A 57,671-nucleotide genomic window follows, 5' to 3' on the forward strand; every position below is an offset into this window, starting at 1 on the left:
AAACGGACTTGGGCTGAGAAGAATCTAGCTCAAATCTAAACTGACAGCGACACCTGAAAAAACGGGTAACTGTCAGATCAAGTCTGAGCTAGTACACATTATTTTCTTCATTGTATGCTCGTTCTACACGCCCTACGTAAGCTTTATCTACTTTTACATCAAATGAAATTATTGTAGATTCATCCTCATCAAAATCGTTTTCAACAACAAAACTATTTTGTTTCAGAAATTGGCGGACAAGTCCCTCTGAGCTACCAGTTGTAGCCAAAAAAATTAAAATTTTAGCTAGCGTTTTGTCGTAATAAAAGCAGTCTAAACTCAGCGCACTCTTGTCCTTTCTTTCAGTATTTAAGTAATGAGTAAAGCGTTCAGAATAACTCTCATTCTGCCCTGAGGAGAAACAAACTATCTTATAATCTTGATATAATGCACTTGTTGGTTTTAGCTTTTCATCAAATATGGACTTTAAAATTGATGATTTCCCAGACCCATTTCCGCCAATAAATGTCGCAATTTTATCAAATTTAAGAACTTGCTCTTCTTTGTGCAGTGCATTACCCGGTAAGGGTAAAGAAATCTCTGCCATATTAGTAATATTCCTTTATGTAGGCGTAAGCTCTGTCGAACAATACTTGGTCTTTGTGAAGTTGGTATTTTAGCAGAGCCTTACGAAGCGACTTCTGCACCTCTCTTTCACCACCAATGGTGTTCTGCCAGCCGGGGAAGTTAACGACGCGAACAATAGCATCGATATCAGTAACAATGCGTTCTACTACCGCTGGTGTTTCATCTGTTTTTAACTCAAGAAACAGATCGGTAAGTGCAGCCTTGGGGGACATGCTCTGTAGTTCCTCTTCCAACTCCTTTTCTGCCTTTACCGTATCTTTAGCAATGGTACAAAGCTCTTTAACAAACTCAATTGAGCTAATTAACCCCTTCTCAGCCTTATCTCGCAGTGCTTCCAGCCGCTCACTTAGTTTTTTAAACTCACCGCCAGAGTGCTTTTGGAAGCGCTTGATCAGATCTTTTTCTAGCTGCTTAATCTTTTTGGGGTCTGGATTGTAAAAGATATTCTCAATGACGTCTGCGTCAAGTATGAACTCTTCAAGGGTATGTACTTCACCAACGTGAATATTGTCATGAATGAGCTTTGTAGTTTGCGCACCAAGTGCTAACCAAAGCATTTTACCGACATTATCTGAGGCAGGTTTTACCGACTCAAACACTTGTGCCAACCACTTATAATCTTGGTTGTATGCATCCAAAATATTGTCAGGCGACAAAGACTCCCAAAGCTTTGACAGGTACTTAAAGTCTTTTGCAAAGGCATCTTTCTTATCATCTGTACCAATTACGTTTTGCGCCGCTTCTAAGCCCTCAAAGCCTTCTAATGTTCGGTCTACACCTTCAAAATGCTTTAGTGCATCGGCCATAGCTTTGGGTAAGCGAGAGCGCAATTCACCAAGATTGGTGATTAACTGCTTAACCGTTAACTCATCAAATTCAAGCGCTTTGGCGGCATCATCAAATACACCAAAGTAGTCAACGATGCAGCCAAACGTTTTTTGCGGGTATAAACGGTTAGTACGGCAAATGGCCTGAAGTAGCGTGTGGTCTTTTAAAGACCTGTCCAAGTACATGGTTTGGCAAATAGGTGCATCAAATCCAGTTAACAGTTTTGCTGTAACTATGATGAACTTAAGCCCAGACGTTGCGTCGTTGTATTCCTCTACAATTTTTTCTTGCTGAGACTTATCTACTGCCCATTTTTGCTTAAATTCGTAGTCATCGTTAGCTGTAGTAGAGATAACCACTTTGCTCGCTTCTTCGGGGAAGTACTTATCTAACTCTTCTTTGTACTGCACACAGGCATGGCGGTCTGGTGTAACAATCAGCGCCTTAAAGCCATGGGGAGCAACCTTAGCCTTAAAGTGATCTGCTATGTCTTTTACTATTTTTTCAACGCGCTCTGGCGACTTTAAAAACGCAGACATCTTTGCAGATTTTTTATTAAGCTCATCTGCCTCTTCGTCTGTTAACGCGGCACTCTGTTTAAATTCTTCAAAGGCTTTATCAAGGGCTTCTTTGTCTACATGTACATCTACCAGCCTTGGCTCAAAGTGCAACGGTAAAGTAGCCTCATCACGGATGGAATCATGAAAGGTGTAGCGCGACATATAGCCGCCTTTGTCCTCTTCAGCACCAAAGGCCCAGAAGGTGTTCTTATCCGCTTTGTTTACCGGGGTTCCGGTTAAGCCAAACAAGAATGCGTTGGGCAGTGCAGCACGCATCTGGCGGCCTAAGTCTCCCTCTTGGGTGCGGTGTGCCTCGTCTACCAACAGAATAATGTTCTCTCTTTCATTCATGTTGGGTTTGGCATCGCGAAACTTGTGGATCATCGAAATGATTATCTTGCGCGTATCGCGCTCCAGCATCTGTTGAAGCTCTTTAATGCTTTCGGTGGTCTCTACGTTGGCAATATCGGCTGCGTTAAACGTGCCACTGATTTGTGTATCTAAATCAGTTCTATCTACCAGTACAATAACTGTTGGGCTTTTTAGCTCAGGAGCGCGGCGCAGCTTTTGTGCGGCGAGTACCATCAGAAGAGACTTGCCAGAGCCTTGGAAGTGCCAAATAAGGCCCTTTTTAATTTTTCCGTCGATAACGCGCTGAACAATTTTGTTCGCCCCTTCATACTGCTGAAAACGCGGAATAACCTTTATACGCTGCTTCTTTTTATTAGTGGTAAACAATGAAAAGTTACGCATTATGTCCAGCAGCCGCGCTGGGCTGAGCAGGTCTGTTAGTTCACGACCTATTTCTGATAAGCCCAACGCTTTAGAAATTTTGTTACCGTTATCTTCTACCCGCCAAGGTGCCCAAAACTCTAGCGGGCAGCGAATGCCGCCATAGGATAACTCTTTACCTTCAGTAGCAAACGACAGCACATTGGGCACAAATAGTTGCGGTACGGCATTTTCGTAAATGTTATGTATTTCATGAGCGCCATCTAACCAACTCACCGATGGGCGTATAGGCGTTTTGGCCTCACCCACCACTACCGGGATACCGTTAATCATTAGTACAACGTCGGGTATCTTTGTTTCCCTATGGTGAACATTGAATTGGTTGGTAATGACATATTCGTTTTGGGTTAGATCATCAAAGTCGATGAGCCTGATGGGTACATGACGATTGTTGTCACCAAAAGGCATGGTCTTTTCACCTGTTAACCAAGCAAAAAACTCTTCATTAGCTTTAACTAAGCCAATTTGGTTTACCGAAATTAAAATAGCTCGTAGCTTATGTATTACTTCATCCGCTAAGCTGGGGTTAGCTTTTATCTCCGGGTTAAGCCGAACAAGTGCGTCTATTACTTCAGCTTCAACCAGCACCTCGTTCACGCCACGCTTTAGCTGACTAGCAGATTGAAAGTTCCATTTTACGCCAAACGCCTTTGCAGGCTCTTGCACCTGCTTGGTGTTTAAATTAACACCGCTTAGTTGATGGATGATGTAGTGTTCCACACTATTTAATTCAGAGAACCCCATTAACTATCCTTGTTCTTTTAAATCAACTTTAGACAGAATACTGAGTAACAGACTCTTTTCCGCTTTTAAAGATTTTTTGATATCCAAAATAGCACAATCGATCTGTTTCATATCACTCACAATAGACTGTTGCGTTTCCATATCTGGAACGGCTATTTCAATGTTTCCAATCCGTGAAGTATTTAGGTTGGGCTGGTCTGCTCCCGCAGCAATGCTTTCTCTAAAATATTTAGTTTTTGAGTCTAAAAAATAATACAAGTACTCTCTAGATAATCCTTTAAGATTAAGAAATGCTGCAACGCCATCATTCGCACCTGCTTCGAATGGCAATATCGCAGGAACCCCTAACGAATAGCCGCTATTTGAAAGTAATACTGTATTTGCTGGTAGGATTCTAGTTTTAGTAGCGCCAATCTCTGTTAAGTACGAAGGGACATCTTCAATTTTTATTTCTGGAGTACTTTTATTTGTTAAAGCTGCAACGGTAATCCAAGGAAGATAGTCTCCGTCAAAATACAATGGACTTCCAGCAGGTCTAGGAGAAGACCCTCTCACAACCTTAGCAAGATCCTTAATTTTCTTTCTAACCCAGCTACTTTGACCAAACTCTCTATTAACTTCACAATTTGTCTTTTCCGAAAAAAAGGAACTTCTTAAGTTAAAAAGAGATCTCAAAACTGTTCTTTTGTTTGTAGAAAGCTCCTCAAGGGACCAAATCAATAAAGACAATTTCTTTTGAAGGCTTTTAGGGGGCAACAAGAACGTAAAGTTCTCTAGATCTTTCCACTTTATCCTTCTAGTGATAGAACCGGACGCATTGGCAACAACAAACTTCCATAATGATTTGCTATTTAGAACAGCTGCCAGATAACCATCATAAATGAATTCAGGGTTTTCTTTAATAGTTAAAATATCGCCAGAGCATACACCTGAAAAATCAGCTCGGGGTGCACGCTCCCTGAAATCACTAGCATACAAACTCCTTCTTACCAAAAGGTAGTCGCCGACGTCAAAAAATTTCATTGCAGAAGTAACTGAAGCTGAAGACTCCCAACTTTTAATATTCAGGTCCCATTTTTCAATGTTGCTATTTCCAACAAAACGATCAAATCCACTTTTTCCCGGTTCGTTTATTCTTTTACTATATTCAAAAGCCACATCGCCCAATTTGACTTCTTTCCATTCGCTTTTATCTATTTCTAAATTCATTGAGTTAAATTCCATTAAAAAGGGAATGAATCCTGCTTTTTAAAGTTTCATTTGATGAGTTCCAATCCTTGTAAGACTCTTCGAATGACTCATCTGAATCGGAAGGATATTTATTAACGTAAAGGCTAATATTAAGGGACGATCTATTTATAATTATCTCTTCTGTTGATATCAACTTTGAAAGACCCTCAATACTTGAAAAGTCTCTGTAAGCACTATATATTTTTTCGATGTGTTCTGGTGTTAAGTAACTTATCGTTTTTTCCCGTTTAATTAGGTCACTCGCATTAACGAATAGAACTTTGCCTTTTTTGCAATCTTCTTTTTTAGTTTTTGAAATGACGAGGCATGACTCCATTCCAGAATTGTAGAAAAGATTTCTTCCTAGACCTATTACTGCCTCAAGCCTGTCTGACTCGATAAAATTTCTGCGAATATGTTCTTCGCTGCTCCTATCAAGAAGCCCTTGCGGCCAAAGACTAACAGAACGTCCATTTTCTAAGTTTAAGCTCTTTTGAATATGTTGCTCAAAGGCATAATCTGCACAACCCTGTGGAGGTATCCCCCAGAGATTTCTGCCATATGGGTCATTTTCGAATGCTGATTTATCCCACGCTTTTATCGAGTAAGGTGGGTTTGCAAGGATCACGTTAAATCTCTTTAGCTCGTCGTTTTCCAGTAAGCCCGGATTCGACAAAGTATTTCCGCGAACTATTTGGAACTCTTCAATACCGTGCATAAACATGTTCATACGGGCGATGGCCGAGGTAAGAAGGTTGATCTCCTGCCCATATAACTTAAGGGTGCGGTATTCCTTACCTTCTTCTTTTAGGTGCAGCGCACAGTTAAGCAGTAAGCCACCTGAACCGCAGGTTGGGTCATAGACTGACTCACCCGGTTGTGGGTCCATAATCATGGTCATTAGCTTCACAACGGTGCGGTTTGTATAAAACTCCGCAGCCGTGTGGCCACTATCGTCGGCAAATTTCTTGATCAGGTATTCGTAAGCGTTACCCAGCTTATCGTCAGGTACATTGGTTAAATTCAGTTTATGCTGCGAATAATGCTCGACAAGCTCAATGAGCATGGCGTCAGATAGTCGGTCTTTATTCGTCCAACTGGCATCGCCAAAAATACCATCTAGAGTGTCTGGGTTTGCTTGCTCAATCGCACGCATGGCATTTTGCAGTGCTTGACCAACATTAGTAGTGACCTCACGCACGTCCTGCCAATGCGCACCATCGGGAATTTGAAAATGATGGTTCTCTGCAAAGGCTGCGTACTCCATATCGCCGCCACTTTCCGCAAGGGCTTTTTCAAACTCTTCGTCGTAAACGTCTGAGATACGTTTAAAGAACAGCAATGGGAATATGTACTGCTTGTAGTCACCCGCATCTATAGTGCCGCGTAATGTGGTGGCAGCACCCCAAAGGTATTTTTCTAGTTCTTGTTGCGTCATCATGCTTCGACTACCTCTTTGGATCGTGTTTTGGGCATGAGTTGCTCAGTAATGATTTTAAAATCTGTCAGTAGCCTGCTTTTCAACATGGATTTTCTTACTTCAAAAAATTGCTCAAAGTCTTTCAAAAGAAGAGATTGATTATCAGGGATAAGATTTCGAGTGCGATAGTAGGCGTCGCTAGCCGCCATAGATTCAACCCAGTCGTTCAACGGCGTCGCCTGTTTGGTTTCATTTTCTAGCCCTTCTAACAATTGCAAGTTTGGCACTTGGTCACGCATAGACTGCCACAAGGCAATCTCCTCACTGCTCAAGCCCAAATCATTTAGTGCCGCTGTTTTAAAACCACTTGCTGGGTGCATATGGTCTTGATGAAAACTTATTTGGTCTAGTTTCAGGTCAGGGTACAAAGCCGACAGCAGAAGAAAGCTGACAGGCCCCTTTTTATGCTCCAAAAACTCATCAATATCTTGCTCATCTATTGTGAGTTTCTTGCCACTTGGGAGCTTAACTTGCTTGAATTCATCAAGTGAAAAGGATTTCGACTTTAAGACAAACTCATGCTCATTCTTCTTACGGAGTCCATCGCGAAGTGAGCTTAGCGCTGAGTCAGCTTGCCCGCTGTAAACTTGTTTAAGCAAACTATTAGTTACAAAGCGCTGCAACTCTACTTTCGTTTCTTTGTTTATATCGCCACCTTTGTATATGTAATAGGCGATTGGAGTTGCAGCGTAATTTGAAGATAATCTTGTTTTATTGAAGCCAAACTGACGCAAAAGGCTGGATGTGCGGCTAAGCGCATTAACAATCTTGGACCAATTATCTCTGATTTTTGCAATGTTATTTCGATCGAACGTTTGTACCTTAAATGTCATTGGTGCGTCTATCAAAAACAAGCACGTCCGCATTAGGAAGTCTGTGTTGAAGTCGAACAATCTATCTTGACCATTGATAGTGTCAATCAACTGTTCAATATGCTCTCGACCATCCTCCCAGTGCGCAACCAAGGTAGAGAATAATAGGTCAGACTTGGATAGGACGGTTCCGCCACTATTGACCCGAACGAATATCTCAAGAATGTCATCTAAGTCTTTTTCGACAATTCTGAAGTAATTTATGAGTTGGGGGTCGTTAAACTTTCTCAAAAGCGTATTTAAGTTTTTACGCGCTATTTTTCGGCTTTCTTCGAGCAAAGAAGCTCGATTGGGGTACTGTTTAATAAGCGCATCAATGATTTCGTCTGGGTCAGCATTTTCACTCTCTACCAAGATATCTCTAACCCGATAGAAGTACTTAGCCGAAATGCTTTCAACAGCTTCATCAGTAAGAAACTTGAACTCGTACTCGTTATATTCACCCAGTAAGTTCATGTAAAACTGACGCTCTGGGTATGCATGATCATCTGCACGCTTTGCATGTTTACGCTTAGTTCGATAAACGCCTTGCAAAGCAATGTACATAGAGCTGATGCGTTGCTGGCCGTCTAAAACACCAACGATATCTTTAGTGAAATCGTGTCTAACCAATTGGTTTTTGGAATCTCGCTGATGGAAGTTTCTCAAAAACTCATAAAAGGTGTACTGGTTTGCTTTTTTCTGCGACAACTCCCAGAACAAGAATGTTCCAATTGGATAATCCAGCATGATGGAGTTAAAAAGTTTGCATATCTTTTCTTCTCTCCACACGAATTTGCGCTGGATAGCTGGCAGGTAATACTTGTTTTCGCTTATGTCATGAATAAGCTTTTTGATTGAAATGTTCGAATAGGCCACTACAAAAATCCTTTTAATACTGCCTTAAATTTTTCTTCAGCCTCTAAGCTCGCTTGCCATGCCTGTTTCAGGTCGGCCATCGCTTCTTCAACGGATGGAAGGTTGTCTTCAATAACCTTCTCTACATAAAGCGGGATATTTAAGTTGAAGTCGTTATCTTTTATCTCGTCCATTGACGCGACTTTGACGTAGTTTTCTACATCTTGGTAATTGTGATACCAGTCGTAAATTTGCTGCACATGATGCGGCTCAAGGAAGTTTTGTGCTCTGCCAACGCGGATTTGGTCTGAGGCATCAATGAACTGCACTTTGCCTTTCTTATCTGCGGACTTGTTTTGCTTAAATACCATGACACACGCCGCCAATTGCGTGCCGTAGAAAATATTAGGGCCTAAACCAATTACAGCTTCTAGCAGGTCTTGTTCTAGTAGCGCCTTGCGAATTTTACCTTCCGCTGCCTTTCTAAATAATGCACCGTGGGGAAGTACTACCGTCATACGGCCAGTGCTATTCATGGACTTAACCATGTGCTGTACCCAAGCCATATCGCCATTGCCTTTTGGTGGCACACCCGCGATGTTACGACCATAAGGATCATTCGCCCATGCGTCTGCCCCCCAATCTTTTAATGAAAATGGTGGGTTAGCGATAACACAATCAAAAGTTTTAAGGCCGTCTGCCTCAAAAAATTTTGGCTCGCGTAAGGTATCGCCTCGCAAAATTTCAAAGTCTTCAATACCGTGTAAGAACATGTTCATTCGGGCAATAGAGCTTGATGTCAGGTTCTTTTCTTGGCCGTAAAGTTTAAGCGTGCGGTAGTCTTCGCTGATTTCTCTAAGGTGATCGACACATTCCAACAACATACCGCCTGTACCACAGGCAGGGTCGTAAATGGTTTCTCCCTCATGTGGGTCTAGAATCAAACCAAGAAGATGTACAACCGAACGCGGCGTATAGAACTCACCTGCCTTTTTATTGGTTAAGTCGGCAAAATGCTTAATCAGGTACTCGTATGCGTTACCCAGCATGTCTGGATCTACATTTTGGTTACCTAAGATGTACTGTGAGAAATGCTCAATTAGGTTGATAAGAAGCTCATCTGAAAGCTTATTTTTGTTGCTCCACTGCGCATCACCAAAAATGCCGTAGAGAAACTCTTGGTTAGCCTGCTCGATGCCACGAAGTGCTGATTCGATTGCCGCACCAACATTGGTGGTAGTTTCGCGCACATCCTTCCAATGGCAACCTTCTGGAATTTCAAAGCGGTGAAATTCTGGTAGCGACGCGTACTCAACATCGCCCCCTGACTCTTCCATAGCCATACGAAACTCTTCATCGTATACGTCTGAAATACGCTTAAAGAAAAGCAACGGAAAGATGTATACCTTGAAATCAGAGGCATCTACGGGGCCTTTTAAAATCCACGCTGCTTTAGATAGGTATTGTTCAAGTTGTGATAACGTTATTGTTTTTAATGTCATTTATGCTTTTTACTACAAATTAATTTTCATTTAACCACTTGTTCAATGTCGGGCGACTCACATTGAAGTGTTCTGCTATTTCTGATTTTGTCATTTCTGGGTCATTCAACATGGCTTTTGCTTTCTTTATGTCAGCAGGAGATAACTTTGCTTTACGACCACCTTTTTTCCCCCGCGCTCGCGCGGCATCAAGTCCAGCTTTTGTTCTTTCTGATATTAGGCGTCTTTCAAACTGGGCAATTGAGCCAATCATATGGAATGCTAACTCGCCGATAGCTGTAGTCGTATCGATGTTCTCGTTGAGTGAGATAAACTGTACTCCGCGTTGCTTAAATGTATCTAGCAGTTCGATGAGATCTTTTAAGCTGCGACCTAGGCGATCTAATCGTTGCACAACAACAATGTCACCTTCTCTTAATGAATCTATCATACGCTCTAATTGAGGGCGATTTCTTGATTTACCGCTAAAGCTCTCTTGATACACTCGATTGCACCCGGCCTCGTTTAATGCGTCCAGTTGAGCATTTTGAGATTGGTCTTCAGTACTTATCCTTGCGTAACCAATTTTCATAAATAAACGTACCTTTTCTTTACATAGAAAACTTTACGGGTTTATTTACGTTTAAACAAGCTTACTGATGAGTAATATAGTGTAGAGTTAACTACAACAAATAAACGGTCGTTTTCTTTACGCCACAATGACCTAGATAAATCGATTTTCAAACTATTAGTTGATATACACCTGATTGATGGTTTGGCTAAAACTAGAGATACTATAGGTAGCAAATCGACTTCCATACACAACTCCAGATAGCAAGGAAGAAAAATATGAACTCCCCCTTAGCCTTATTTACCAGCGAAGATGGAAAAGTTCGCCTGCACCTTAAATTAGAAGCAGGAGAGGGTGGGGAGCCAACACTATGGTTAACTCAAAAACAGCTAGCCGAGCTGTATGAAAAGTCTCCTAAAACCATTAGTGAGCATATTCAAAACATATACAACGAAGGAGAACTGGCTCCTGATGCAACTATCCGGAAATTCCGGACAGTTGCCCGTGAGGGCACACGGGACGTGGAACGACTACTCGACCACTATAATTTGGAAGCAGTGTTAGCAGTAGGATATCGAGTTCGTTCAAATCGCGGAACACAGTTTAGGCAATGGGCGACAACATTGCTTAAAGAGTATTTGATCAAGGGCTTTGTAATGGATGACGAGCGCCTTAAAAACCCAGATAAAGACTTTAGCGGCGATTACTTTGACGAACTACTTGAACGTATTCGCGATATTAGAGCCTCTGAACGTCGCTTTTATCAGAAGATTACAGATATCTACGCTACGGCGAGTGATTACAATGCCAAGGCACCGATTAGTCAGCAATTTTTTGCGACGGTACAGAATAAGTTGCATTGGGCTATTCATGGCCACACAGCAGCAGAGCTAATAGCCGAACGCGCAGACAGTCAACAACCCAACATGGGGCTAACTCATTTTTCTGGGAACAAAGTGACAAAGAAAGATGTATCCGTTGCCAAAAACTATCTAACTCAAGCAGAACTCACTTCACTCAATCGTATTGTCACAATGTATCTAGACTACGCTGAAAATCAGGCTAGCAAACGCAGAGCTGTGACGATGGAGCAATGGGCAGATAAACTAGATGCGTTTTTAGAGTTTAACGAGCATGACATTCTTGAGGGTGCAGGCAAGGTTTCTCATGCAGCAGCTAAAAAGCTGGCTGAAGAGCAATATGAGAGTTTTTCCGACCAGCGCCGAGTTAACCAAGCAAAAGAAGTCAGTGACTTTGATTCATTTGTGGAAAAAACAAAAAGTATTTCAAAATCATAGTCAATGAAGCCGATGAATAGTTGACACCCTTATCCATAAATACTGGATATTATGGTATCCAAAACTCAAGAAATAGAGCTTTAATGGATACTATAATGTCCATTTAAAGCAAGCTTTAGTCACAACCTCCTTAAGTATTCGTTTGATGCGGTAAGAGCAGCCATATCTTCCATCATATGATAGACCCACATTTTATCGCTTAGCTGTCGTCGACCATGTCCCATCAGGTGCTCATCTAAGGTAAATTCTGGGTGAGGATGAATCGTGTGTTTATCAAAATAGTCAGTAATTGCGTAAGCTCTTTCCAACCCGGTTAAACCTCTCGCCGCTTCTCTTGCATTTCTGATATGCCTGTTAAAATCTTTTACTTCAAAGGTCATGTTGTGACTCCGTCTACTTAATTCTTTTTCAGTAGAGCACAGCCCTTTGCTGACCAACAAATAGCCACAATAAATATTTTCACCCTTTTTTAAATTATTTATTGCAGCCAACTGGAAATATTTACGGGCTCCAATAATTGAGCAGTTTCATTCATTCAAGCTAATAAAGTGGAGAAAAGCAGGCGCATATTGCGGCTAGGATGCGAGATTGGCCGTTTGGCCCAAACGTTTGTTTGTTTGTTTGTTTGTTTGTTTGTTTGTTTGTTTGTTTGTTTGTTTGTTTGTTTGTTTGTTTGTTTGTTTGTAGAAAGTATGCCGAAGCATTTGTTCCAAGCAAGCATCTTAATCTGGTGCTTGTACAAGCTCGTTCTATTAGTTTTTTAGTATTGCATGCCTGTTTAGTCTCATTATGATTACAACGGTCGGGGGACACATTAGTCAAGTTCGTGAGATTGACTAGAATACTGAAAATACTATGAGGTAATTTATGCGTAACCCGAAGTTTAACAAAGAAGAAATCATTGCTGCTGGCATTGAACTACAAAAACAAAACAAGACTGTCACTGGAAATGCTATTGCGTTGTCGCTTGGTGGCGGAAGACCAGATCGATTCAAATCGATTTGGGAAGAATATCTAATGTCTCAGCAAGAGAGAGCTAACAACGAAGTAGCGGAGTACCATCTTTCACCAGATCTAGAAGATGAGTTTTATAACCTTTCTGATAGCTTGATAAAAAATATTAAGTCTATTCTGATTGATTGCGAAAAGCGGATGAATCAACAAGCGACAGCGCGAATTGAGCATGAACAAATAACATGTAATGAACGTGTGCTTGCTATGGAAGAAAGCCTTCAAGACGCAAATAGCTTAATTAATCAGCAAGAAGATAAAATCGAGGATCTTCTTTCAAAGCAATTAGCATTCAAAGAAGAGCAAAGCACGATTGGTGAACTCGAAAAGCAACAGGCCATACTAACCAACAAAATTGACAGTTTAAATGAATCACTCAAAGATAAAGATAGATTAATACTTGAACAGAAAGCTCGTATCGAGGATCTTGTTAACTTCGAATCATTACTTGCAAAATAAAGCATAACGACGTGACACAACTAACATTCAATCAAATTACTCCATCCCATGAACTTACTATTTAGTGCTAGCAATGCGCTCAACAAATGGTTGGGCGCTGACCTGCCGAGATTGCCCGCGGAAGCTAATAGACAAGCAGGTGTAAATACCCTTGCCTCTTATCCCAGTCGATTGTCTTGGCAGGTTCATATTATTGATAATCAATACCAGTCAATGGACAAAACCATTATTGCTTGCGAAGCAAACAGTCGCTTTACGTTTTTTGTGGCTGTCAGTTGTAAATTGTCGTTGGCAGAATTGACCGATTCATTGCAAATGGAGTGGCAGTCGGCCTTAGCTGAGACATTGAACTACTATCGATTACTGCCAAATTCGGACATTGCCTTCTTGCTAAGCAAGTTATCTGACATTGTTTTTGACATTAATTGGGTGAAAAATACTGATCTCAGTATTAATGGCCATATCAGTGATGCGGGTTTATGGGTTACCGATACACTCGACGCTCAAAGACTCCGTTCGTTGACACCAGAAGTCGCTACAGATCTGGCAATCCATTTGAATACTCAAACCAAACGCATTAAAAAGAGGAAAGAAAAGTTTATTCCGGTAGAACGACTATTAGACTACTGCACCAACCTAACTAACGACGATAGGCAAGATAACCGATTCAATAGCCGAAACATCATCCATCTTAACGATTTCAGACCTAAGTGACTTTCGCTTTTTATGATGTTTGGGCTTTGCTTCTGCTCATAAATTATTTATCAGTCCTAATACCAACAGTCCTTAACCTCTAGTTGTGAGGCGGATTATTTATTGCCTCTAATAATCGTGAAAAATTTTTGGAAAGTATTTATTGCAGCTAATTGGAGAATTGATGATCCCGTGTTTTGATATTCAACGAAGTCAAAACAGAGGACAATTCAAATGACTAAACGACCGAAAACATACACTGAAAAGCAAGTCACAAAATTAGTGGAAAAGGGTAAAAGAGGCAGATATTACGTCAGCCAAAATCTTTACCTGCTAGTCAAAGACAAAGGCATCGCATCGTGGTTTTTGCGACGCCAATTCAAGAACAAGCGTATCGAAAAGAAGATAGGGAACTATGCCTCTAACAATATCTATTTTCTCGACTATGTGGATGCAATTGAGCTTGCAACCAAGCATCAGAGAACTTTCGACTTAGGGTTAAATCCATTTGAGCAACAACATGCTTTGGTTAACACATTGGATGAGCTAGTTAGTTGCTATTTGAACAGTCAAAGTGGCAGATACATCAAGGAGCAAGAGATTTATGCTCGTGAAATACAGCCATTGTTGGGAAACAAGCTTTTGACTGAAATCACCCGCAATGATTTGGAGACTGTGCTGAAAGCAATGGTTGATGCCGACAGAAAATCAATTGCGTTGCGTGCTATGTATTTTTTTAGAACACTTTTCAACTATGCAAGTACACACAAACTAGTTATCGAAAATGTATCAGCTCACCTTAAACCCCATCTGCATGCTGCAAATGATGGAGAGCTAAGAGACGTGGTGTTGTCTGAATCGGAAATCGAGAAGGTATTCAACATTTTCCAACAATTCCCAGAACAAGCCCCTTTAAGAAATCAAATTGCCATCGCTCTATATCTCATGTTCGGTTGCCGAAAAAGCGAGTTATTAAAAGCCAAGTGAAGTGATTTCGATGTTACTAGACAAGAACTAACCCTAAGACCGACTAAGAGAGGAAGTGAAGAACTCATAATCGTAATACCAGATACCATAATGCCACTATTGAACGCACTAAAGGCAATGTCACAGAACTCTCCATTCTTGTTTCCTTCAGTAAAAGGCTCAAAATCAGGACACCTAAGTGAGAGTACATTGAACAATATGCTTAAAAAATTCTTTGGGAAGCATAAGACCCAGTCTGTTAGTTTTGAAAACCCAATGGGTGCTGCTGGCGTGAAACACTTCTGGATCCATGATTTGAGACGAACGTTCACATCGCATGCAAACGATCTTGGTGCTGATAGTGATGTAACCGATCGTTGTTTAAACCATAAAAAGCGTGGTAAAAAACGAATCTATGATAAGTCCATTAGAAAAAATCAAAGAGCCGCCGTCTACTCGCAAATGGCAGAGTTGATTTATCCACTTACAAATCTTTCACAATATATAGAGGAGCAATGTAAACTCAACAGTGAACTAAAATCGGCTTGATCCGGTTACCAACAAGAGCTTAAGCTCAAACAAATTGGATATGTAGACGGCAATAACGAATAATAGCAATACTCTACATGTCTAATTTGAAGAAACACCTTCACACTGTTAACGCTTACTCAGTTCTCTTTTCAACAGTTCAATTGCTCCTAGTTTATTCTGGTGCTGAGAGGCATTATAGGTACACTGTACTGTGATACCACTTGGAATATGCTTCACCTGAACACCGACATGCACACCTAAGTTCTTAGTTTTCTCTGATTCGACGATAGTAAATTCGATATCGTTGGCGTCAATAGGAACATTTTTCATCTCACGAAGTAACAACATATTCTCAACACTAGCATTGATATGCGATTTACAACGGAAAAGATACGCTTTCTTAATTGCCTTGGTGACCGGGTCAACGGATACGATCTCCGTGCTAACCGCCACACTTGGATTAGCACATGCGCTGCACTCCTGAGATTTGAAATTGGTCACAATACTTTCTGTTACGATGATTAAAAGAAAACCCTATCAGCTTTTCTCAGCGATGCAATTTGGTTGTGCTTTGATACTAAATACCAGAAATAAGTCACTTTCAATTCTGTATTAATTCCCCCTAGTTTAGGGTGACATTACATGTATATTGGGCTAGAGTAGATATCGAACAAATGTGGGGAACAGGTTGCCATCAGTGGCGATGTGGTGACTTCTCCCAAAATCAACATAGCTAACTTGTTACAAAATTTAGATCTTTTGGTCCCAATCCTCTGCTAAATTCAGAATATCGAGTAATTAAAAGCAGACTCAAACTCATTCAATAAATAACACCAAACCCAGCTTTCTAGCTGGGTTTGAGACTTCTGTAGGGCGTTTGGTAGCTCGTCGGTTACGAGCTGCTTAAGTCACTGTTGACGCGCTACCTGCCGCCAACATCTAACGCTTCTAATAACTCATCTCAGATACTGTGTTAAGAAGGCCTCATGCGAGGGGAGTTTAGCTACGTGTTTATCCACTTGCTGCTTTAATCCTGCCATAAACTGCTTAAGTGACTGTTCACTCATCTCATCGGCAACACGATGATACTGGCTAGGTGTCATGCCTTGGCCCATTAATACTTGGGTCCAGGAATCAACACGGAAAATATCTCCGTCATCTAAAAACACGCGGCCAGACTCGGCAAATAAAGCCAATTTATGCTCAAGTGACGTCGGAATCTCCATGCGTTGGCATTGTTGCCAAAAGGGGCTGTCCTCGCGCTGTGTCACCTTGTAATGCATAACAATAAAATCGAGTATGGCCGACATTTCGCTATCAAACTTATTATTGTATTCGTCGATTGCGCTTTGGGTTATGCCATCGAAAGGGAATAGGCGCATTAAGCGTATAAGGCCAGTCATGATTAGATGTATGCTGGTCGACTCTAAAGGCTCAATAAAGCCACTGGATAGCCCTAGCGCCACGCAGTTTTTATTCCAACCACGCCTGCGTTTTCCAGGCGTAAAACGAATCACTCTAGGCTCATTAATTGCTGCGCCTGTCACCTGAGATTTAAGTATACCTATGGCGTCTTCATCGCTCATAAAGCGGCTACAAAATACCAATCCATTACCCATTCGCTCTTGAAGTGGTATCTGCCAGCGCCACCCCGCCTTATGGGCCACGCTTTTGGTGTATGGCACGGGTGGGGCTGTAAGCTCAGTTTGCATAGCTACCGCACTATCGCAAAAAAGATAGTGTCGCCAATCGTCGTAACCGGTGTGAAGCGCCTGTTCAATAAGCAGCCCTTTAAAGCCCGTACAGTCTATAAAGAAGTCACCGTTTATCACTTCTCCGCTTGCTAATTGAAGGGACTGAATGTTGCCTGCTTGTTGGCATACAGCGACCTTTTCTATGTCTCCTTCCTTGTGCGTAACCCCAGCTTCACACGCTAGAGACTTTAAAAATCGACCGTAGGCAACAGCATCAAAATGATAGGCAAAGTTAAGCGGCATGGCTTCTGATGTGGCGAACTTGCTCTGTTTAGCGGCAATCAGTTCCGGGCAATAATCACCAAATTCACCACCAAATCCGTATTCTTTAGCCCTCAGCCAAAAATGATGAAACTCGCCAGCCCAACACTCTCTTCCGGTAATACCAAACGAATGGATATAGCTGTGACCCTGTTCACGCCAGTTTTCAAACTCAATACCCAGTTTGAATGTGGCTTGGGTAGCGCGCATAAATGCTTTTTCGTCGATGCCCAGTAATTTGTGAAATGTTCTTATCGGCGGAATAGTGGCCTCGCCCACACCTACAATCCCAATATCTTTCGACTCGACTAGCGTAACGTTTATTGATTGCCCCAAAAGCCGTGACAGCGCTGTGGCCGCCATCCACCCTGCAGTACCGCCACCCGCAATAACAACGCTCTTAACGGGCGTTTGATTTTTACTGCTATCTAAACCCGATACGGTCATAAGAGGTGTCCTTTTTATCTGAAGTATTTTTTATGTCATTACAACTCGAAACTGAAGCGTGTTCGTTCTTTTCACGTTGAACAAGCGAGGGCACGTGTTGTTTTTCATTGTTGTAGCGCTTTGCAATATCATTGAGCAAAACTCTGTTAGACGGCAATCCCTGCAGATAAGCGTTTTTGGTTTGTTGTAAGGTTTCGCGAATGTGAACTGCTTTACGCTTATGCTCTTCATTTAGCCGTAAAGGCGATGTAGAAGAAGAAAAGCCCATTCCATATAGTACATACTGATAGCTAGCAGAGGGGAAAATCTCTTCGTTCTCGATAAGATCTAAGCGTGAAGGGCTTTGATACTTCCACAGTTCAAGCAATTCAGCGAGGGAATCGGGTATGGACGACTTCTCTCTTTGCGCTAACCAATACGGCTCTTCTCTATCGCTTAAAGCATAATGTAGTTTTAGAAAGTCGATAACGCGCTGCCAGCGATATGCAAAGCGCGAGTTGTAGCGCTTACTGACTATTTCCATGTGTGCTTTGTTTTGCGGAAAAGCCTCACAGAGCATACGTAAGCCAAGTTCGACCATGGCAATGGCTGATGCTTCAAGCGGTTCAACAAACCCCGAAGACATACCTAAGCTCAAACAGTTTTTTACCCAAAACTGTGATCTATAGCCAGGCTCAAAGGAAAGTGTACGAAAAGAAAGCTCTGCATCTTGTGCACTAGGGTAGCGTTCACGAACGTAGTCAATCAGCACCTGCTTTGCTTGATCTTCATTTGTGAATTGAGAAGAGTAAACTAGGCCTACACCTCGGCGGTGCTGCAACGCAATATCCCACGTCCACCCACAGGTTTGTGCAGTGGCCACTGTGGTACTTTTTATTTCTGTGTCGGTACCAGAATAAGGCACTTGAAGCGCAACGGCGCGATCGTTAAGCATTGTGCGCTTAACGGGTATCCAAGGAATAGCAAAGTGTTTATTGATGAGCAGGCCGCTGTGGCCTGAACAGTCAATAAATAGATCGCCAACTATTTTTTTCCCGTCCTTTGTTGATACGCTTTCAATATCTCCGTTTTGATGAGAGTGAACACTGTCAACATGACCAACGACGTGAGCGACATTTAACTTGTCTACGCAATGATTTTTTAACAGCTCAGCAAGCTTTGTGGCGTCGAAATGGTAACCATAATTGAGCACATGGGCGTAGTCCGGCGTAGCAATTTGCTTTGGCGCCTTGCCTGCGGCACACATGGCGGCTTGTAACGAAAACACATCTTCGTACGATGTGTTTGGTGCGATTGATTTCCAACATGTATAAATATCGAGCTCGTTGTAGCCTGTTGGAACGGTAAATGGATGATAATAGCAGTGCCCGCCTTTACGCCAATTAACAAAGCTGGAGCCTTGCTTGAAAGCGCCATGACACACCGTTAAGAATTCCGTTTCACTAATACCAATATCAAGAAGGGTATCGCGCAGTGACGGCCAAGAGCCTTCGCCCACACCTAAAGAAGGGATGTTGGGTGACTCTATCAAGGTAACGGTGTGATTCGCGCTTAGTTTTGCGGCAAGTATCCCTGCAGCAAGCCACCCTGCGGTACCACCACCGACAATGACAACCCGATGCATACTGCTATGACTTTCGTTATCACTCATACGTTAAGAACCACGATATGCCCCACTGCACTTCTACAAACATGTTCAGTCGATTTTCTGGTTGCTATTTAAACAGCACTATGACAAAAAAACCCGCTAAAGCGCAACCCTAAGCACTTTAGCGGGTAAACACACCCCAATCGTTAAAACTTGTAGCGAACTCCCAGTGCATAGCGAGCGCCAAGCTCATCTAATTTCCACAACATAGCACTTGTTCTGCCGTGTCTACGGATATTTTCATCTGTGATGTTTATCCCTTCAAATGACACCGTAAGATCTTCGGTGATGTCGTAAGAAACATTGAAGTCGATTTGTGAATAGTCTTCGGTATAGCCCGGCTCATTAATGTACTGAGAGGTTGTATCAAGGAACTTATCACGCCAGTTGTAGGCAATACGCGCTTGCAAAGCATCTTTCTCATACATCAAGATGAGGTTTGCTGTGTCACTTAGTCCCACAAGGGCAAACTGAGTTATCGATGGATTTGCGTCATTATCAAAACCAATATCACCTTGCACTGTGGTGTAGTTAGCCAGTACCCCGAAGCCGCTATCACCAAAGAAGTGTTGCGCAGCAAGTTCGAAACCGTAAATATTCGCCGCTTTATTGTTAACAGGTTTAGAGTTAATGAAGGTAATCAACGGATCTTCGCTATTGGGCAGCACATCGAATTGCTGCTCAAACTGCTCGTCAGTCAACGAGTCATACTCGATACCGTTTTCCATCGCAGCAACCATGTTAAACAATGACGTGTCATTAATTGGAATACCACGCGCCTCTAATTCAGCGCGAGCCGCCTCTGCACGCGGTCCATTGGTAACGTCTCTCAACCCAAAGATATTTTCTTCAACTTGTTCATTACCGATAAAGTTCTTAACACGCTTATCGTAAAAACCAACCGACACATAGCTTGTCTCATCGAAATAATATTCGAATGAAAGATCAAGGTTGTCTGATTCTAATGGTATCAGCGATGGGTTACCTGAACTCGCGGTGGCGGTAATGCTGTCAGTAAGAATTGTCGGCCCGCTTTGAGGCGATACTGTCGCAGCGGCGCTCAAGTTGTTGTACGTGGGTCGCGCTATTGTCTTACTGTAAGAGAATCGTGCAATCATGTTTTCAACAACTTCGATATCGAAATCTAATGCAGGAAGTACATGGTCGTAACTTGATTCAACTTCAACATCTTCCATGTCGCTTCCAAAGCGGACGTTGAAGTCATTATTACCTTCCCACGCAATGCCGCTAGGTAAACTTATATTTGCAATTGAAGTTACATCGGTATTTTCGTAGCGTACACCTGCCAACAGGTTGTACTCCATGCCGTTTAACTCGCCAGATAAATCCAATTCGAAATAAACCGCTGTTATGTCTTCTTCAATAGTACGGTTAGTTGCAAACGGGTTGTTGGCAAGAAAATCAAAACCGTATTCTTGAGCAGCAAATGCACCAATTTGCGCAACGCTACCGGTAAAGCCCTGAGAGAACATCCCCTCAGTATTGAAATCGCTAAACTCACTCGCCAAATCCAGCGGTGTTAAAGAACCAGCAGGAAGCTCACCCGGGTTCTCAATTCCCCAGTTGCCCATGGTGTGGCGAGTTAGAGATTGGAGCGATGTGCTCTCCATTGAGCGTGACTCAATACCAAAGTTAATGCTTCCGGTATCCATAACGTAAGAGCCATCAAGACGAGCTTGAGTAATTTCGGTGTCTTGCGACGAGAAATTCATGTCCAATATCGATGTACCTACATCATCTTGGTCAAGCACGCCATTTCCGTTAAGATTATCACGAGCTTCATCGTCAAAATCGACGAACATAATAGGGAAGTCGCCTCTGAAATCGACACCTTGCCCTTTAACTACGTTTGCGCCTAAACCAAGATTTGTCCACGTTCCATAGGGCGCATCTGGGCGTCCTTCTGCCGTCGAATTATGAAGGTCGAAGACTAGAGTTAGCTCGTCATTTACGAAGTACTCAAGGTTTAAGCCGATCGACTTGTTTTCGTTAACTTGGTTTAGTTCTTGAAGCGCCAAGCCTAGATCACGAGGTAGCAAATCTCGGCGTTCTTGAGTTATCAATACTGGCGTTTTTACCGTTTCATCATCAAAGGTTAGTTCGGTGAAGTACCTATCATCCATCCATATCGATTGCTCGGCTCGAGCTTCGTATAAGTCTTGCTTTGAATAGGTGTAATCAAGCGTGGCCGTCATTTTTTCTGAAGGAGCAAACTGGAACGTTAGCTGTGCATTCGTTCTTTCACGCTCTCGGTCTGCCATGTAATAACGTAAATCTGAGGGAATGGCGAAAAGCTGTCCCATGGCTGGTGCGTTGTTCAGCACAATTGGGTCACCGCTATCTGGGTTCGCTGGATCAGGTGATTGGGGCACCGTGCCATCAAATGGATTTACGCGCCACTCGTTCACAAACGCACCTTGTGCAGCACTGTCACGCTGTTGGAATGAACCGGTAAACGTAACGCCAAAGGTATTGTCATCATTGAGGTAATTGATAAAGCCTGAGACTTCAGGCGTAACATCATCACCTACACGGTTAGTCGTATCATGCAGTGCTTTTGCGCCTACACTTGCGGTAATGCCATTGTCAGATGCTTGAAAGGGACGTGCTGTTCGTATATTTACCGTAGCCCCAATCCCCCCAGTTGCAATACTCGCTCTACCTGTTTTGTACACTTCAACCGCTCTAACACTTTCAGAAGCAAGGTCAGAAAAATCGAAGGCGCGAGAATTTGCTGCTCCGCCACCACCAGGTAACGCAGAACCAGGCATCGTACGTCCATTCAGCGTTACCATATTAAAGTCAGGTCCAAAACCACGCGCTGTGACTTGGCTTCCTTCACCATTATTCCGACTAATTGAAATACCAGTAATACGCTGTAGTGACTCTGCTAAGTTAGTATCAGGAAATTTACCAATATCTTCTGCTGAGATGGCATCAACAACACCAGCAGAGTCACGCTTGATACCCATCGACTCTTGAACACTACTTCGTATACCTGATACCTGAATAACTTCTATGTCTTTTTCTGTTTCTTGCGCCGTCGCAGATGACATCACACCGCTACTCAAAGCGGTCCCGAGTATCAATGACAAACTTGCTGCGATCTTGCTTTTATTTGGTGTTGTTTGTGTCACGGTCTATCTCTCTTTAATAGTGGCTTTTATGTGTGTTATGAACCTTACGCGCTGCCAGAAAGGGCTTTCCCAAAGAGAAACTAGAACACCCAGACATAAGAAAGCGCTTTCCGCACATTAATTCAACAAAAGTTTAAGATCAACACATTTTTTACAATTAATTCACAGGCAACAACTATATCGGAGAACACTAAACTCCTCATAAAAAATAACAAAACTATTATATTCAACACCTTATAATAAAAACAAAAATCTATTAGATTCCTGTGATAGCCATAGAAATATTATCAGTCACTTAATTCCATTAACGTAAAAATGACATAAATATGAGAAAGCGCTTTCTAATTGTTTTTTATTTGTGCTATAAACCGCTTTGTTATTTCAGATTCATTGTACTGCCAGCATCCGTTTAGAATTTGTGCAGTAAGAAAAAGGTTATCGACATATGAACAGCATTTCGCTTCCCGCAGGCAGTCCCTTACTCAAAAATTCGTTTCTTTATGGAACTGCCACGTCAAGTTTTCAGATAGAAGGGGATGTCGAAAACCGTCTCGAATGTATTTGGGATAGATTTTGTGAACGGCCTTCAGCCATTGCTGATCACTCCAATGGCGATGCCGCCTGTGATCATATTGCTCGCTGGAGAGAAGATTTCGACATTTTGTTAGACTTAAATGTAGACGCTTACCGTTTCTCTATTTCTTGGCCGCGCGTTATCACTCAAGAAGGTGAGCTAAACCCAAAAGGCATTGCCTTTTATAAAACGCTAGTTGATGCGTTAAATGAAAAAGGCATTAAGCCATTTGTTACCCTTTATCACTGGGATCTCCCTCAGCACCTGGAAGATAAGGGTGGGTGGCTTTACCGACAAACTGCTTTTGCATTTGAAGACTATGTTGACAAAATAACACAGGCGTTAGGCGAGTCCGTTTTTTCCTATGCAACGTTCAATGAACCTTTTTGCAGTGCTTATTTAGGGTATGAAATAGGCGTACACGCCCCGGGCAGAACGGGTAGAAAATACGGAAGAACTGCGGCTCATCACATTTTGCTAGCACACGGCCTTGGGATGAAGGTGCTTAGAAAAAATGTCCCAAATAGCGAAGCCGGTATAGTATTGAATTTTACGCCATGCTACCCCGCTACACAAAAGAAAGAAGACCTCTTAGCCACCCGCAAAGCAGATGACTATATCAACCAATGGTATATGCAGCCTGTAATGGAGGGAAGCTACCCCGAAGTGTTATTTGATATAGACGAAGCGGATAGACCACCAGTTGAAGCTGGTGATATGGAGACAATCTGTCAGCCCATCGATTTCTTAGGGGTAAATTTCTACACGCGATTACACTATTCTGCGCCCAAAGAGAAAGGCGCATTGTATTTCGAGCATCCTCATCAAGGTCCATTGACCGATATTGGTTGGGAAATCTATCCAAAAGCGCTTTATGATTTACTTACTTCATTAAACGAACGATATACGCTCCCTCCCATTTTTATAACTGAAAATGGTGCTGCAATGGCAGACGAACTCAAAGATGGTCTTGTTAATGATGTGGATCGGGTTGATTACTACGATGCCCATTTAAACATGGTACACAACGCAGTGATTGATGGAGTAGAAGTGAGTGGTTACTTCGCATGGAGCCTCCTTGATAACTTCGAGTGGGCGGAAGGATATGAAAAGCGATTTGGGCTAGTTTATGTGGATTTTGAAACGCAAAAGCGTACGCTTAAACTTAGCGCCAATGCTTATAAAGCGCTCATAGCAAGTCGAACATAACAACAGTGGAAATAGCAATGAACCATAAGCTGACATTAAAAGAAAAAGTGGGTTATGGCATGGGCGACGCTGCGGCCAATTTAGTTTGGCGGGGCGCACTTGCATATTTGGCGGTATTTTATACCGATACGTTCGGTATTACAGCCGCTGCAGCTGCGATGCTATTTCTTGTCGTTCGTCTTTCTGACGGTGTGACCGATATTATCATGGGAATGATTGCTGACAGAACCCAGACTAAGATGGGAAAGTTTCGCCCTTGGATATTAGGCTCCACTCCTTTTCTTGGCCTTTTCATGGTCCTTTGCTTTACCACACCTGATCTCTCGTATTCAGGCAAACTCATTTACGCTTACCTGACCTACATCGGACTAACCTTAGCGTATACGGTTAATAATGTACCGTACTCAGCGCTAATGGGCGTGATGACCAGTGATGATAGAGAGCGTACAAGTTTGTCTGGCTTTCGTTTTGCTGGGGCATTCTTTGGTGGACTGCTTGTTATGGGTTGTTTGCCTATGCTGGTGGACTTGCTAGGCCAAGGGAACACTGCTGTAGGGTATCAATATACCATGTGGTTGTTTGCCACGTTGCTTGTCATATTAATGTGTGTAACAGTTTTTACCACGAAAGAGCGCGTTACGTTGCAGCAGGTTTCAAAGCCTCAAGACACTAAACTGGACTCTCCAAAAACAGAGACAGGTACCCAAGTAGCGCCCGCTCCTCGTTCACTAACATCTGAACTCATCGACTTGGGAAAGCAACTACCGTTAATTCTAGTTCCTCTTTCAGCAATAACCGCCTTCTTTTATTATCGAGACGTTGTAACTGGGGCAATCTTCATTACTGTTATAGCGCTTACTACTATTGCAATTAAACGGTTAACTCGCCGACCGGATGCCGAAAACACCCGTTCTCAGCAGGATATTATCGACCTGCTTTCCAATAAACCCTGGCTAATTCTGTTAGGAATGGGTTTTCTAACCATGATGTTTAATGGCATCAAATATGGCGTTATTGCCTACTATTTCAAATATTACATGGGCAATGAGCTACTCACAGGCTACTTTTTCATTTCACTGCTGGTAGTGTCGATTTTCGGCGCATTAGCAACGTCCAAATTAGCCGCTATGTTTGGTCGCAAGAAGCTCTTTATTATCGCGCTGTTAGCAAGTAGCGTATTGACCTCTGGCATTTATTTTGTTCCTCAGAAAAGCGTGAGCGCCATATTCATTCTAGGTTGCAGTGCAGAGTTTTTTGCCGCCATATTGCCTACCTTATTTTTCTCTATGCTAGGAGACTCGGCAGACTACAGCGAATATAAGACAGGTCGAAGAGCCACCGGACTCGTCTACTCTGCAGGCTCTTTTGTTCAAAAAACAGGGGGAGGCTTTGCAGGGGCGCTCGTCTTGCTAGTATTGGGAAGCTATGGCTATAACGGTCTTGATATCAATACAATTGATCAAACGCTTCCAGGTATGAAGTCTTTAATGAGTTGGATACCGGCGCTATTTGGCTTTGCTGGCGCAGCGTTAATCTGTCTGTACCCATTAAATGACGAAAAACAAAAAGAAGTTACACAAGCTTTACTCTCTCGACGTAGCGAACAACCGCCGATATCGGCATAATACAGTCAGTTAGAGTGATTGTTTTAGAGAACGAGGTCTTATCACGTGCCCACCATTTATCAAGTTGCCGAGCGTGCAGGTGTTTCTTTATCTACGGTATCCCGCGTATTAAATGGTAAGGCTTCGGTAAACAAAGTACTGAAAGAACGCGTAGAGAAAGCGGTTAAAGAGCTAAATTACCGTCCAAACTCTGTCGCTCGTTCATTGGCAAATAACCGCACTGACAGCGTCGGGGTACTTGTACCTGAACTCAACGCCCCGTTTTTTGGCGATCTGATGCAAGCTGTAGAGTCAACGCTGCGCGCTGCAGATAAACATGTCATTATTTCGGTAGGACGAAATTGCCTAGAAACAGAGAAAGATGCGGTAGAGTTTCTTATTAGCCGTAACTGCGATGCACTCATCATGCATGCAGAAGCATTATCCGATGAGTATTTATTGGAGTTAAACCAGTCGAAACTTCCCGTTGCTTTGGTTAACAGACAGGTAGAAGGGCTACCTGAGGCATGCACTAGCCTCGATAATGAAAAGGGTGGATATCTGGCTACCCGCCACTTACTCGAGCTAGGCCATAAAGACATTGCATATATTTCTGGACCGACTGACAAGTGTGACGCGAGCTTGCGCTTGGAAGGACATAAACGCGCCTTGTCGGAAGCAGGGTTGCCCATAAACCCACAGTTGATATTTAACGGCGACTATTCTGAAGAAGACGGGAAGATTGGTTTGTTAGAGCTCATGGCGCGCGATGTGCCTTTCACGGCTTTAGTGTGCGCCAACGATTGGATGGCATCGGGTGCGATAAGCTGCGCGAGAGATTTAGGCATGAGCCTTCCCCATGACTTGTCTGTGGTCGGTTTCGATGACGTGGTATTTGCCCACCATGTTTTTCCTCGTCTTACCACGGTGAGTAACCCAATTGCGGAAATGGCTGAAATGTCAGCCAAGTACATACTTAATAAAGTATATGGTCAGGCTAATAACGTTCAGCTGTATTTCGAACCTTCCTTGGTTGTTCGGGAGTCTACGGTAAAACATGAAGGATGAAGCCAAGTTGGTAAGTCGTAAACCGACTTTCATCTAAACTCTTAATTAAAACTTTCAATTAAGCGCCTTTCGCTCCCAATAGCGCACTTTGCTACCCACCTTAATGATGATACGACCCACAATAGACGCGAAGGCCTGTCTTACAAGTATTTAAGCCAAGGGGCGTGGTGCTTTGATTTATAGGCGCTAAACCATTTAACAGGGAAATAAAGCACTAAACTAAGGCCAGCAGCTATTAACCATATTTGCCAAATATGGTCTACGCCCACGTATTTTCCTTTATTCGCCTCCCAAATAAAGAATGCAATACCGTACATCACCAGCAATACGTACAAATGCAGGATGTAGAAAAACATCGGGACCGAGCCAAAGGTGTCAAGAAACGCAAACTGCGTATCCTTAACGCGCTCGAAAGCAAACAACAATAGAAACATGCCGGCCAGTGTAAAGAGCAAAAATGCTAAAGACGGGGGGTACTTAGTCAAATTAAGTAATGACATCAACGTAGTGATGGCACTTTGTTGTAGCTCCCAAGGCAAGGTCTCACCATAAATATTTAAACCGCGAAGTAGGAAAAATAGGCTGAGCGACACTGCAAATAAACCAAGCAACCACCGACCGCGTCGCGCTTTATCAAGCTGTTGACTGTAAAGAGGCCCACATGCATAACCGAGCAGTATTACCCCTATCCAAGGAAGCACGGGATAACTCACTTTAATGTTTAGGGCGGCTGACTGAAGTATATATCCTCTATCGTGCAGCATTGTCCAAAGCGTATAGCCTGTTTCATGTGGAACATAGCTAATTGGCGTTAGTGCATTATGTCCAAAGACAATTAAGAGGCCTAAAATGAGCAACAGAGTTCTTGGAAGATAACTCAATACAGCCAGAGCAATCATGCTGATACCTATGGCCCACATCACCTGAAGATAAAGCGTTTGGAAACTCGCCCCCCAGCTAAACGTAATAAATGTGACCTCTAAGAACAAAATAAACAATCCACGCTTAATTAAGAACTCTCTGACATTACGTGTCGGCTTAGCCTTATTCGCTGAGTCCATTGGATTGGGATAGAGCCATGCAGACAGCCCCGTCAAAAACACGAATGTGGGTGCGCAGTAATGGGCGGCTAACCGTGTGAAAAATAGAGAAGGTGACGTAGTATCGATATCCATAGGATCAGATACCTGCAAATGCAGAAAAAAGCGCTCTCGCACGTGATCGATAAGCATAATCAGCATGACCAAGCCACGCATCATATCGATGCTTCGAATACGGTTTCGTTGAATACTAGAAGACATTTTAGCCATTACATCAAGGAGGAAATATTTGCTATCAACACAACTTCGTTCAGAATTTAGCGGTAGTTTTAGCCACTTACAGCATCGATAGTTAAACGATTAACCCAATGCTATAACATTGCAGTAAACAGTGGCAATTATTTGCTTCGAATATACTAATGATGCGTTCAACAGCATAATAAGAAATACTAGAAGAAAAACGGAGTCACTATGAAATATCTATTGTTGGGTCTGGTCATGCTTGCTGTTGCGACGACGGCCGTTGCGAACAACGACCGCGACGCAGTGAATCAGACACTTAATGCTCTACATCACAATGCGTCTATTGCAGACTTTGAGCAGTATTTTGGTTTGTATCACGACAGCGCGATCTTTATTGGCACCGACGCATCTGAGGTATGGACCAAAGAAGCGTTTAAGGCGTATGCCAAACCTCACTTTGACAAGGGCAGAGGATGGACATACCACCCGCGAGACAGGCATATCTATTTTTCCCCTAATCACGATGTAGCTTGGTTCGATGAGCTGCTCGATAATGAAAGCCTGGGAGAAACACGAGGCACGGGTGTCTTAATAAAAGAGGGAGCGAAGTGGAAAGTAACCCAATACCATTTAACGATCCCTATCCCCAACGCGCTTGCAGATAGCGTTGCTAATCAAATTAAAACCATGCGATAAAAAAAGCCCCGACGTAACGGGGCCTTTGTTTCTCTTTAGGTCTTAACTACCTTTAGGTATTAGACTGTGTGAGTGGTTGAATTTCCATCTCTACTCGACGGTTCATCGAGCGGTTTGCTGCACTATTGTTAGGTACTTTAGGTGCGTATTCGCCCATACCTACCGTCGTGATACGCGTCGGGTTAACAGAATAGTTAATTAGTAAATTCTTAACCGCTCCTGCACGACGCTCAGATAAAGACTGGTTGTACTGCTCAGAGCCAGTGTCATCCGTATGACCTTTGATCATAAGAACGGTTTTTTCGTAGTTGTTTACGACTTTGGCAACATCTTGAAGAACCGGATTGAAGTTAGGGCTAATGCTAGAACTGTCAGTAGCAAAGGTAATGTCGCCCGGCATGATCAATCGCAGATTATCGCCTTCGCGCACAACTTGAACGCCAGTATCAGAAAGCTCATTTCGAAGATCTTCTTCCTGTTTGTCCATGTAGTTACCTATCGCACCACCTGCGATTGCACCTACCGCAGCGCCCCACGCATAACGACTTTTATCGTTATCACCTGTCGCTTTACCCAGCAATGCGCCTACTACCGCACCAATAGCGGCACCTTTTTGCGTATTATTCGGATCGGTTGCGCAACCTGCTACCGTTAGTGACGCGGCAATCAAACTTACAGCAAGAGTCTTTTTCATAACTTCCTCTTATTTCAATTAAGAGCTTAATATTGATGAGTTTCATTTATCCATTGCCACTCTCAATAAGCTCAGTGTTAGTTTTGCATTAAACAACTACATTGATAGCAATTAGCGTTCCACTGGCAAATATTCTGTATGTAAGCAATAACAAGTATCTGAGCGCCACGAGTTCGCTTCCTGCTTAACTTTTTTTAAAGATCAGCACTTAAAGGCACTACAGCACTTCATGTTTAGAGGATTGTAGGACATCAAACCTGAACGTTAGCTAAATGAACGTTGGAATAAAGAAGAAAAAATGCGTTGGTACACAGTGTAAATACTACACTGTGTTGCTAAAAAGTAACATTTTAGCCTATTGAAACTGAACGCTCAAAAAATGCGTTCACATCAATCTTATAGTCAGACGCTATGACGGCCTTGTTGATACTGATTGTTTTATCCGATGATAGGTCAACATCTTTCGGCGTTAGATAGTGGTTACTGCGAACCGAATAAAAAACCTTTACGAGTGGCGTAAGCGGGGAGTCTCTCTGTTCAAGCACCATCGCTAATTTATCATTTGATAATAGAACTAGGCTCCCTACGGGATAAACGCCCAGACACTTTATAAACTGTTGAACAAGCGACTGGTCAAGACGCGTTGGCGCATCACTCATCAAAATAGAGAATGCCTTTTGGCTAGACATACCGGCCTTATACACCCGGTCCGCGGTGAGTGCATCGTACATATCGGCAATGGCAAGCATTCGGCCCGCTTGGCTAATATCCTCACCTTTGGTCCCAGCAGGGTAGCCTAAGCCATCCAATCGCTCATGATGCTCACTAATCGCTTGAATCAGTGGCTGCGCAATTTCCGTACTTTTTAAATAGTCGACCCCGTGCTTTACATGACCTTTCATGATCTCCATTTCGCTGTCTGTAAGGCGGCCTGGCTTATGAAGAATTTCATCTGGAATTTTGATTTTGCCCAAGTCGTGTAGAAAGCCAGCATAGGAGAGGTCTTGCACCTCTTCTTCAGACATCCCTAAATACTTGCCAAAATTGGCGAGTAAAATAGCGACGTTCAGAGAATGCTCTAGTAAATAGTCGTCTTTTTCTCGAATTTTAGTTAGACAAAGCAACGCATCGGGGTTTCTATCTACCGACTCGACTAACTTATTTGAAAATGCTTTGGGAATACTCGCATCAAAAGGCGTCTCTTTTTGTACATTGGCAAGTAACAGCTTTTGAATTGCCTTTCCTTGCTCGTGAAGCTTTGCGGCTTTTACCAGCTCATTTTCGAGTGATACTTTTTTTGATTTTACCGGCTGATCAGAAGGCGAGTTTTGGTGCTTTTCCACAGTGGCCGATGAGCTAGGTCGCTCAACGTCAAACGCCTTATCTGTATCAATGGCGAGGGTTTTCACACCTCGCTTTTTAAGTGTTTCAACCACATCACCAGACGTAACGCGTCCTTGGCTCGTAACCGTCAACGCACCTTTTTGCTCTAAAATTTGATGAACAAACATGCCTGGCACTAACTGATCAATAGTAATCTTTTTTATCATCTTATATGCACTGCACTATATTAATCGCCATATATTTGCTAACTGCTCTCATATAAAAAGTGAAAGCTCAGTACTCTAACTCTACTAGTATAGTGTGTAAATCTGGCTTCCAACCAAACTTCGTCATATTCACTCGGTAGTTTTTAACGACCACACCTTCCTCTGCTAATCGCTCTCGCTGCTCATCCGCTTTATCAGAGCCAACAGGAAAAGCGATTTTACCGTCAGCGCGTAGTACGCGATGCCAGTGGCAGTCAGCATTTATCTCTCTTAAACACTTTCCCATCATTCTAGCTCTGCCGGGTAAGCCACACAGGTCGGCGAGCAAGGCGTAACTTATTACTTGTCCCTCAGGCACTAAAGAAAGCGTTTTCTCTACTCGAGATTGTACTGCTTCATTCGGCATGTTGTATATTATCCTATCTATTAAGTTACTTAGTTAATAAGTGCGATAAACGTTCAAAAGAGAATAAAGAAATTCAGTTATGCGCCTTTATTGTGAACACTGTGGATATCCTCAAAAAACCTGTATTTGCTCTCACATTAACACAGTAGATACATCGTTAGAGATTGTGATAATTCAACACGAAAAAGAAGCACTTCACGCCAAGAATACGGCGCGCTTAGTTTCATTGTGTATTCCTTCGACGCGAATCATACTTGCTAATGATGTCGTCGCTATGCAATCCCTATCCGAACACTGCTCACGTCGACATTCAGTGCTTGTTTACCCAAGTGAATGCAGTACACCGATAGAAAATGTCGATGCCGTTGCACGTTCTGAGATCACAACGCTAATTCTAATAGATGGAAGTTGGAAACAAGCATTTGGTCTAGTTAAACAGAACCCATGGTTAACAAAGTTACCAGCGTTTCACTTCATTTCTGCACCCACTTCTAACTATGCTATTCGTCATACAACATTAAGCAATGCACTTTCTACGCTAGAAGCAACAGCTTATGCACTACAGTGCTTAGATCAAATCGACGTTTCTGGGCTTTACAGAGCACAGAGAGCCTTACAAGATAAGTGGCAAGGCCCTATGTCACATAGAAGGCATTTGTAGCGTAGAACTTAGTTTAGCGCACGTTACGCGTTCATGGGAATGAAGCCCTTTTGATCTTTGACTAAACTTATCCAATTTCGAATGGCAGGATAGGCGGAAAGGTCAAACCCGCCCTCGTGGGCAACGTGGGTATAGGCAAACAATGAAATATCCGCAAGAGTTAACGTGTCACCTAGCAAAAACGGCGTAGTTTTAAGTTGATGCTCCATGACAGCTAGTGCGCGATATCCACCCGCTTGTTTAGATTCGTACTCCGCTTTCCTGTCCTCGGGTAGCCCTAAATAAACATTGATGTAACGAGCAACGGCGATATAAGGCTCGTGACTATATTGTTCGAAAAACTGCCACTGTAAAAGTTGCGAAAAACTATAGGGAGAAGAGGGGATTAAAGGAGTGTTAGATGCTAGATAGTGCATGATGGCATTGGATTCTGACAACACCCTGCCGTCGTCTAGTTCAAGCAACGGAATTTTCCCATTAGGGGTCTTTTCTAGGAAAGAAGGAGCGCGTGTTTCTCCTTTCATAATGTCCACATCAATCCATTCGCAGGTTTTACCTAACAAAGAAAGAAGCAGTTGGAGCTTGTAACAGTTTCCTGAACGCGTGTCGCCGTATATTCGCACAATGATATCTCTATGACCTAAGAAGATTTACCATAACAACGCAATGTGAATACGACAATTATTAATAGCTGTTAGAGTGCGAGAAGGGATTAAGCGAGCCTTGTCTAGATACCACATAGACCGCTGCGAAAAGATAAGGCTAAGAACAACAGACCCGAATAGACTAATGATAGCGAGGGAGTTGAATTAACCACTCAACAATGAACAACAGAACCCAAGAAATCGGTATTAACGCAATACACGCAGCCACTCTAGCCTTATCTCTTGGGGCAAAAACCCGCGCCCCCATTTTTAAGACTCGTTCTTTTTCGCTTTCTAGTTGCTCAATTGACGCAGCTGTAGAGAATTCTTCGTGCTTTGCACATCGTTTAATACCGTCTTCTATGTTTTCCTCTAGGTGCAGAACAGCAGCTTTCTGCTCTTTCTCAAGCATACTTCTAAGCTTTATTACCGGCCAAAATAGATAAACGCTCACTATCCCCGTGAAGAACGTCACTACTAGTACATCAATGGAAGGAATGTCTTTTTTCAACCAAAAGATAGGAAAGATGGCCAGTGCCCCCATCGCAAATATGCTGTTAGTTGTTCCTAATTTTAAAATCGTCATGATGGACTTAAGTCGGTCAATATTTCCACCGGCTTGGGGCAAAACTTTAGAAGTTAGGTACTTAATGTTGGAGGAGATCTGAAACAAAAATAAAATGGCCAAGAACCAAAAGGGGACGGCTGTGGCCGTTAAGAATAAAACGTGTATTTCTTGTTTTACCGTGATCAATCCTTCGAATATGCAGTACACAATCGTGATCATAATAGAAATGATGATTGCATTGAAAATATGGTGTCTAAATTCAATGGCGAGTTCTCGCCTATGCGCCGAAAACTGACTAAGCTGATTGGTTTTTACAAGCAAAGAAATAAGGGTGCTAGCCACGTTTTGATGCATTAAACGAAGCGCAAACCAAAAGTATCCTGTAATAAGCGACATACCAATAGCAGAGTTGAAGTCGCGCTGTGCACGTACATTTCCCACTTCAGGCCAATCTAACGCACCCGTAAAATAATGCACTGAAAGTAAAATCAGTGTTGTTAGCAGAGGAAAAAATCCAATAGAGGCACCTTTGTGCATGTTGGAATACGGGTTAAGCTTCATTTCTATAATTCGTTACAGGCAAAGGTGGCACTAGAATTAGCGCCTATTACGTTTTAATTTAAATCGGTTAAAACGCTCTAACGATAAGCTTTGTGTAGTGCGATAGCAATAAAAATAAACGTAAGAGAATGTGAACGACCACTTTTCGTTCGGCAATAAAAAACCCGCCATTTGGCGGGTTTTTTCAAAGCTGTGCTTTTTACTTGCGTAACTTCTGAATAAGACGAAGTTGAGCAATAGCTTCTGCAAGCTCGTGAGCTGCTTCAGCGTAGTTAAAGTCAGCGCCTGGGTTGGCGATGTGCTCTTCTGCACGTCGTTTGGCTTCTTCTGCTGCCTGCTCGTCAAGATCTTCAGCTCGAACCGCGGTATCAGCCAGTACGGTAACATTGCCAGGTTGTACTTCTAGTACACCACCAGCAACATAGATTACTTCTTCTTCACCGTGCTGTTTAACCAAACGCACCATACCAGGTTTAATAGCAGAGATAAGTGGCGCGTGCCTTGGGTGAATACCCAGCTCACCTTCGCTACCTGTCACCTGAATCGCTTCAACGCGACCTGAGAAAATCGCTTTCTCCGCGCTTACTACGTCCAAATGTACTGTCATTGCCATGTGAACCTCCTGATTAGGTACGTTAGCATGATGCTAGGCTAGCAACTGCTAGCCCTGTCATTATGCTTTCTTGGCTTTCTCTAGCGCTTCTTCGATAGAACCAACCATGTAGAAGGCCTGCTCTGGAAGGTGATCGTACTCACCGTCTAGAATGCCTTTGAAGCCACTGATTGTGTCTTTTAGCGATACATATTTACCAGGTGCACCAGTAAATACTTCTGCTACGAAGAACGGCTGAGATAGGAAACGCTGAATCTTACGAGCACGTGATACCACTTGCTTGTCTTCTTCAGATAGTTCGTCCATACCTAGGATCGCGATGATGTCTTTCAGCTCTTTATAGCGCTGAAGAACAGTCTGTACGCCACGTGCTACGTCATAGTGCTCTTGACCAATTACTAGAGGGTCTAGCTGACGAGACGTTGAATCTAGTGGGTCTACCGCAGGGTAGATACCAAGAGACGCGATATCACGAGAAAGTACTACCGTTGCATCCAAGTGAGCAAAGGTTGTCGCTGGAGATGGGTCAGTCAAGTCATCCGCAGGTACGTATACCGCTTGGATTGAAGTGATTGAACCTGTCTTCGTTGACGTAATACGTTCCTGAAGTACACCCATCTCTTCTGCTAGAGTAGGCTGGTAACCTACCGCGGATGGCATACGACCTAGAAGTGCTGATACTTCAGTACCTGCTAGGGTATAACGATAGATGTTATCTACGAAGAATAGAACGTCACGGCCTTCGTCACGGAACTTCTCAGCCATAGTTAGACCGGTTAGTGCAACACGTAGACGGTTACCCGGTGGCTCGTTCATCTGACCGTATACAAGCGATACCTTATCAAGTACGTTTGATTCGTTCATTTCGTGATAGAAGTCGTTACCCTCACGCGTACGCTCACCAACACCAGCGAATACTGAGAAACCGCTGTGCTCGATTGCGATGTTACGGATAAGTTCCATCATGTTTACGGTTTTACCTACACCCGCACCACCGAATAGACCAACTTTACCACCCTTAGCGAATGGACAAACCAAGTCGATTACTTTGATACCAGTTTCTAGTAGTTCTACCGAGCTAGACTGATCTTCGTAGCTAGGTGCTTCACGGTGAATAGACATACGCTCTTCTTCACCAATTGGGCCTGCTTCGTCGATTGGGTTACCCAATACGTCCATGATACGACCAAGTGTCTTCGTACCAACTGGAACCATGATTGGGTTACCGGTATTTTCTACTGCAAGACCACGTTTTAGTCCGTCAGTAGTACCTAGTGCGATGCCACGAACAACACCACCACCTAATTGCTGTTGCACTTCCAGGGTTAGACCTGACAAGTCACCTTCGGTAACTCGTAGTGCGTCATAAACTCTTGGTACCGCATCTTGTGGAAATTCAATATCCACAACGGCGCCAATGATTTGGACGACCTTACCTTGACTCATAATTTGTCCTCGTTATCTCTTTTAAACCTTTGCCTACACCGCTGCGGCACCGCTCACAATCTCACTGATTTCTTGTGTGATTGCAGCCTGACGCGCTTTGTTATATACCAGTTGTAACTCATCAATGAGGTTACCGGCGTTGTCGGTTGCTGCCTTCATGGCAACCATTCGCGCAGCTTGTTCTGACGCCGCGTTTTCTACAACACCCTGATACACCTGAGACTCAATGTAACGAACCATTAGTGCTTCCAAAATTTCTTTTGGATCTGGCTCGTAGATGTAGTCCCAACGATGTTGATATTCTTCGTCTTCTGACTTTGGCAAAGGCAATAACTGATTGATCACAGGTTTCTGTGTCATGGTGTTAACGAAGTCATTGAATACCAAGAATACTCGGTCAATTTTTCCTTCGTCGTACGCTTTAAGCATAACGCGTACAACACCCACTACATCGCTCACAGACGGTTTGTCACCTAAACCAGATTCAGCAGCAAGCAACTTGCCACCAAAGCGGTTGAAGAAACTGCACGCCTTAGAACCTAATGCAGCGAAATCCACTTCTACACCCTGTTCACGCCATTTTTTGACGTCTTGAGTGACGAGCTTAAATTCATTGGTGTTCAAGCCACCACATAAGCCTCGGTCAGTGGAAATCACAATGTAACCGACGCGCTTGACTTCACGCTCTTCCAAATAAGGATGGCGATATTCAAGGTTACCGTTTGCAATGTGACCAATCACTTTAAGCATATTTTGTGCATATGGACGGCCAGAAGCCATGCGTTCCTGCGCCTTTTTCATTTTAGACGCAGCAACCATTTCCATCGCACTGGTAATCTTCTGAGTATTTTTGATACTCCCAATCTTACCTTTTATTTCTTTACCGCTGGCCATGACTATCTCTCCGATTACTCAACGAATTGCGCTGGTGGTTAAACACCAGCACCATTGATTACCAAGTTTGTGTCGCTTTAAAGTTTGTTAAAGCGTCGTTCAACTTAGAGGCAATCTCGTCGTTGTAGTTACCTGATTCGTTGATAGTCTTCATAAGGTCAGCGTGTTCGCTGTTCATGTAAGAGTGAAGAGCGGCTTCAAAATCTAGGATTTTGTTAAGCTCGATACCCTTAAGGAAACCTTTTTCTACCGCGAACAGAGATACACCCATATCAGCAATTGAAAGTGGTGCGTACTGCTTCTGCTTCATTAGCTCAGTTACGCGCTCACCGTGCTCAAGTTGCTCACGAGTTGCGTCATCAAGGTCAGAAGCAAACTGCGAGAACGCCGCAAGTTCACGATACTGAGCTAGGGCTAGACGGATACCGCCACCCAACTTCTTGATGATTTTAGTCTGTGCAGCACCACCAACACGAGATACCGAGATACCAGCGTTAACCGCTGGACGGATACCTGCGTTAAACAAGTCAGTTTCTAGGAAGATCTGACCGTCGGTAATTGAGATTACGTTAGTTGGTACGAATGCAGATACGTCACCAGCTTGCGTTTCGATAATTGGAAGCGCAGTTAGTGAACCTGTCTTACCTTTCACTTCGCCGTTTGTGTAACGCTCAACGTATTGTTCGTTTACACGTGCAGCACGTTCTAGTAGACGTGAGTGAAGGTAGAATACGTCACCTGGGTAAGCTTCACGGCCTGGTGGACGCTTAAGTAGTAATGAGATTTGACGGTAAGCAACAGCTTGCTTAGACAAATCATCATATACGATTAGCGCGTCTTCACCGCGGTCACGGAAGAATTCACCCATAGTACAACCAGAGTAAGGCGCTAGGTATTGAAGCGCAGCAGACTCAGATGCAGATGCTGCAACCACGATAGTGTGGTCAAGTGCACCGTGCTCTTCTAGTTTACGTACTACGTTAGCGATAGTAGATGCTTTCTGACCAACCGCTACGTACACACATTTAATGCCTGTACCTTTTTGGTTGATGATAGCGTCAACAGCCATTGCTGTTTTACCACACTGACGGTCACCGATGATAAGCTCACGCTGACCACGACCTACTGGGATCATGGCATCAACTGACTTATAACCAGTTTGTACTGGCTGGTCTACCGATTGACGCTCGATTACGCCAGGTGCAATTTTTTCAACTGGTTCGAAACCAGCTGCATCGATTGCGCCTTTACCATCGATAGGCTCACCTAGTGTGTTTACAACACGACCTAGTAGTGCGTTACCTACTGGTACTTCAAGAATACGACCAGTAGATTGTACTTTATCGCCTTCTTTAAGGTCCGCATAAGGACCCATAACAACTGCACCTACAGAGTCTCGCTCAAGGTTTAGTGCAATTGCGTAACGGCTTCCAGGAAGCTCGATCATTTCACCTTGCATTACATCGGCAAGGCCATGAATGCGGATAATACCGTCTGTTACTGCGACGATAGTACCTTCATTACGTGCTTCACTGCTTACATTGAACTGTTCAATTCTTTTCTTGATCAGTTCAGCAATTTCAGTGGAATTAAGTTGCATGCTCTTATCCCCGTTATGCTTGCAACGCGTCTGCTAGACGGTTCAATTTCGACTTTACGGAACCATCAATAACTGTATCGCCGGCATTAATAACCATTCCAGCGATCAGGGCAGGGTCCACGTTACAATTAAGCTTCACTTTACGTGCCAAACGTTTTTCCAAAGATGCAACCAACTCATTTTGTTGTGCATCGGTCAGCGTAGTTGCTGAGGTTACGTCCACTTCTATTTCTTTGTCGTAATCTGCTTTAAATGCATCAAACAAAGTAGAAATTTCAGGCAACGCGGCTAAACGTTTATTTTCAGCCAAAACCTTTACTAGGTTTTGGCCGTGTTCGTCGAGTTGCTCACCACAAACATTGTTAAAAATGTCGGCAAGCGTGTCAGCGGCAACCGCACCAGACAAAAGCTGGTGCATGTCATCGTTCGCTGCTACAGCGCCTGCAAAGGCTAGCATTTCTTGCCATTTTGCAACGGCGTCTTTCTCGACAGCAAAATCGAAAGCAGCTTTAGCATAAGGACGAGCAACGGTTGTCAATTCAGACATGGCTCATCTCCCTATTAAAGCTCAGCGACAAGTTTTTCAACAATGTCGTTTTGCGCGTTTGCATCGATTTCACGTTGTAAGATTTGCTGTGCGCCAGCTACTGCAAGTGCAGAAACCTGCTTACGCAAATCTTCTTTGGCACGATTGCGTTCAGCTTCAATTTCGGCATAACCAGAAGCGATAATCTTCTCGCGTTCCGCATGGCCTTTTTGCGTTTCTTCGTCAACCAATTGGTTGGCGCGCTTTTTGGCCTGCTCGATAATTTCAGCTGCTTGCGCTTTCGCATCTTTCAATTGCTCAGTAGCTTTCGCTTGAGCAAGCTCTAGGTCTTTCTCTGCACGCTCAGAAGCTTCAAGCCCATCGGCAATTTTCTTCTGACGTTCTTCAATCGCTGCCATTAGTGGAGGCCATACATATTTCATGCAGAACACCACGAACACAGCGAAGGCGATTAATTGACCAATAAAAGTGGCGTTAAAATTCACAATCGCCCCTCCTCTTAAAGTTCGCTAAAAAAGTGTTTAGTAGAATTAGGCACCAACAGCGAACAATAGGTATAGAGCGATACCAACACCGATCATCGCGATGGCGTCGATAAGACCCGCTACGATGAACATCTTAACTTGTAGTTGAGGTGCTAGTTCAGGTTGACGAGCAGCAGATTCAAGGAATTTACCACCTAGTAGACCGAAACCAATAGCGGTACCTAGGGCACCAAGACCAATCAGTAGTGCAACAGCGATGTATAACATTTACGTCTCCGATTTAAGTTAAATTTAAAGTTAATGTTTAAAAGTCAAACTCTGTAAAAACGGTGTCGATTAAAAATCAAAACCGACACCCGTTAATGCTTAGTGGTCTTCACACGCCAGGCTTAAGTACACGATGGTAAGCATCATGAAAATAAACGCTTGAAGCGGAAGTACCAGAATATGGAACACAGCCCACATGAAGTGCAGTGGAAGCTGGAAATAACCAATTGTAGCAATCAAAATGAAGATTAGCTCACTGGCATACAAGTTACCGAACAAACGCAGTGCTAGTGAAAGCGGACGCGCAAGCAAAGTAACGGTTTCAAGAATAAAGTTCACCGGAATAAAGATAGGGTGACCGAAAGGCTGCATAGTCAGTTCTTTTGCAAAACCGCCAATGCCTTTCATCTTGATTGAATAGAAAAGAATAAGAATAAACACGCCTGAAGCCAGTGCGAACGTTAAGTTGAGGTCAGTGGTTGGAACTGCCTTGTTGTAAACGTCGTGTGGATCCATGCCAAAAGCCGCTTGGCCGATAAGACCAGATACCCATGGAATAAGATCAACTGGCACCAAGTCCATAAGGTTCATTAGCAATACCCATACAAAGATAGTCAGTGCTAATGGCGCAATAAGTGCGCTCTTACCATGGAAAGTGCTTTTAACGTTGTCGTCAACAAACTCAACAACAAGCTCAACAAACGCCTGCATTTTGCCAGGTACGCCGGTTGTCGCTTTTGAAGCAACGCTTCTAAAGATAATTAGGAAAAGAAGACCAAGACCGATAGACCATGCCAGTGTATCAACATGCCATGCCCAAAAACCGGCGCCAGAACACGCTTTGTTAAAAGCAATTCCGTTGTCAGTTGAGCACATGGTGGCATTGGTCAAGTGGTGCTTGATGTATTCTGAGGTAGTGTATTCAGATGCCATTGTTTAACCCAAGTTGTAAAGTGTAAAAATTTGGTGACTGGTTCTTTTGTCTCAATCGGTCGAATACGTTGTTTTCGTTATCGCAACGCCTCGCGCTGTCTTTATTCTTTCGTACCGTAATGAAACATGGCTAGCCCGTGGCTAGCGGTTGTAATCACAAATGCCATGAAAATCTCTAATGGCGAGGCGTTTAAGCCTTTAAAAGCAATTACAAATAAAATGATTGTCAGTGCCAGCTTCAATTTTGAGCCTTGGCTAAAACTCCGTGCAACAAGGTCGTTTTTACTGGCACCTGCGTAACGAAACGCGAAAGCCATAAAAACACTGTTCGGCAGAATGCTGATTAAAGCGCCTGCCGCTGCCGACATGGCGGAATGACTTCCCCCTGCGGCGCCTGCGAAAGCGGTAACGACTAGGGCTGTAATAGCCTGAAAAAGTAGCCCTTTCTTGGCGAGGTCTAACCCGCGTTTTGCTAACTTGTTCGTCACTTTTACTCGCAGCTTGTTCACGTCTTACAAAAAGCGTCAGAAGTATACTGTTTTACCGACAATTTTCAACAGTACAACGCTTTTTGAAAGTTATTCTGAAAATTTTCTATTGCTATAACCGGAAAGGAGAGTGTCCGGTGTTTGCACCGAACAGCGTATCAATTGCGGGTTGGCAAAGGGAGCTTCTCTAGTAATTTTATTTTAAACTATTGAATTTTAGAGATAATTCCATCTAATTGTTCAAGGTCGCTAAAGCTAATTGTCAGCTTGCCTTTGCCTTTCGCATTGTGGTCAATACTCACAGGAGTGCCTAAATTTTCTGAAAGTCGTGTCATAAGGTTTTGCACATCGGGATCAACTTTCTTCTCAGGCTTAGGTTTAGCTGGCTCCAAAAGCTTTTTAACAAGCTTTTCTGTATCGCGCACGGTAAGACCTTTGCCCGATACTACTTGCGCAGTTTCCGACTGGGTATCACCTTCTAGCGCTAACAGCGCTCTAGCATGACCCATTTCAATATCGCCATGCTCGACTAACAGTTTCACGTCGTCGTTCAAATTATTCAGACGAAGTAAATTTGTCACTGTGGTGCGTGATTTGCCCACCGCTTCAGCAACTTCTTGATGGGTAAGCGCGAACTCATTCATTAAACGGTCGAGGGCTTGCGCCTCTTCCATAGCATTTAAATCTTCACGCTGGATATTTTCGATAAGCGCAATGGCCACTGCCGCTTCGTCAGGCACGTTCTTAACCAAACAAGGCACTTCGTCTAGCTGTGCTAGTTGTGAAGCTCGCCAGCGACGTTCACCGGCAATGATTTCATAGCGGTGCTCGTCGACTTTTCTCACTACGATAGGCTGAATAATACCTTGCGCACGAATGGACGATGCCAATTCTTCTAATGCCTCAGGTGACATGTCTTTTCGAGGCTGATACTTGCCCGGCACTAAGTATTCAATAGGGAGCTTGCTTAACTCACCGTTGGTTGAATTTACCTCGGCGGCATCTTGTTCTTTTTGAGCAGATGATTGGCTGGTTGCGAGTAGCGCATCTAAACCGCGGCCAAGGCCTCTTTTACGTGCTGACATAGTGTCCTCTATGGCATGTGCTGATAGTGTTCAGCTTATTGTCGTTTAACTTGCTTTTGCCTGTGCAGGCGTTGTTTTGTCCCTACGACGCAGTATTTCACCCGCCAGTGCCAAGTAGGCTTTAGCGCCTGTCGATGATTTATCATAATACATCGCTGGCGTACCGAAGCTTGGCGCTTCAGCTAGGCGAACGTTACGCGGAATAACCGTGCGATAAACTTGTTCACCAAAATGGCGCTTCAATTGTTCTGAAACGTCGTTAGCAAGGCGATTGCGCGGGTCGTACATAGTACGCAATACGCCTTCAATCTTCAATTCTGGATTCACTACAGATGCCAATTTTTGAATGGTATCCATAAGGGCAGTGAGGCCTTCTAGTGCGTAATATTCACACTGCATAGGCACCATTACTGAATCGGCAGCCGCCAGGGCGTTCACAGTTAACTGGTTTAGCGAAGGCGGGCAGTCGATAAAGACAAAATCGTAGTAATCCATAACGGGCTTCAGCGCATTGCGAAGCCTTACTTCACGGGCAAACATTTCCATCAGCTTGATTTCTGCCGCGGTTACGTCACCGTTCGCCGCGATGAGGTCATACTTGCCGCTTGTCGCTTTAACGATAACATCGTTAATTGGCTTTTCTTCAATCAACAATTCAAATGCCGTAGATTCAACGTCGTATTTATCAACGCCGCTTCCCATGGTCGCATTACCTTGTGGATCGAGATCAATCAGCAACACCTTACGCTTGGTTGCTGCCATTGACGCTGCCACGTTAACTGCGGTGGTTGTCTTTCCAACACCACCTTTTTGATTCGCGATCGCGATTACCTTAGCCACGTTAGATCCTGTTCTCGTCTATTTCTATTTTTCGGCTATTTCTTTTTTAGCCAAACCAGATGTCGTTCGCCTACCAAATTTGGCACAGTGAGGTTTTCCGTTTTGCTCACATGGAAGTGATCACTCACTTCGTCTATCTCATCTTGTGGAAACTGACCTTTAAGCGCCAAAAATTGACCTTCTGAATCTACCAGATGCTGACACCAGTGCAACATATCTTTTAGCGAAGCGAAAGCTCGGCTTAGCACAATATCGTAAGGCGTATCGCCATTGTGCTCTTCAACGCGGCTTTGCACAGGAGTTACGTTAGTTAATCCAAGCGTGTGCACACATTGGGTCATAAACCGTACACGCTTGCCCAATGAGTCAAGCAATGTGAATGATTTATCTGGAAACGCGATTGCCAACGGCATACCTGGAAGGCCAGGGCCCGTTCCAACATCAATGATATTGTTACCATCAAGAAAGGGCACAATCGCCAGCGAATCTAGAATGTGTTTCACCATCATTTGCTTAGGATCGCGCACAGAAGTCAGGTTGTACGCCTTATTCCATTTGTCCATAAGCAGCACATAGTCAACTAACTGCTGCTGTTGCTTATCACTTAAATCTAGTGAAAGGGCATCGAGTCCAGACACCAAAATGGTGTGCAATTCTTGCTGTATCGTCATCGAAAAATCTGTCTGTTCGCGTTAATGTTTTTTGCTCTACACAGTCCATACCATAAACACGCGTGGCGAATCATTATTTGCCGCTCAAATTTACAGCCGTTTCTTAATGCAGCTCTTCATGCTCGATACAAGTGCACTTGAAGAAGTGCACATAAATTAATCAAAGCCGCACAACGAATGTAAAGTGGTGCAATGGGACAGTGTGAAAAGCGCCGAGTTTTTCTAGTTTTCGCATAGTTTAGGCAATTATGATTATCATAATACGCGAATAAATAGGAAAAACTAAGCGCTGCGAGTAATGTGTTGAGTTAAGCGCGTGTTTTACGCACTGATTTTCTCTTGCTTGCGCAACATGCCGTGTTTTTTAAGGTAAACCAGCAGTAAAGAGATGGCCGCCGGGGTAATGCCCGAAATACGCGATGCTTTACCGATTGTTTCCGGTCTGGCTTCGGTTAACTTGGCTACAACCTCGTTCGATAGGCCGGAAATCTTGCTGAAGTCCATATCAACCGGCAACAGGGTGTTTTCGTGTCGCTGCGTTTTCGCGATTTCATCCATTTGACGGGCAATGTAGCCGGCGTACTTAATTTGAATTTCCACTTGCTCTGCAGCAATCGGATCTTCAAGACCTGGGCCAACACTTTTAATTTCCATTAACTGACCGTAAGTCATTTCAGGTCGACGGATCAGCTCTTCAAGAGAATGTTCACGACTCACCGGATTTTTCAGCATGGTATTGAGTTCTGGCGTTGCCGCGTGATCAGGGTGGATCCACTGACCGCGTAGACGCTGCAGTTCACTTTCTACCGCTTCCATCTTGTCGTTAAATTTCGCCCAGCGAGCATCATCAACAAGACCAATCTCTCGGCCCATTGCGGTTAGACGGCTATCGGCATTGTCTTCACGAAGCAGTAGTCTGTATTCTGCACGGCTAGTGAACATGCGGTACGGCTCTTTCGTACCCATGGTCGCCAAGTCGTCGATAAGTACGCCCATGTATGCTTGATCGCGGCGTAAAATCATCGGGTCTTTTTCTTGAACTTGTAGCGCTGCGTTTGCGCCTGCTACTAACCCTTGCGCACCCGCTTCTTCATAACCAGTGGTACCGTTAATTTGGCCAGCAAAGAACAAACCTCGAATAAACTTCGTTTCCAGTGTTTGTTTCAGATCGCGTGGATCAAAGAAATCATATTCAATCGCATAACCCGGGCGAACAATGTGCGCATTTTCAAAACCTTTAATCGAGCGGACAAGGTTCATTTGTACGTCAAATGGCAAACTGGTTGAAATACCATTTGGATAAACTTCAATGCTGTTTAAACCTTCTGGCTCAACAAAAATTTGATGCGATGTCTTGTCTGCAAAACGGGTGATCTTATCTTCGATACTTGGGCAATAGCGCGGTCCGATACCTTCGATAACCCCAGTAAACATGGGTGAGCGATCTAATCCCCCGCGAATGATATCGTGGGTTTTTTCGTTAGTGTGGGTGATATAGCACGGGATCTGTGTAGGGTGCATGGTTCTATCACCCATGAACGAAAATACCGGCGTAGGATTGTCACCAGGTTGAGGCTGCATTACAGAAAAATCTAACGAGCGAGCATCAAGTCTTGCTGGTGTCCCAGTTTTTAAACGGTCAACACGAAACGGAAGGGCACGTAGTCTATCTGCAAGTGCGATAGACGGTGGATCGCCGGCACGACCGCCGCGATAGTTTTCAAGGCCAATGTGAATGGTTCCGCCAAGGAAAGTACCCACTGTCAGTACCACTGACTTGGCTTTAAACTTCAAGCCCATTTGCGTAACAACACCGCATACCTGATCGTTTTCAACAATCAGATCGTCAACGCTCTGTTGGAACAAGGTTAGGTTTTCTTGATTTTCAACAATGTCGCGAATAGCGTTTTTGTAAAGCGTACGGTCCGCTTGCGCACGCGTTGCACGAACAGCTGGGCCTTTAGAAGAATTCAATGTTCTAAACTGAATACCACCTTTGTCGATAGCCAGTGCCATTGCACCGCCTAACGCATCGATCTCTTTTACAAGATGGCCTTTACCGATCCCACCAATTGCAGGGTTACACGACATCTGGCCTATCGTCTCAATATTGTGAGTGAGCAACAGCGTATTTGCACCCATGCGAGCAGCTGCAAGTGCCGCTTCTGTACCTGCATGTCCACCACCTACAACGATGACATCAAATGCTTCAGCATAAAACATGGTTAAACCTCACTATTAACTTACGATAAGCCGATTAAAAACTAATTTTTCTCACGCAGAGACTGCTGAAAAAAGGGCGCGTATTTTATCTGACTTATTGGATAAAGAAAATGATTAAATTTTCCTCAAAACCTGTTTTTGAAAAGGTGTGATCGAATTATAAGATCTTAAGATCTCTTTTAGATCTGTTTATTTTTACTTTTATTAGGATCATCAAGATCTGTGGGTAACCGATCAAAGCACATAAAGATCATCAAGTTACGCGATCAATAACATTGGGAAACCCCGATCCATAACCCTACCTCAAACTTGTGTATAAATGGCCTTTTTATCCACACCCCGAATCGTTTGAAAAGTTATTCTTTTTTCGATCAAAGCTTATGCACAGTGGTTTGTAGGATCCTATCCACAGGGGTGATCAAGATGTGATCCAACTGGGGATAAAATGTTTGCTATTTATGTATCGCGATCAAAAGATCGTGTAGTTACGTGCGTTATAGCGTGATCTCATTGTGGAGGAGATCTTTTCCAAAAGCTGTGATTAGATCGCCCGATCGCATTTATCAACATCTTCAAAAAATGTGCAGGCTTTTATGAACGACAAGATTATTTTTCCAAAACAGCCCATTTTTCAGGAGAAAAACATAGGAGCTGACCAAAATACAGTCACTTTTATAAGGTAGAAGTGGGTCTGAAAGAATGGTTATTTGTTTAACTGAAGGAGATCGTTGAGTGTATCTATGAATTGAAACCGTATCGTTTTGGTAAAAAGCGGGATCAACAGACTAAGTGATTCGCTATTACTTAGCACAACAGGAACATGCAATAAGGTTTAATGAAGGAAAAGACCAAGCAGAGTAAAGGCAAGGTTTTGAGAGAGATAGGAAACCAGGTGCTATTAGCGCACCTGGTTGGGTTGATAGCGTGGCTGTGAAACAGAGCCTTGCATGTCTTCTTGTTCAATGGTTAAGCCTTCACGGCGGCTTGGGCCTTGGAACCTAACCTTGTAAGTATCGTACTCTTTAATCGACTCAAAACAGTAAGGACCAAGGGCATTTTCAAGTTCGGCTAAATTGTGATTGGTGATCAAAATACAGTTTTTCTTGTTTACTAAGCGCTGTCTTAGCAGGTTACCAAACCAGCTTTGCGCATTCTTCTTTAACACACTTTCGTTTACACACACTTCATCAAGAATAAGCAGATCGACGTCTAGCAGTTCCTGATTGATCTCCCTAAAGCGCTGTCCTGCGTTATCTGAAGCCCCAAAATCAAACGAGAAATTGCGCATTTCAAGCAGTGTAGACAGTTGACGATAAAGCACTGAAATTTCGTACTGCTCTATAAGTTGATGGGCAATAGCACCGGCAATATGTGATTTACCACGACCGTAATCGCCGTAAAACAGCATCATATGCGAGCCGCTTTGACGCCATGCAGGGTCGTCATGGGCTGCAATAAAAGACTGAGCTATCGATACGGCTTCAATCACATCGTCACTGTCTTCAACTAAGTTGGCGAAGGTCCATTTGGGATTCAGATCAGAACGGCCATGAATAGCCTCTACACGCGCTTTTTTACTACGCTGCTGTAGTTGTGATACTTCTTCGTTCGCTTTCGCCTCGTACTGCTTACGCAGCGTTTTATAGTCGATGTATTCACGATTGGGATCGACGTCTTTGTTGAGCGCTCTCGCTAAATTAGCAATTTTGTCGGTTATACGATCCATAACGAATTAACTCTTCTTAGTTGCGGCATACTTTTCCACCAGCTTTCTAGCATTATCATCTGCTTCTATGCCGGCTGCAACTTTCACTTGTTGCGTTCCCACCACCTTTGTTGGGGCGTAGCCTGAAGCGAGACGCTTGCGCTTGATATTGTTGGCAAACTTTTGTGTCCATTGGAATTCGCTAAACACTGAACTTGGTCTTCCTAACCAATAGGCAATGAATTCACCCACCTCGTTGTCATCAAATGTTTTATCGATAATACCAAGTAGCGAGGCCATTTCTTCAAACAACGCTTTATTGGGCGTCCAATTAGGGGTCATGGCGCTATGACGGGCATGTAGTTGGTCGAAGTCCGATTGTGGCTCGCTTAGAAGCGGAAGAAGTAGGGTTTTCCCGTTGATTGTGTGCTCAAGATCAAGTTCAAGGGGCAGGGCAACCAAACCCACTTGTTCAAGCTGCTTAACCAAGCTATTGATTTGACGACCGCGTTGATAAGGTTCGTCTTTGCTGTCGCCGTTTAGCAAATTTAATAATTGCTTATAATCAATAGGGGCGGACGATGTCGTTGCCGCATTTGCACCTGTTCGAAGGCCAAGTAAATACAGTACCCGGCAATCGTTAGAAAGGGGAGATTGCAACGCCGCCAGTTCAGCTTGGGTAAGGTTGCTGTTCATCGCATTGGTTCCACGTAAAAACGCTTGTTAAGCATTGGCCAGCTTTTCGTCAAACCATTCTACGGCGGCCTCTTCAGGGATAGGGTGTTCCAGCACATCGATGTATAGCGCGTCGGTAATTAACGTGCCACCTGCGTTTTTAATATACTTTTCCATTTCTTTTGCGCCGAAACAAAAGGTGTCGTAACTGGTGTCACCTAGCCCAATAACGTAGGCATTTACTGCGCTTAAATCCGCGCCCTCTAGCTGTTTTGCGAACGGCTGGATGTTGTCAGGTAATTCGCCAGCACCGTGTGTTGATGTACACACGATCCACGTTGATTCTGTTTTAATCTCATCTAAATTTGGTTCAGCGTGAATAGTGTGGGTGTGCCCGCTCGCATCAAGTTTTTCCGCAATGGCATCTGCCACGTATTCTGCGGCGCCTAACATGGTGCCAACGATGATTTCAAAATGCTTGCTCATTATTAGGTTGCTTCTCTATTTACGATTGTCGTCTCAACGTAAGTACGGCTTATCCGTTACGTTATTCACCATCTTACTTGTAACTTTATTGGTTGCGCTACTTACCAATACAGAACGATGAAAAAATCTTACCAAGTAGATCGTCTGACGTGAATTCACCGGTTATCTCACATAGTGCCTGGTGAGCCAAGCGCAATTCTTCAGCAAGCAACTCACCCGCCATAGCATCATGCAGTTGTTGTTCGCCAGTGCTTACATAACTGTAGGCTTGGTCGAGTGCATCTATGTGTCGTCTGCGCGCAATAAATTGACCTTCAGTTGTAGTATCGAAGCCCATGGTTTTGGCCAGATGTGCTTTTAGCGTGTCGACGCCGCTACCTTCTTTGGCTGATAGATTGATAACTGAGATATCACCTTGCTCGGTGGCAACTGTGCTTTGTCCAATATCTAAGGTACTAAGGTCGGCCTTGTTGCGAACTACGGTAACGGGGATGCCTTGTGGCAATCGGGCCATAAATTCTGGCCATATTTCATAAGGGTCGATAACAGCAGTTGCGGTAGAGTCTACAACGAATAATACGTGGTCAGCTTCATTGATAGCTTGCCACGCCCGCTCAATACCAATTTGTTCCACTTTATCTGGGCTTTCTCGAAGTCCTGCTGTGTCGATAATGTGCACCGGCATACCATCAATGTGAATATGCTCTTTAAGCACATCTCGCGTGGTACCGGCTATATCGGTAACAATGGCGCTATCTCGTCCTGCCAGGGCGTTTAATAAGCTCGATTTACCGGCGTTAGGGCGCCCCGCAATCACCACCTGCATACCTTCGCGCAATAAGGTGCCTTGTTTAGCCTGTTCGCGCACTTTGGTTAAGCTTTGCATAATTGCGCTTAAGTCACCTGATACTTTCCCGTCAGATAAGAAATCAATTTCTTCTTCAGGAAAATCGATGGCCGCCTCTACGTACATACGAAGGTGCACGATTTGGTCTGATAGCGTTTGAATTTGTGTAGAAAACTCACCCTGTAGCGAGCGCAGCGCACTTTTTGCTGCCTGTTTAGAACTTGCATCAATCAAGTCGGCAATCGCCTCTGCTTGCGCAAGGTCTAATTTATCATTTAAAAAGGCTTGTTCACTGAATTCACCTGGATTGGCAAGCCGGGCATGGCCCGTTGCAAGCACGGCATCAATCAGCATGTCCATGACAACTTGACCGCCATGGCCTTGCAGTTCAAGTACATCTTCACCGGTAAATGAGTTAGGCCCTTTAAAAAACAGTGCTATGCCCTGGTCTATTACGCTGTTGTTAGCATCAACAAACGGCGTATAGGTCGCAAGACGTGGTGTTAGTGCGCTTGGTACTAACGCCTCTGCGATGGCTTTAGCCTTAGGACCTGAAACACGTACAATACCTACGCCGCCACGACCGGGCGCTGTCGCTTGTGCGGTAATAGTGTCGGTAGAAAGGGTGAGTGATTCCATAATTAGTCGCGGAAGTTCTTAAATTGGAAAGGTTGGCCTAAGTTAGACTCTTTAACCAGCGAAATAACTTGCTGCAAATCATCACGCTTTTTACCTGTTACGCGAAGTTCTTCGCCTTGAATAGCCGTTTGCACTTTGATTTTGGCGTCTTTCACCAGCTTCACAATCTTCTTCGCCATCGGCTGCTCAATACCTTCTTTAAAGGTAATGGTCTGACGGTAAGTTCTACCGTGTGCATCGTAGGGTTTAACATCCATAGATGAAGTGTCTACGTTACGTTTAGACATCGCCGTTCTAAACATGCTTTCCATTTGCTGAAGTTGGAATTCAGCTTCAGCTTTCATGACCACGGTTTTATCTTTGTACTCAAAGCTCGCGTCAATACCGCGAAAGTCGAAACGCGTTGATAGCTCACGGCTTGCGTTTTCAGTGGCGTTGCGTACTTCTTCCATGTTGATTTCAGAAACAATATCAAATGATGGCACAGGTTATTCCTCTTAAGACAAAACAGCCCGCATAGGCGGGCTGTATAATTCATTGATCAGCGTGTTATTTACTGCTGATGCCCCGCTTCTCCATTGAAGCATAAATCATTTTGGCTTGAACCAAGGTAATCACGTTACTGACTAGCCAGTATAGTACCAGACCTGCAGGGAACCACAGGAAGAATACACTCATTGCTACCGGCATCCACTGCATGATTTTCTGCTGCATTGGATCAGTAATGGTGGTTGGCTGAAGTTTTTGCAATAGGTACATACTTGCGCCAGTTAGAATTGGCAGCACAAAGTATGGGTCTTTTGTAGAAAGGTCAGTGATCCAAAGCACAAAGTCTGCATGACGTAGTTCAACACTTTCCATCAGTACCCAGTAAAGCGCAAGAAAGATAGGCATTTGCAGAAGAAGAGGTAAGCAACCGCCCATTGGGTTTACTTTCTCTTTGCGGTAAAGCTCCATCATAGCTTGAGACATTTTTTGTCTGTCGTCGCCAAAACGGTCTTTTAGCTGCTGCATCTTAGGTGCTAAGTTGCGCATACGTGCCATTGACTCGTATTGCTTCTTAGTTAGCCAGTACATCGCGCCTTTTACTACAATAGTGATAAGGATAATTGCCACACCCCAGTTATTAACTAGGCTATGAAGGAAGGTAAGAAGGGCGAACAGCGGCTGTGAAATCCAGAAAAGAATACCGTAATCAACGGTTAGGTCTAATCCGCGCGCAATCTTCGCTAGGCTTTCTTGATCTTTAGGGCCCATATAAAGGGTAGATGCAAGGGTTTTGGTTTCACCAGGCGCTACGCTTTCAGACGGAGACAATACACCAATTACTGCATACTGATTTTTCAGGTTACGAGAATAAAGCGTGTTAGTTTGCTCTTGTGAAGGTACCCATGCTGATACAAAGTAATGTTCAAGCATGCCAACCCAACCCGCTTTCGTGGTTTCGCGTAGGTTGTCATCTTCAATCTCGTCAAACGAGTACTTCTGGTAGCGGTCATCTTCTGTTGAATATGCAGCACCACGGTACGTTGGCATAAACATGTTGCTGTCGTCTTCAAACTCCATCACTTGTTTAAGCTGTGCATACGGCTGAACCGTTGCTGCGCTGCCAGTACCATTTTCCACGCTATAGCTTACGTTTACGTCGTACTGACCTTTAGTGAAAGTGAAAGTTTTGGTAACTGACAAGCCTTGGTTGTTTTTCCATGTAAGAGGAATAACAAGGGTGTCGCCAGTCATTTCATAATAGTCACTTTGCGCATTATACACCGGGCGGCCACTGCTGCTTGCATCAGGCCCTTGAGCACCGATTAGGCCACTTTGCGCTACATAAAGACCGTTGCCAGAGCGAAGTAGGCTGTAAGGAATATCCGAACCTTGCTCTACCGGAAACTTAAGTAAGTCTGCTGATACTACATCGCCGCCTAGCAAATCGATGCGTAAATCAAGCGTATCGGTTTTTACTTCAATAATGCGGTTTGAACTTTGCGCCGCTGCGATAGGTTGTGCAGCAGGAACGCTATCACTACTAGGTACATCTTCGCTGCCATTTTCATTAAATGACGGTACGCCTTGTGATGTCTCTTGCGTTTGTTGTTGCTCAACAGGCACAACTGGCTGTGGCCCATAATCTTTTTGCCATGATTGCCAAAGCAAAAAGCTAACTAGCGCAAGGCCAATTATCAGAAAACTACGTTGCGATTCCATAGAGGTCTCTTTATTTTGAGTGTTTATCTTGTTGTTTTTCCGGCACTGGATCATATCCGCCGGCATGCAAAGGGTGGCATTTTAATATGCGTTTAATAGATAACCAACCGCCTTTTACTAATCCGTGCGTTTTTAATGCGTCTATAGCATACCAAGAACAAGAAGGATGGAAACGACATCGTTGCCCTAACATAGGGGAAATGAACCATTGATAAAATTTTATCAATGCCAAAGGCACTACAATTAAGAGTTGCCGCAACGCTTGTTTAATTTTTTCCATAGCTTGTCCAATGTAGCGAAAACTTCTTGGTTGCTAAGGTTGTCAGCGCCAGACTTGCCAATAACGATAATATCGACATTGGGTAAGTTGTGCTGTTTATGCCTAAAACTTTCTCTGACTAATCGCTTCAAACGATTTCTATCGTGAGCTTTACGGATACGTTTTTTCGCGAGCGTAATGCCTAAACGAGGAGTTGAAAGTGTATTTTTTCTGGCTAGAACAGTAAAAGAGGGAGATACAGCTGGGGTTGCGTTATCAAACACATAGGTAAAGTGGGTGGGAGTTAACAGACGTAACTCCCTAGAAAAATTATTCTCGCCCACTTTGGCGTCTTTCAATTAAGCTGAAAGACGAGCGCGGCCTTTTGCACGGCGAGCTGCTAGTACTTTACGACCATTTTTAGTCGCCATACGAGCACGAAAACCGTGAGAACGCTTGCGCTTTAGATTGCTCGGTTGAAATGTTCTTTTCATGACCAAAGTCTCACTTATATTTAGTTAAACATAGGCGTTTTTGGTAACACATTATGCTGTTGCCAGAACAATGTGGTGTTTTCACCAGAAAAGCCCATCGAAAAAGGACGCTGAATTCTAGAGATCTCGGGGCGTGCTGTCAATGCATATTCTCGCTTTTCGGATGAATAAGTGAACAATTTTTGCATTTTCTAATCGATAGCTTAATCGATGACGCAGTTTTCGTACAAATCGTCTGTGAATAACGCATAAAATTTGGTTAGGTTATCCACAGTGCGTTGTGAAAAACACAGAGATAGATATAAAAAGCAAGGTGATCTAACGGTTTTTTAGCACAAATTTAGAATGAATTTTTCTCGTTATAGTTTGATTTGATCTAAAAGAAAAAATCTTATTTATCAGTTGCTTGTTATTTTGATCGAAAAGATCGATCGGGATCGCCATTTACATTGTGTTGATAACGTAAGATAATCCACAGCGATTAAAACGATAACTTAATTTCTCGCTGCTACCCAACACTTCCAACGCTATTTTCTTCTAATGGCGCTTTTTAGTGCCTGCTTTCTTTATGATTGGCTTTTCAGGAGTTGGTTTTTCTAGCGAGTCAAGGGAGCTAACTACGTACCATGTCCTTGTGGAACCAATGCCTTGAAAGATTGCGTCAAGAATTACCAACGCAGCAGTTTAGTATGTGGATACGACCGCTTGTTTGTGAAGAACAACAAGGCGTGGTTGCACTCTATGCTCCCAATCGTTTTGTACTTGATTGGGTAAGAGACAAGTACCTGAATAACATTACTGCACTACTAAAAGAGTTTGCCGGAAGTGACGCTCCACAATTGCGTTTAGAAGTGATGAATCGTCACAGCGTAAGCCGTAGTCAGCCTGCAAGTACCAGCGGATCTTCGTCTGCTCCACATACGCCTAGTAATCAACCAAGTAAGCCTAGTGCACCTGCGGGCGGTCAAGGGTATCAGAACTATAATACTAGTAATCAGCCTGTTCACAGCGGCAGTAATGGGCAGCACACATCGTCTTATTCACCAATGTCGAATAGCGGTATGCCATCATCGGCAAGCCAAGCGGGTGATCAAGGACAAAACAATGCGTTTTCAAAATCATCTTCATACACACAGGGTATGGATCTAAATGATCGCGGTACGCAAAACCACGACCGTAATGGATATAATGCGTACGCAGATCAAGCGCCAAGATCGTCTACACCGCCGAAAGTGATCCCGATCCCTGAGGCGATGAAGCATAAAAGTAATATTAATCCGACTTATCAATTCGACAACTTTGTCGAAGGTAAATCTAACCAGCTAGCACGTGCGGCTGCAACTCAAGTTGCAAATAACCCAGGCGGTTCTTACAACCCACTGTTTATTTACGGTGGTACGGGCTTAGGTAAAACTCACTTATTACATGCAGTGGGTAATGGCATCGTAGCTAATAACGGTGACGCTAAAATTGTATATATGCATTCTGAGCGTTTCGTGCAGGATATGGTTAAGGCACTACAAAATAACGCTATAGAGGACTTTAAGCGCTTCTATCGCAGCGTTGATGCGTTACTTATCGATGATATTCAATTCTTTGCTAATAAAGAGCGTTCACAAGAAGAGTTCTTTCACACGTTCAATGCGCTTCTTGAAGGTAACCAGCAAATCATCCTTACTTCTGATAGATATCCTAAAGAGATTGATGGGGTAGAGGATCGATTAAAATCGCGCTTCGGTTGGGGTTTAACCATTGCTATAGAGCCACCAGAGCTTGAAACCCGAGTGGCTATTTTGATGCGCAAAGCGGCAGAGAACCGGATTCACTTACCTAATGAAGTGGCGTTCTTTATAGCTAAGCGATTGCGTTCAAACGTACGTGAGCTCGAGGGTGCACTTAACCGTGTTATTGCTAACGCAAACTTTACCGGTCGCCCTATCACTATTGATTTCGTTCGCGAAGCGCTTCGAGACCTTCTCGCACTTCAAGAAAAATTGGTAACGGTTGATAATATTCAGAAAACCGTCGCAGATTATTATAAGATAAAAGTAGCTGATATTTTGTCTAAACGACGTAGTCGTAGTGTGGCGCGTCCTCGCCAAGTCGCGATGGCGCTGGCCAAAGAACTTACCAACCACAGTTTACCTGAACTAGGAAACGCGTTTGGTGGACGAGACCACACTACGGTTTTACACGCTTGTAGAAAAATAGAGCAGCTAAGAGAAGAAAGTCATGATATAAAAGAGGACTATAAGAACCTCATTAGGACTTTGTCTTCCTAACACCACGACCTTAGAGGCGAGATAGCACTGCGATGAAATTTACTATAAGCCGCGAACAATTTTTACAACCCCTACAGTTGGTATCTGGTGCTGTAGAGCGTAGACACACACTGCCAATTCTTTCCAATATTCTCATCAAAGTAAGTGAGGACGCACTTTGGCTTACTGGTACAGATTTAGAGGTAGAACTAATTTCTAGCGTGAAATTAGAAGGTGAATTCACGGAAGGTGAAATTACTGTTCCTGCTAAAAAGCTGTTTGATATTATTCGCGGTATTTCTGAAGGAACAGATATTCATTTCTCGTTAGACGGCAGCAAGGCCCTTATTCGTGCCGGTCGAGGTCGTTATACGCTTTCTACTTTATCTGCTAACGACTACCCAAATCTAGAAGATTGGGAAGGCGAAGTTGAGTTTGAATTATCGTGCAGTGATCTAAAACGTCTTATTGATGCAACGAGCTTCTCAATGGCTCAACAAGACGTACGTTATTACTTAAATGGTATGTCCCTTGAAACGGAAGAGAATATCATCCGTACCGTTGCAACAGACGGTCACCGCCTTGCACTTTGTCGCCTAAACTACGAGACCGCTTTGCCATCTCGTCAAGTGATTATTCCACGTAAAGGCGTGTTAGAAATTTCTCGTCTTATTAGCGAAGATGACAAATCTCTTAAGGTGCAAATAGGCGCCAATCATCTTAGAATTTTCTCAAACGATTTTATTTTCACTTCGAAATTAGTTGATGGCAGATTTCCTGATTATCGCCGTGTTTTACCTCAAAATGGCGACAAGGAAATTATTGCGAGTAAAGCCGTATTAAAAGAAGCATTTTCACGTGCGGCCATTCTATCCAACGAAAAGTTTAGAGGCGTACGATTAAACTTGTCTTCTGGTGAGCTTAAGATAACGGCTAATAACCCAGAGCAAGAAGAAGCGGAAGAAATCGTTGATGTTCAATATCAAGGTGACGATTTAGAAATTGGCTTTAACGTTGCCTATTTAATTGACGTATTGAATGCGCTTGGATCTGATGGTGTTAAAGTCAGCCTATCAGACTCAAACGCAAGTGCGCTAATCGAAGATGATGCTGATGACGCCGCATTATACGTTATTATGCCAATGCGACTGTAGTCACTACTACATTAAGTGTTTGCAGCGTTTCGCATATTCCACGTTATTTTGTTATTTAAATTATCAATTCAAGAAGCGATGAGTGTTGATACTCCTCGCTTCTTTTCTTTCATCAGTGTGACCTCATGAAACTGGACCGCGTCCAGATTACACAGTTTCGTAATCTTACTTCCGTATCACTTTCTCCTTCACCAGCATTGACTATCATTAAAGGCGTGAATGGGAGTGGGAAATCCTCGTTAATCGAAGCACTTTATTACTTGGGCTTTGGACGTTCTTTTAGAACAAATAAACACAGTTCGGTTATTCAAAATGAGAAAGACAACTTCAGTGTTTTCGCATCATGCAAAACTGAAGAAGGGGATGAATTAAAGCTAGGCTTTCAACGAAGTAGAAATGAGACATTCACCTGTAGTATTAACGGTGATCATTCAAATAAGTTATCAGATTTAGTTAGCCTAGTACCACTTCAACTCTTTACTCCGCAGAGTACTGATCTAATAATTGGTTCGCCTTCCGAGCGTCGACGTTTTTGTGATTGGGGATTGTTTCACGTGGAACATCAGTTTCAATCACTTGCTAATCAGTATGGTAAGTTTTTAAAACATAGAAATGCCTTACTGAAACAGCAGGCAAATTTAAGCGCACCACAAAATCAATATTGGGAGTCTCAGTTCTCAGAACTAGGTGAGTCTCTATCGGCTACTCGTCAGGAATATGTGGATACCCTTACGCCTATTTTTAAGCAGTATGCGCAAGAATTTCTTCCTAACTTCGATGTGGAATTAAGTTACTATAAAGGGTGGGAAAAAGATGTCGGTTTATCAGAAAGCCTAGTTAAAAAACGTGAGTATGATGGTAAAATAGGACATACCTCTTCTGGGCCCCATAAAGCCGATTTACGGCTTAAAGTAAATGGGGTAAACGCCCAGGAGCTTTTATCGAGAGGACAGCTTAGAATGGCTGTGGCAGCGCTTCAAATGTCACAAACTAAGCTATTTAATAAGGCAACGCAGCGTAAAAGTATCTTTTTGCTTGATGATGTAGGTGCCGAACTAGATGCCGATAAAAGAGAACAATTTATT

52 protein-coding genes and 1 pseudogene (1 of these 53 running past the window's edge) are annotated in these 57,671 nt (G+C 43.5%); 13 read left to right on the forward strand and 40 right to left on the reverse strand.

Features of this window, described 5'->3' with window-relative positions:
* Positions 1-88 precede the first annotated feature (88 nt).
* The 7 genes from MHN02_RS15940 to MHN02_RS15970 are packed head-to-tail and all read right to left on the reverse strand — an operon-like array spanning position 89 to position 10,043.
* Positions 89-586 carry a hypothetical protein gene (locus MHN02_RS15940; protein WP_239247312.1) on the reverse strand — a complete coding sequence of 166 codons (498 nt, stop codon included), beginning with the start codon at positions 584-586 and terminating at the stop codon, positions 89-91.
* Position 587: 1 nt separating this feature from the next.
* On the reverse strand, positions 588-3,551 hold the full coding sequence (locus MHN02_RS15945; protein ID WP_239247314.1) for an HsdR family type I site-specific deoxyribonuclease: 2,964 nt from the start codon (positions 3,549-3,551) through the stop codon (positions 588-590).
* Between the two features lie 3 nt (positions 3,552-3,554).
* Positions 3,555-4,760, reverse strand: coding sequence for a restriction endonuclease subunit S (locus tag MHN02_RS15950; protein WP_239247316.1), 1,206 nt, complete (start codon positions 4,758-4,760; stop codon positions 3,555-3,557).
* Between the two features lie 4 nt (positions 4,761-4,764).
* On the reverse strand, positions 4,765-6,222 hold the full coding sequence (locus MHN02_RS15955) for a class I SAM-dependent DNA methyltransferase (RefSeq protein WP_239247318.1): 1,458 nt from the start codon (positions 6,220-6,222) through the stop codon (positions 4,765-4,767).
* Positions 6,219-7,991, reverse strand: a complete 1,773-nt coding sequence (locus tag MHN02_RS15960) for a DUF262 domain-containing protein (RefSeq protein WP_239247320.1) — start codon at positions 7,989-7,991, stop codon at positions 6,219-6,221. The genes MHN02_RS15955 and MHN02_RS15960 overlap by 4 nt, the downstream gene beginning before the upstream one ends.
* Positions 7,991-9,472: a class I SAM-dependent DNA methyltransferase gene (locus MHN02_RS15965; RefSeq protein ID WP_239247322.1), complete on the reverse strand. Its 1,482-nt coding sequence runs from the start codon at positions 9,470-9,472 to the stop codon at positions 7,991-7,993. The genes MHN02_RS15960 and MHN02_RS15965 overlap by 1 nt, the downstream gene beginning before the upstream one ends.
* 19 nt (positions 9,473-9,491) lie before the next feature.
* Positions 9,492-10,043, reverse strand: coding sequence for a recombinase family protein (locus tag MHN02_RS15970; protein WP_239247324.1), 552 nt, complete (start codon positions 10,041-10,043; stop codon positions 9,492-9,494).
* 257 nt (positions 10,044-10,300) lie between these two features.
* Here MHN02_RS15970 and MHN02_RS15975 point away from each other — a divergent pair, with 257 nt between their 5' ends.
* On the forward strand, positions 10,301-11,320 hold the full coding sequence (locus tag MHN02_RS15975; protein WP_239247326.1) for a virulence RhuM family protein: 1,020 nt from the start codon (positions 10,301-10,303) through the stop codon (positions 11,318-11,320).
* 119 nt (positions 11,321-11,439) lie between these two features.
* On the opposite strand, the gene MHN02_RS15980 is transcribed toward MHN02_RS15975, so the two are convergent.
* Positions 11,440-11,700 (reverse strand): hypothetical protein, encoded by a 261-nt coding sequence (locus MHN02_RS15980; protein WP_239247328.1) that lies wholly within the window; start codon positions 11,698-11,700, stop codon positions 11,440-11,442.
* Between the two features lie 487 nt (positions 11,701-12,187).
* Between MHN02_RS15980 and MHN02_RS15985 the strand changes: the two genes are divergently transcribed.
* The 4 genes and pseudogenes from MHN02_RS15985 to MHN02_RS16000 form a co-directional block, all read left to right on the forward strand.
* Entirely contained in the window at positions 12,188-12,790 is a 603-nt protein-coding gene (locus MHN02_RS15985) for a DNA-binding protein (protein WP_239247330.1), read from the forward strand.
* Positions 12,791-12,838: 48 nt separating this feature from the next.
* The gene (locus tag MHN02_RS15990; protein ID WP_239247332.1) at positions 12,839-13,504 is read left to right on the forward strand and encodes an amino acid adenylation; all 666 of its coding nucleotides are present in this window, start codon (positions 12,839-12,841) and stop codon (positions 13,502-13,504) included.
* A 213-nt stretch (positions 13,505-13,717) separates the two neighbouring features.
* Positions 13,718-14,470, forward strand: coding sequence for an Arm DNA-binding domain-containing protein (locus MHN02_RS15995; protein WP_239247334.1), 753 nt, complete (start codon positions 13,718-13,720; stop codon positions 14,468-14,470).
* Between the two features lie 12 nt (positions 14,471-14,482).
* Positions 14,483-14,998: pseudogene (locus MHN02_RS16000) on the forward strand (tyrosine-type recombinase/integrase); the annotation flags it as partial.
* Positions 14,999-15,106: 108 nt separating this feature from the next.
* On the opposite strand, the gene MHN02_RS16005 reads toward MHN02_RS16000, so the two are convergent.
* From MHN02_RS16005 to MHN02_RS16020, 4 genes are all read right to left on the reverse strand, one after another.
* A complete protein-coding gene (locus MHN02_RS16005; RefSeq protein WP_239247336.1) occupies positions 15,107-15,481 on the reverse strand; it encodes a hypothetical protein in 375 nt (124 codons plus the stop codon).
* A 455-nt stretch (positions 15,482-15,936) separates the two neighbouring features.
* Positions 15,937-17,442, reverse strand: a complete 1,506-nt coding sequence (locus MHN02_RS16010; protein ID WP_239247338.1) for a tryptophan halogenase family protein — start codon at positions 17,440-17,442, stop codon at positions 15,937-15,939.
* The gene (locus MHN02_RS16015) at positions 17,420-19,093 is read right to left on the reverse strand and encodes a tryptophan halogenase family protein (protein WP_239247340.1); all 1,674 of its coding nucleotides are present in this window, start codon (positions 19,091-19,093) and stop codon (positions 17,420-17,422) included. The genes MHN02_RS16010 and MHN02_RS16015 overlap by 23 nt, the downstream gene beginning before the upstream one ends.
* Positions 19,094-19,236: 143 nt before the next feature.
* Positions 19,237-22,167 carry a TonB-dependent receptor gene (locus MHN02_RS16020; protein ID WP_014977831.1) on the reverse strand — a complete coding sequence of 977 codons (2,931 nt, stop codon included), beginning with the start codon at positions 22,165-22,167 and terminating at the stop codon, positions 19,237-19,239.
* 526 nt (positions 22,168-22,693) lie between these two features.
* Between MHN02_RS16020 and MHN02_RS16025 the strand changes: the two genes are divergently transcribed.
* Genes MHN02_RS16025 through MHN02_RS16035 form a run of 3 tightly spaced genes read left to right on the forward strand, consistent with a single transcriptional unit; the run spans position 22,694 to position 26,703 of the window.
* Complete coding sequence (locus tag MHN02_RS16025) at positions 22,694-24,031, forward strand: GH1 family beta-glucosidase (RefSeq protein WP_239247342.1); 1,338 nt, start codon at positions 22,694-22,696, stop codon at positions 24,029-24,031.
* Positions 24,032-24,048: 17 nt separating this feature from the next.
* Positions 24,049-25,656, forward strand: coding sequence for an MFS transporter (locus MHN02_RS16030; RefSeq protein ID WP_069945250.1), 1,608 nt, complete (start codon positions 24,049-24,051; stop codon positions 25,654-25,656).
* Positions 25,657-25,701: 45 nt separating this feature from the next.
* Entirely contained in the window at positions 25,702-26,703 is a 1,002-nt protein-coding gene (locus MHN02_RS16035) for a LacI family DNA-binding transcriptional regulator (protein WP_014977832.1), read from the forward strand.
* Positions 26,704-26,843: 140 nt separating this feature from the next.
* Here the strand turns inward: MHN02_RS16035 and MHN02_RS16040 are convergent, their stop codons facing one another.
* Positions 26,844-28,013 carry a heparan-alpha-glucosaminide N-acetyltransferase domain-containing protein gene (locus MHN02_RS16040; protein WP_239247344.1) on the reverse strand — a complete coding sequence of 390 codons (1,170 nt, stop codon included), beginning with the start codon at positions 28,011-28,013 and terminating at the stop codon, positions 26,844-26,846.
* A gap of 201 nt (positions 28,014-28,214) precedes the next feature.
* Between MHN02_RS16040 and MHN02_RS16045 the strand changes: the two genes are divergently transcribed.
* The gene (locus tag MHN02_RS16045) at positions 28,215-28,682 is read left to right on the forward strand and encodes a nuclear transport factor 2 family protein (protein ID WP_014951441.1); all 468 of its coding nucleotides are present in this window, start codon (positions 28,215-28,217) and stop codon (positions 28,680-28,682) included.
* A 52-nt stretch (positions 28,683-28,734) separates the two neighbouring features.
* On the opposite strand, the gene MHN02_RS16050 is transcribed toward MHN02_RS16045, so the two are convergent.
* The 3 genes from MHN02_RS16050 to MHN02_RS16060 all read right to left on the reverse strand — a co-directional run bounded on the left by MHN02_RS16050 (position 28,735) and on the right by MHN02_RS16060 (position 31,332).
* Entirely contained in the window at positions 28,735-29,376 is a 642-nt protein-coding gene (locus tag MHN02_RS16050) for an OmpA family protein (RefSeq protein WP_171337474.1), read from the reverse strand.
* 350 nt (positions 29,377-29,726) lie between these two features.
* Positions 29,727-30,926, reverse strand: coding sequence for an HD-GYP domain-containing protein (locus MHN02_RS16055; protein ID WP_171337475.1), 1,200 nt, complete (start codon positions 30,924-30,926; stop codon positions 29,727-29,729).
* Positions 30,927-30,993: 67 nt separating this feature from the next.
* Positions 30,994-31,332, reverse strand: coding sequence for an MGMT family protein (locus MHN02_RS16060; RefSeq protein WP_171337476.1), 339 nt, complete (start codon positions 31,330-31,332; stop codon positions 30,994-30,996).
* 79 nt (positions 31,333-31,411) lie between these two features.
* On the opposite strand from MHN02_RS16060, the gene MHN02_RS16065 reads away from it, so the two are divergent.
* Positions 31,412-31,993 (forward strand): tRNA-uridine aminocarboxypropyltransferase, encoded by a 582-nt coding sequence (locus MHN02_RS16065; RefSeq protein ID WP_171337477.1) that lies wholly within the window; start codon positions 31,412-31,414, stop codon positions 31,991-31,993.
* Positions 31,994-32,016: 23 nt separating this feature from the next.
* On the opposite strand, the gene MHN02_RS16070 is transcribed toward MHN02_RS16065, so the two are convergent.
* From MHN02_RS16070 to rpmH, 24 genes are all read right to left on the reverse strand, one after another.
* Positions 32,017-32,616: a glutathione S-transferase family protein gene (locus MHN02_RS16070; RefSeq protein ID WP_039228873.1), complete on the reverse strand. Its 600-nt coding sequence runs from the start codon at positions 32,614-32,616 to the stop codon at positions 32,017-32,019.
* Positions 32,617-32,779: 163 nt separating this feature from the next.
* The gene (locus tag MHN02_RS16075) at positions 32,780-33,766 is read right to left on the reverse strand and encodes a hypothetical protein (RefSeq protein WP_171337478.1); all 987 of its coding nucleotides are present in this window, start codon (positions 33,764-33,766) and stop codon (positions 32,780-32,782) included.
* A 199-nt stretch (positions 33,767-33,965) separates the two neighbouring features.
* Complete coding sequence (locus tag MHN02_RS16080) at positions 33,966-34,379, reverse strand: F0F1 ATP synthase subunit epsilon (RefSeq protein ID WP_171337479.1); 414 nt, start codon at positions 34,377-34,379, stop codon at positions 33,966-33,968.
* A 60-nt stretch (positions 34,380-34,439) separates the two neighbouring features.
* Positions 34,440-35,825 carry a F0F1 ATP synthase subunit beta gene (gene atpD / locus MHN02_RS16085; protein WP_014951449.1) on the reverse strand — a complete coding sequence of 462 codons (1,386 nt, stop codon included), beginning with the start codon at positions 35,823-35,825 and terminating at the stop codon, positions 34,440-34,442.
* Positions 35,826-35,858: 33 nt separating this feature from the next.
* Positions 35,859-36,719 (reverse strand): F0F1 ATP synthase subunit gamma, encoded by an 861-nt coding sequence (gene atpG, locus MHN02_RS16090; protein WP_171337480.1) that lies wholly within the window; start codon positions 36,717-36,719, stop codon positions 35,859-35,861.
* 58 nt (positions 36,720-36,777) lie between these two features.
* Positions 36,778-38,319 carry a F0F1 ATP synthase subunit alpha gene (gene atpA / locus MHN02_RS16095; RefSeq protein ID WP_014951450.1) on the reverse strand — a complete coding sequence of 514 codons (1,542 nt, stop codon included), beginning with the start codon at positions 38,317-38,319 and terminating at the stop codon, positions 36,778-36,780.
* Between the two features lie 13 nt (positions 38,320-38,332).
* Positions 38,333-38,866 (reverse strand): F0F1 ATP synthase subunit delta, encoded by a 534-nt coding sequence (gene atpH, locus MHN02_RS16100; protein WP_015000145.1) that lies wholly within the window; start codon positions 38,864-38,866, stop codon positions 38,333-38,335.
* Positions 38,867-38,880: 14 nt separating this feature from the next.
* Complete coding sequence (gene atpF, locus MHN02_RS16105; protein WP_014951452.1) at positions 38,881-39,351, reverse strand: F0F1 ATP synthase subunit B; 471 nt, start codon at positions 39,349-39,351, stop codon at positions 38,881-38,883.
* A gap of 45 nt (positions 39,352-39,396) precedes the next feature.
* Positions 39,397-39,618, reverse strand: a complete 222-nt coding sequence (gene atpE / locus MHN02_RS16110) for a F0F1 ATP synthase subunit C (RefSeq protein ID WP_012520222.1) — start codon at positions 39,616-39,618, stop codon at positions 39,397-39,399.
* A gap of 99 nt (positions 39,619-39,717) precedes the next feature.
* Positions 39,718-40,551 carry a F0F1 ATP synthase subunit A gene (atpB, locus tag MHN02_RS16115; protein WP_239247346.1) on the reverse strand — a complete coding sequence of 278 codons (834 nt, stop codon included), beginning with the start codon at positions 40,549-40,551 and terminating at the stop codon, positions 39,718-39,720.
* A 101-nt stretch (positions 40,552-40,652) separates the two neighbouring features.
* Entirely contained in the window at positions 40,653-41,039 is a 387-nt protein-coding gene (locus tag MHN02_RS16120) for an ATP synthase subunit I (protein ID WP_239247348.1), read from the reverse strand.
* A 206-nt stretch (positions 41,040-41,245) separates the two neighbouring features.
* On the reverse strand, positions 41,246-42,124 hold the full coding sequence (locus MHN02_RS16125) for a ParB/RepB/Spo0J family partition protein (RefSeq protein WP_014951454.1): 879 nt from the start codon (positions 42,122-42,124) through the stop codon (positions 41,246-41,248).
* A gap of 45 nt (positions 42,125-42,169) precedes the next feature.
* On the reverse strand, positions 42,170-42,964 hold the full coding sequence (locus MHN02_RS16130; protein ID WP_014951455.1) for a ParA family protein: 795 nt from the start codon (positions 42,962-42,964) through the stop codon (positions 42,170-42,172).
* Positions 42,965-42,999: 35 nt separating this feature from the next.
* A complete protein-coding gene (gene rsmG / locus MHN02_RS16135) occupies positions 43,000-43,635 on the reverse strand; it encodes a 16S rRNA (guanine(527)-N(7))-methyltransferase RsmG (protein WP_014951456.1) in 636 nt (211 codons plus the stop codon).
* Between the two features lie 321 nt (positions 43,636-43,956).
* On the reverse strand, positions 43,957-45,858 hold the full coding sequence (mnmG, locus tag MHN02_RS16140) for a tRNA uridine-5-carboxymethylaminomethyl(34) synthesis enzyme MnmG (protein ID WP_239247350.1): 1,902 nt from the start codon (positions 45,856-45,858) through the stop codon (positions 43,957-43,959).
* Between the two features lie 898 nt (positions 45,859-46,756).
* Entirely contained in the window at positions 46,757-47,584 is an 828-nt protein-coding gene (locus MHN02_RS16145) for an ATP-binding protein (RefSeq protein ID WP_014951458.1), read from the reverse strand.
* A 6-nt stretch (positions 47,585-47,590) separates the two neighbouring features.
* Complete coding sequence (locus MHN02_RS16150; RefSeq protein WP_039234413.1) at positions 47,591-48,259, reverse strand: DnaT-like ssDNA-binding domain-containing protein; 669 nt, start codon at positions 48,257-48,259, stop codon at positions 47,591-47,593.
* 27 nt (positions 48,260-48,286) lie between these two features.
* Positions 48,287-48,724, reverse strand: coding sequence for an FMN-binding protein MioC (mioC, locus tag MHN02_RS16155; RefSeq protein WP_171337483.1), 438 nt, complete (start codon positions 48,722-48,724; stop codon positions 48,287-48,289).
* A gap of 97 nt (positions 48,725-48,821) precedes the next feature.
* The gene (gene mnmE / locus MHN02_RS16160) at positions 48,822-50,210 is read right to left on the reverse strand and encodes a tRNA uridine-5-carboxymethylaminomethyl(34) synthesis GTPase MnmE (protein ID WP_071816526.1); all 1,389 of its coding nucleotides are present in this window, start codon (positions 50,208-50,210) and stop codon (positions 48,822-48,824) included.
* A 2-nt stretch (positions 50,211-50,212) separates the two neighbouring features.
* On the reverse strand, positions 50,213-50,695 hold the full coding sequence (locus MHN02_RS16165; protein WP_014977844.1) for a YajQ family cyclic di-GMP-binding protein: 483 nt from the start codon (positions 50,693-50,695) through the stop codon (positions 50,213-50,215).
* Positions 50,696-50,759: 64 nt separating this feature from the next.
* Positions 50,760-52,418, reverse strand: a complete 1,659-nt coding sequence (gene yidC / locus MHN02_RS16170) for a membrane protein insertase YidC (protein WP_171337503.1) — start codon at positions 52,416-52,418, stop codon at positions 50,760-50,762.
* A 10-nt stretch (positions 52,419-52,428) separates the two neighbouring features.
* Positions 52,429-52,677, reverse strand: a complete 249-nt coding sequence (yidD, locus tag MHN02_RS16175) for a membrane protein insertion efficiency factor YidD (RefSeq protein WP_081765860.1) — start codon at positions 52,675-52,677, stop codon at positions 52,429-52,431.
* Complete coding sequence (gene rnpA / locus MHN02_RS16180; RefSeq protein ID WP_015000154.1) at positions 52,662-53,021, reverse strand: ribonuclease P protein component; 360 nt, start codon at positions 53,019-53,021, stop codon at positions 52,662-52,664. Before rnpA ends, yidD begins: the two co-directional genes overlap by 16 nt.
* A 15-nt stretch (positions 53,022-53,036) precedes the next feature.
* On the reverse strand, positions 53,037-53,171 hold the full coding sequence (gene rpmH, locus MHN02_RS16185) for a 50S ribosomal protein L34 (protein ID WP_014290886.1): 135 nt from the start codon (positions 53,169-53,171) through the stop codon (positions 53,037-53,039).
* A 626-nt stretch (positions 53,172-53,797) separates the two neighbouring features.
* On the opposite strand from rpmH, the gene dnaA reads away from it, so the two are divergent.
* The 3 genes from dnaA to recF all read left to right on the forward strand — a co-directional run.
* Positions 53,798-55,453, forward strand: a complete 1,656-nt coding sequence (gene dnaA / locus MHN02_RS16190) for a chromosomal replication initiator protein DnaA (protein WP_014977846.1) — start codon at positions 53,798-53,800, stop codon at positions 55,451-55,453.
* 32 nt (positions 55,454-55,485) lie between these two features.
* Positions 55,486-56,586: a DNA polymerase III subunit beta gene (dnaN, locus tag MHN02_RS16195; RefSeq protein ID WP_239247352.1), complete on the forward strand. Its 1,101-nt coding sequence runs from the start codon at positions 55,486-55,488 to the stop codon at positions 56,584-56,586.
* Between the two features lie 125 nt (positions 56,587-56,711).
* Positions 56,712-57,671 carry the 5' portion of a DNA replication/repair protein RecF gene (gene recF / locus MHN02_RS16200; protein WP_014977847.1) on the forward strand. The gene runs 129 nt beyond the window's last position, so 960 of the gene's 1,089 nt are visible here — the first part of the coding sequence; the start codon lies at positions 56,712-56,714; the stop codon falls past the right edge of the window.

This window comes from Alteromonas sp. CNT1-28, from assembly GCF_022348345.1.
GTDB lineage: Bacteria > Pseudomonadota > Gammaproteobacteria > Enterobacterales > Alteromonadaceae > Alteromonas > Alteromonas macleodii.

Coding starts and splice junctions, on each gene's coding strand:
- MHN02_RS15940 (WP_239247312.1), bottom strand. CDS start 586: ATGGCAGAGATTTCTTTACCCTTACCGGGTAATGCACTGCACAAAGAA.
- MHN02_RS15945 (WP_239247314.1), bottom strand. CDS start 3,551: ATGGGGTTCTCTGAATTAAATAGTGTGGAACACTACATCATCCATCAA.
- MHN02_RS15950 (WP_239247316.1), bottom strand. CDS start 4,760: ATGAATTTAGAAATAGATAAAAGCGAATGGAAAGAAGTCAAATTGGGC.
- MHN02_RS15955 (WP_239247318.1), bottom strand. CDS start 6,222: ATGATGACGCAACAAGAACTAGAAAAATACCTTTGGGGTGCTGCCACC.
- MHN02_RS15965 (WP_239247322.1), bottom strand. CDS start 9,472: ATGACATTAAAAACAATAACGTTATCACAACTTGAACAATACCTATCT.
- MHN02_RS15970 (WP_239247324.1), bottom strand. CDS start 10,043: ATGAAAATTGGTTACGCAAGGATAAGTACTGAAGACCAATCTCAAAAT.
- MHN02_RS15975 (WP_239247326.1), top strand. CDS start 10,301: ATGAACTCCCCCTTAGCCTTATTTACCAGCGAAGATGGAAAAGTTCGC.
- MHN02_RS15980 (WP_239247328.1), bottom strand. CDS start 11,700: ATGACCTTTGAAGTAAAAGATTTTAACAGGCATATCAGAAATGCAAGA.
- MHN02_RS15985 (WP_239247330.1), top strand. CDS start 12,188: ATGCGTAACCCGAAGTTTAACAAAGAAGAAATCATTGCTGCTGGCATT.
- MHN02_RS15990 (WP_239247332.1), top strand. CDS start 12,839: ATGAACTTACTATTTAGTGCTAGCAATGCGCTCAACAAATGGTTGGGC.
- MHN02_RS15995 (WP_239247334.1), top strand. CDS start 13,718: ATGACTAAACGACCGAAAACATACACTGAAAAGCAAGTCACAAAATTA.
- MHN02_RS16010 (WP_239247338.1), bottom strand. CDS start 17,442: ATGACCGTATCGGGTTTAGATAGCAGTAAAAATCAAACGCCCGTTAAG.
- MHN02_RS16015 (WP_239247340.1), bottom strand. CDS start 19,093: ATGAGTGATAACGAAAGTCATAGCAGTATGCATCGGGTTGTCATTGTC.
- MHN02_RS16020 (WP_014977831.1), bottom strand. CDS start 22,167: ATGTCATCTGCGACGGCGCAAGAAACAGAAAAAGACATAGAAGTTATT.
- MHN02_RS16025 (WP_239247342.1), top strand. CDS start 22,694: ATGAACAGCATTTCGCTTCCCGCAGGCAGTCCCTTACTCAAAAATTCG.
- MHN02_RS16030 (WP_069945250.1), top strand. CDS start 24,049: ATGAACCATAAGCTGACATTAAAAGAAAAAGTGGGTTATGGCATGGGC.
- MHN02_RS16040 (WP_239247344.1), bottom strand. CDS start 28,013: ATGGCTAAAATGTCTTCTAGTATTCAACGAAACCGTATTCGAAGCATC.
- MHN02_RS16045 (WP_014951441.1), top strand. CDS start 28,215: ATGAAATATCTATTGTTGGGTCTGGTCATGCTTGCTGTTGCGACGACG.
- MHN02_RS16050 (WP_171337474.1), bottom strand. CDS start 29,376: ATGAAAAAGACTCTTGCTGTAAGTTTGATTGCCGCGTCACTAACGGTA.
- MHN02_RS16055 (WP_171337475.1), bottom strand. CDS start 30,926: ATGATAAAAAAGATTACTATTGATCAGTTAGTGCCAGGCATGTTTGTT.
- MHN02_RS16060 (WP_171337476.1), bottom strand. CDS start 31,332: ATGCCGAATGAAGCAGTACAATCTCGAGTAGAGAAAACGCTTTCTTTA.
- MHN02_RS16065 (WP_171337477.1), top strand. CDS start 31,412: ATGCGCCTTTATTGTGAACACTGTGGATATCCTCAAAAAACCTGTATT.
- MHN02_RS16075 (WP_171337478.1), bottom strand. CDS start 33,766: ATGAAGCTTAACCCGTATTCCAACATGCACAAAGGTGCCTCTATTGGA.
- MHN02_RS16080 (WP_171337479.1), bottom strand. CDS start 34,379: ATGGCAATGACAGTACATTTGGACGTAGTAAGCGCGGAGAAAGCGATT.
- atpD (WP_014951449.1), bottom strand. CDS start 35,825: ATGAGTCAAGGTAAGGTCGTCCAAATCATTGGCGCCGTTGTGGATATT.
- atpG (WP_171337480.1), bottom strand. CDS start 36,719: ATGGCCAGCGGTAAAGAAATAAAAGGTAAGATTGGGAGTATCAAAAAT.
- atpA (WP_014951450.1), bottom strand. CDS start 38,319: ATGCAACTTAATTCCACTGAAATTGCTGAACTGATCAAGAAAAGAATT.
- atpH (WP_015000145.1), bottom strand. CDS start 38,866: ATGTCTGAATTGACAACCGTTGCTCGTCCTTATGCTAAAGCTGCTTTC.
- atpE (WP_012520222.1), bottom strand. CDS start 39,618: ATGTTATACATCGCTGTTGCACTACTGATTGGTCTTGGTGCCCTAGGT.
- atpB (WP_239247346.1), bottom strand. CDS start 40,551: ATGGCATCTGAATACACTACCTCAGAATACATCAAGCACCACTTGACC.
- MHN02_RS16125 (WP_014951454.1), bottom strand. CDS start 42,124: ATGTCAGCACGTAAAAGAGGCCTTGGCCGCGGTTTAGATGCGCTACTC.
- rsmG (WP_014951456.1), bottom strand. CDS start 43,635: ATGACGATACAGCAAGAATTGCACACCATTTTGGTGTCTGGACTCGAT.
- mnmG (WP_239247350.1), bottom strand. CDS start 45,858: ATGTTTTATGCTGAAGCATTTGATGTCATCGTTGTAGGTGGTGGACAT.
- MHN02_RS16145 (WP_014951458.1), bottom strand. CDS start 47,584: ATGGATCGTATAACCGACAAAATTGCTAATTTAGCGAGAGCGCTCAAC.
- MHN02_RS16150 (WP_039234413.1), bottom strand. CDS start 48,259: ATGAACAGCAACCTTACCCAAGCTGAACTGGCGGCGTTGCAATCTCCC.
- mioC (WP_171337483.1), bottom strand. CDS start 48,724: ATGAGCAAGCATTTTGAAATCATCGTTGGCACCATGTTAGGCGCCGCA.
- mnmE (WP_071816526.1), bottom strand. CDS start 50,210: ATGGAATCACTCACCCTTTCTACCGACACTATTACCGCACAAGCGACA.
- yidC (WP_171337503.1), bottom strand. CDS start 52,418: ATGGAATCGCAACGTAGTTTTCTGATAATTGGCCTTGCGCTAGTTAGC.
- rpmH (WP_014290886.1), bottom strand. CDS start 53,171: ATGAAAAGAACATTTCAACCGAGCAATCTAAAGCGCAAGCGTTCTCAC.
- dnaA (WP_014977846.1), top strand. CDS start 53,798: ATGTCCTTGTGGAACCAATGCCTTGAAAGATTGCGTCAAGAATTACCA.
- dnaN (WP_239247352.1), top strand. CDS start 55,486: ATGAAATTTACTATAAGCCGCGAACAATTTTTACAACCCCTACAGTTG.